Genomic DNA, 49,459 nt, shown 5'->3' with positions numbered 1-49,459 from the left:
CCGAACCGCCACGCGTCATCAACGCGACACCCGCAACCGCCTGACCAGCACGAACACCCCGGCCTAGTGACACGCCATGTCACCGGGCCGACCCGTGTTTGCCCAGCTCAAGCCCCAGATTCGCGGATTATATCGAAGCGAAGCTGCGGAACGCAGGCCAAGACAGCAGCTGCAAAGAAGACGAAGTCTGCCAATCCCCGTCCACGCCGCACGGGTTAGAGATCAAGTTAGGGCGGAGCATCTATTGAGGATCTGCGGTACGTCTGCGGGTTGCCCGAATAGTGGCGATCACGCGGAGCGCCGCCGTTTGCGGCTCTTCGTGTTCCCAAACCCGAATCGACTGCCACCCGCCCTCAGCGAGCAGCTGATCCGTCTCGGCGTCGCGCGCCTTGTTGCCATCAATCTTAGTGTGCCAGAACTGCTGGTTGTCGCGGGCTGGCCGATAGTGATCAGGGCAGCCATGCCAGTAGCATCCGTCGACGAAGACAGCAATCTTTGCGCCAGGGAACACGACGTCTGCGGTGCGGCGCAGCTCCTCCAGGGGCCGCGTGTTCACCCGATATCTGAGTCCGCTCTGGAACAGGATGGAGCGCAGCTGGCGTTCCGGCTCGGTGTCCCGGCCCTTATTGCCCTGCATCGACAAGCGAACGGCTCGCGACTTGGCCCACGACCCCGGAACCGGCGCGGGCGGCTCGAGTAAACCCCTCTCCCGCGCCAGTCGCCAACCCTCCGCCAGGTTCAGAGCACGGGTGGCCTTGCCGACCTCTCCCAAATATCTGCTCGGCGAGCGGCCGCGATCCGACCAGCGCAGATACGCTCGGAGCCGTCGGGTCTTCGGGAGAAGCTTCAGCTCCACAGAGGCGCGTGCCTGACGGCCACCGTCGAGATCAACCCACCGGCGATCGGGGCCTCCGGCGGCTCGGTCCTGTTCCGCCGTTACCGCTCGCCGGCTACGTCCCTTACGGCCTTTCCAAGCCCGCTCAGGAGGGAGTGTATCGGCCCATGCGCGGTCGACCCGCCCTTCACCGCCAGTCATCGTCGACTTTCGGCCTCATCCAGCGCCGCAGCGATAGCACGTGCAAAGAACTCGCCCAACCGCACCGGGACCGCGTTCCCGAGCTGGCGCATCTGCTCACCTCTGGGACCTTTGAGGATCCAGCCATCGGGGAAGGTCATCACCCGCGCCACCTCCCGGACCGTCAAATATCGGTGGCGGTACCTCAGCGGACTATCAGCGGTCGGCTCGGAGAGCAAGTCGTCGGTGAGCATTACCGACTCGCCGCCCGGAACCCCGTGCACTCCCGCCTTCACAGTCTTCGCGGGCCGATCCAGCTCATTCGGTGTGTGACCTTGATAGATGCGAGCGTCCGGCCAACCAATGTGGTCGAGCACGCCACCGAGTTCGTACTCACGACGGTCAAGCTTGTCCCAGGGAACCGACGGCAGCGGCCGTCGCCGGTCGATCTCCTCCTTGAGCGCGTCACGCAGGGTCAACCAGGGAAGCTTTCCGTCGTCGAAGGGAATCCTCTTCGGGAGTCGCGACTCTACGTGTTCGCGGACATGGTACGGCACCTCCGGGTGCTTCCGCCAATACGAGCCGTCCTGAATGGAGCGAGCGAGTGCGGCCTCGGAATGAGTCGGCGCGATGGACTCCTTGAACCGCGTCAAGTCGACTTCAAGGTCGCATCGGAAGGCGACGATAATGATCCGGTTACGTATCTGCGGTACCCCATAGTCGGCCGCGTTCACCCGAGTGGTGACGACCTTGTACCGCTTCTTTGGGTCGGTGGGGGCCTCCGACAGACGCGCTTGGAGATTGGCGTCGTGTTCGCGCCAGCTGACCCCTTCTTCGCGCTGCTCGAAAGGCAGGGCAAGCTCTCGCTCGATGTAATCGAAATAGGGCCGAAACGACGGGCGCAGCAAGCCCCGAACGTTCTCGCAAATGACGGCCTTGGGCTGGATCTGCCGGATTGCCCGGAACATCTCAGGGAACATGTTCCGCCCGTCCTCGTCGCCCTTAGCGACCCCACCAAGGCTGAACGGCTGACACGGCGGCCCACCGGCAAGCAGATCAACCTGATCCCACAGGTAGTCGAACTTGATCTCCCGCACGTCCCCGGGAACCAACGGCCACGCCCGCCCGGCCGGAGGAATGAACTCCTCATCGCCGCGGAGCTCCGCCTTGTTGGCCTCTAGTGTCTTGCAGGCCCACTTGACGAGTTCGTTGACCAGGAGGGGACGGAAGCCAGCTCGGTGGACCGCCATCGCTAGCCCCCCGCCGCCGGCGAACAACTCGACCGAGGTACGGTCTTTGGTCTCCCGTGGCGGCTCAAGCATTGCGGAAGCATACCGCGGAGTTGTCGATCTTAGAAACCGCCTCACCGGCTGTCGCTCGCCGCTTGTCATCCTGGCCACCGGGAATCCGCTACACATTGGCCCCCGCCCTCCGATCTTCCGCGACCGTCATCCCCCTGACCCTTGCTTCATCAAGGAGAGAAAATTGGCCACCTGGAACGTGGGGCCCTTCGACAATGACGACGCGGCAGAGTGGTGCGAGCAGTTCGAGGCGGCCGCGCCCGCCGAACGGACCGAAGCGGTATCAGGAACGTTGAGGCGAGCGATTGCAGACCCGGCTTCTTTATCCGATGCGGCCGCAGCTCAGGCGATCGCCGCAGCCGCCGTAGTTCTTCAGGCCCACACCGGTTTGCCCGACCCGACCATCCCACACGCGCCTCGGTTCGTCGATGGCGCCGACTATATCGACGTCACCCCTGACCTGCTCCGACTCGCTACGGCCGCTATGGAAGTGATCATGCGGGAGGATTCCTCCTGGCGTCGGAAATGGGCCGACGACGTCGAGGGTGATCTCGCGGTCGAGGCAATGGAACGCCTCTACGCGGCGCTGGGCGGCGAACAGCACTAGCCGGCCGCCGCTGCCAGCCATTGCCGTCGCACGAAGTCCACATCAAGTCCGCAATGCTCAGCGATCCGGCGGAACCGCTTGAATCTCTCGGCATCGATCGGAACAGCGTCGGTCCCGTAGACAACGATCAGTGGACGCTCGCCCGAGTCGACCGCCTCATTCAACGCCGCCCAGGCCAGGTCGCGAAAGTTGCGCACCCGGCCCCAGCACACGTAGCGCTCCCGCGAGCCATCGGTGGCTTTACAGTGCATAGGCTTTTCGCGGATGGTCTCCGGCCGTACGCGCCAGCCGGGGCCCAAGATCGACGAGACGAACTCGCTCGGCGGCGTCAATTGCTTCGAGACGTATTGCGCGTACGATCCGAAGCTCTCGACGGCGCGCGCGTACTCCTTCAGGGGCCCGTCCTTGAGCCACACTCGCATGCCTTCCGACGTCATGTAGTCGGCGAGCACCCCTCCGATCGCGTCGTCCTCCACCCAGCGGGTGTAGTAGGCTGTCTTGGCGCGCACCGGAAGTTCCTCCCAGTCGAGCGCCTCCACTTGGCGATAGAGCTCGCGGATGACCTCGGCGCGGATCTTTTCCGGAACTGACGGCTCAGGCAACGTCCTACGTCCTTACCATTCGTGATTTCCCGTCGGGATACGCCGCTTAGCGGCGACCCGGTAGACCAAGGGCTTGGTGCCGGCTGGGACCGCCTTCTCAGGTAGCTCGAGCCGGATCGCCATGACGACTCCGTCCGGCCATGTGTCGTGCGGGAGGTCCTCGCAGGCGCGATCCTTGTCGATCACCGGATAGATGATCGCGCAGCCCGCCGTTGAGGTTCGACCACCGAGCGACGCGAGCCCGGCACGATGGAGGCTCTCCGAGTTTCCGCGCAGGCCGCCGTTTTCGATCTTGCGGCCGTGAAGCGAGAACGTGCCGAGGCCGGGAATGGTCACGCTGCGGTCCGAGCGCCGCTGCGGAAGCACGATGATCCATTTGTCAATGGCCCGGTCGTCCAAGCTCTCGATCCAGGCCAGGTCGGCTTTGAAGGTGTCGTCGGTCCGCCACTGGAGCTGCTTAAGAACATCGACCATCACGGCGTGGGAAACTTCGCCGGTCAACGCCTCGAAGCTCCGGGTGCCGGCGGACAACGTGCTCCTTTTCGACGCAACTCGCAGCAACGGGGTCATGACCTTGACGTTGTGCCGTAGCTTCTCCCGCTCGACCAGGGCGGGGTAGCCGGAGCTGGGCTCCTTGCTCGGGCTGCGCTTCTCAACGAGCTGGGCGTAGCGCATCTTGTTGGCCGCCGTGGGACGGAGCCCGTGCCGGGCGACCAAGGGCTGAATGTCGGCCGGGGTGACCAGCGGGCGCCCGTCCGCCATCACCGCGTACTGCCGCAACTCGTCGCGGAAAAGCTCTTCGTCGCGGCAGGCGGCCTCAAAGGCGTCGCGGATCTTGGCGGTGATGAACAGGCGGACGAGGTCGCGGTAGCCGGGCCGGAAGCCGAACCAGCGCCCCATCTGCATCAGGGCCTCGGCGTGCCCGACGGTACGGAGGTAGTAGGTGATCGTGAGGCCTTCGACGGTGAACCCGCGAGCCAGCTTGTTGCCGCCAACCAGGATCCTCCATACCGAGCGACGGTCGAAGTCCAGTTCTTCCTGATCCGGCTCCTTGTTGCTGTTGATCACCAGTACCGGGTCGCCGTTCGGCGCGATCCTGCGTACGACCCGCCCGATGAGCGGTTCGAGCTCCGCAAACGAAGCGGGCATCGGATATCCCAGACCGAGCCCGTGGGAGGCAGGAGCGAAATCGCCGTCGTAGAGCTCACGGAGCCTCCTCATGCCGGAAGCAAGCGTGTAGCCCGACCTACTCCACAGTTCCTGGATGGTCTCCGCGCGGATCTTGTGTTTGGCCTTCTTGGCGGCCTCGTGCACGAGCATCGTGTGGTGCCGGTAATGATCCTCATCGGGGCTCAGCCCTTGCCGGTACAGCTTAATAGCGCCGGCGAGCACGAACGAGTCGAGTGCCTGCTGAAAAGCGAACTCCTCGTCACCGTCATCGATCAGGCGGACATGCACCCTCTCCTTGGAATTCGCGAAGGTCCGCTCTGACTCGGGAACCGACGAATCAATGTCGTGGAAATCCTCGACACCCATGTAATCCAGCGGCCGGCGCAGGGCGAGTAGGTAGTCCGACGGGAACACGTCGTTCTTGTCGGTGTAGTCGCTGAAGACGTTGGCGAACGGCGTTGCGGTGTACCCCACGTATTGCACCCGAGGCAGCATTTGCAGCAGCGTCGAGATGCGCTCGTTGATAGTGGTGCGTTCCTTCTTGGCGTCCGCCGATTGCTTATCGGGATCGACGGTGTTGATAGACGCCTGGTCTGACTCGTCGTCGATGATGAGTGCGGGGATATCCTCGAGCCGGTCGGCGTTGTTCTTGAGGTCCGAGATAAGATTTTGCAGCACCGACTCGTTCTTCTTGACCACAATGAGCCGAGCATCGGTGAGGTACAGATTCTCCGGGCTCCAGACCGGCTTATTCTTGTCTGTGCGCTCGAACTCCAGCGCCGACAAGCCCTGCTGCAGCGAGCGGTAGTCGAAGCGACGGGTTGTCATCCGCCGGATCTCGGGCTTGCCCAGGGTCCTCGGCTGCACGCCGTACCGGTTGAATCGGCCTTTGATCCAATCCTCATCATCGAGGTAGTCAATATGCTTAGCGGCCTCGATGTCGTCCTCGTCGATGCCGCGGAGGATGTTCTCCCGGCCGACTAGCTCCATGTCCAGCCGCCGCTGGGTCTGTTCCCGAAGCAGGTTGGTCGTGCCGGTCATCACGATGATAAGGCGGTAGCCCGCGTCGATTGCCTTGGCGATGACCCCGGCGAAGTTCGCCGTCTTCCCGCTCTGCACATACCCGACAACCAGGCCCCTCGTCGGAACCGGCTTGCTTTGGGCCGGGTTGGCGAACCGTTCCAGTACCCTGCTGGTGGCCGCATCCAGACGAGTGATCGCCCCAGCTTTCCACTTCCTCCGCTTACGGAGGTAGGCCACGTAGTGGCTCCAGTAGAAATCGCGTTGCCGCTGAAGGTCAGCGGTGTACCACGGTTCCCACTCGCCGGCGATCACCGTGTCGTCGTCAGTGGCGATCGAGAAGTAGTCGGCGAAATCGGCGGCCGTCTTGTCGCCGAGGCCGAGCAGCTTCATGATCCGTGCCCGTCGCATCTCGGTGTTCGGTTTGGTGTCACCCATCCACAGGCCCGGCTCAATGGGCGCGTGATCCCAGGTGGCCAGCCGAATATGCAGCTGAACCCGGAGCTCGTCATTGGGGTCGGCGGCCGCGATATACTCCCGCAGACGGTCCTCTGACACATCGAGGGCGGGGTCGATGTCCTCCGCCTCGACGGCGGCCCGCCGCACCAGTGCCTTCGGCCCGCTGACCATCGCGCCGAGAGCACCGAGGTACGCGGTGACCAGTGGTTCGCTCATGGTGTCCTCACGATCCGAGTGCGGCGACGATGACTGCGGGAATGGTGACGGGGCTGGCAATGCCGTCCAGGTCAACTCGATAGCGAACCTGGATCAACCGAGCGATCGACAGGCCGGCTCGCTGCAGGGCGTCCGGCACCAACCGCGGGAACTGCTCGTCCACCTCAAAAGCGGCGCTCTCCGTGCGACGCTCCCAGCGCGACGTCAGCCGCTGGGCGTAGGTGGCGGACCACCCGGCCGCGCTCAGCTTCGCGTCGAAGTCGTCGCGAATCGTGCTGTGGAGAGTTGATCCCACCTCGTCAATCAGTTCCGGCAGCGTCTTCCCGAAGCCCGTACCTGCGGCCGTCAGTTGGTGCGACACGAGCCACAGCGGCCGGTTCGTCGTGGGCTGCAGCTGGGTGAGCGAATCGATCCAATGAGCGCGGCGCTCGCCGATCGTCGTCTTTACCTCGACGTCCGCAGCAGGCAGGCCGAAGTCGTGTTCCTCGCCCTGCGGACCTCGCCAGGCACCCACTGCCGCCGAACTGCCGACACTCGCCGCCAGGCCCCCGAGCGTCAATAACTCGCCGAACAGGCCGATCTCTCGCTCTTGAGAGATCGACTCCGGTTCGCGAAGGAGGGAGGCCAACTGTCCGAGCGTCTCCCGCAGCGCGTGAGCGGGCTTCATCCCCTCGGTCTGGATACGGTCGGCCATCGAGCAGAGCACGGGGTATGCATCCCGGAACAGGGCCGCCGCGACAACGACCACTTCCAGGTAGTGCTGTCCCTCGTGATCCGCCACGCGTGCGACGATGTTGTTCAGCCCGGTGACCGGAGCCTGAGTGTCCGGGTCGACCTCAATCCGCAGACCGAGCTCCGGCTTCGCCGGTCGAACGAACACGGACACGGCCGGTGTCCCGCGGATCGGCAGGACGACCGGAACTTCGCTTGCGAGATACCGATCGAAGCTCTCGACCGAGACGTGACGTCTATCCACGTTTACCGCCGGCGTCATCGGCGCTCCGCTTGCACGGCGGTGGTGAGAACGGACTGCCACAGTTCGATATTGTCCTTGTCGCGCGCGCCGTGGTAGTTGCCCTCGAACGAATCCGCCACTAACAGGTACAACAATGCTTTGACCAGCGGGAGATCGTTCAGGCCACCGTGCTTGCCGCCGAGCAGCATCTTGCGGTAGCGCTTGTTGAGCCACAACGTGCTCTGTTCTCGATCCACTTGGAAGAACGAGTCGTCCACGAAGGTCGCCCAGCGGATTGCGATGGGATCACGGCCGAGGATCGGTGGCACCTCCTTAAGGATCACGTCCTTGACGGTGGACGGCAGGCCGGACCCGGGATGAATCATCGGCGTTCGCTTCATCGAGCGGGCGTTCGCCGTTCGATAGACCTGCTCGGCCAGGTCAAAGTAATCATTGAAGCTAATGCCGTCGGACGACCGAGCCGCTGCGGCAAGGCGGGAAAACTCCAGTCCGACGAGCACCCGGGATTTCTCCGCGTTCATGTGAAACATGCCGGCGATGTCCCCGTCGATGTCGACCTCGACTCGCGCCAGCTGCAGCTTCGCGTGCGACACGTGGATGCCTTCCCAGCCGCCGAACTGCAGTATCCGGTCCCGGCGGTAGAAGTAAAGCCCCTGATAGTCGACCGGCGTCCCCCGCAGCCGGTAGGACGGGGTGCTGCTCTTGCCCGGCCAGATATGGCATGTGAAGGAGATGTCGACACCGTCGACAGTGGCGGTCAGGGTCTTGGGGTAGCCCTCAGCACCCGGCCGTGAGTATGCGAACGGGTTCAGCGGGGTGACTGGGATCGGAGGTCCGAGATATGCCTCATCTACGTCGTAGACCTCGAAGTCGACGCTCAGCCGCTCCTGTTCGAGGAAGCGATGGAACACGATCCCGAGATGCTGGCACGCGCCGGTGATCAGCCGATCGATGAAGATCTCAACGCGATGCGCCTCCGACCCGGCCGGGAAAGTGACGACATCATCCCACCGGATGATGGTTCCGGACTTGCCGAGCGAGATTCGCCAGTCCCGGTCGAACTCTGCGGTGACGAACGGAGCGGGAACGACGTCGCACGAGAAGTCCCGCTTCGTCGCGGTGTTCACCCGCCACCTGCGGCCGACCGGGTCCTGCCCGGCAGCGCGGGACATGACGGTAAGGCTGCGTGCCTGACTGAACGACGCAGCCTTGAGTCCGAGCCCAAAGTGTCCGAGGTCGGAATTCTCGTAGTCACGCCGCCCGCCTACCGTCATGGCCGTATCTATCTTGTCGGGAGCCATGCCTCGGCCATTGTCGGCCACATAGAGCACGCGCGGAAGACCGCCCGCGACGACGAGCCTGATCACGACATTGGTGGCGCCGGCATCGACCGAGTTGTCAACCAGGTCAGCGAGCGCCGTCTCGAGCGAGTGGTTCCGCCCGATCGCGTCGAGCGCCCTCGGATCCGGTGGCAGATCGATACTGCCGTCAGTTGGAACATCCGGGATCCAGTCGCTCACCACGCCTCCACCGTTACTGTCCTCCTGGTTGGCGTGCTCCGCAACCAGCAGAGGATCCGCCGCGTACGCCTCAAGCGTCCGTCGCCGGTGGTCGTCAATCCAGACCTCAAGACTGGGATCGGTCTGACGCCAGGGCGCACGTTCACTCATCGTCAAGCTCCCTCAGGCTGTGTGCTGGATCAGTAGCCATGGCGTGTGTCGTCCTGTAGCTGCCTTCGACCGCGACAGCTGTTGCGGACTCGCCGGAGGCACCAAGGGAGTAGTCCGCAGCCGAGAGCTGGGCAATGCGCAGCTCGGGCGCCTCATTCGCTAGGCGGTCGATTAGATCGTCGACCTGCTCGTTCGTCTGCGCGATGACGCTCCGCTGCTCGTTCCTGGCGGCGACTTCCACCGCAGTGCGCACACCAATCGTCGGCCTGCCGGCCCGAGGCGGCGAGTCGACCACGACGCCCCGGCGTTCGGCGGAACGTAGGTCAGCAAGAACCGCCGAGGCCACACGCTTCGCCTCCACCCCAGGCGGCAGTGCCAGCTCGGTAAGCACCGTCACCCCACTTCCCACTGACGGTGCTCGGACCCTATCGCCCTTGGTCCTGCTGGCGGGACCCCCCAGTATTCAGCCGTTTAGTCGGTCCCGGCTGCCCTACTTGCGCTGTCAATAGCCTCAGAAGTTGATATTGCTGCGGGGCAACCAGTGATGGTGGCCGATGACATTTGCCCTGATCAGCGGTAGTGGCCGCCCGCCCGGGCTAGCGAGCCACGGGCACGGCGAGAGGTGGATTACACCCACCCGCCCCGGGCACTCGGCGGTGCGGCGAGGCCTGTCGCCTGTCCGAGATCTGACAATCGCGGAAGTAGAGGCAGCGGGCCGAACCACGGGGGCCGTGGCGCTCAGTCCCTCATTGCCGTCAGGGTGCCAACCGACCATGGCCCACTGGGGCGGCTGCCCGATCCGTCACCTCAGCGGTTGGCGAGCCGTTCCCGGCGCGCCCACAGCGCCCGATCGGCGGCCCAACCTCGCACAGAGTGGTGGCCGCCGACCCGTGGTCGGCGGCCACCGGTGTTCGAGCCATGAATTGGCTATTGGACGGCTACCGCCTGCTTGTTGTAGTTCCTGCCCGCACCGTCCGGCTTGTAGTTGCTCTCAACGTTGCCGGCGATGTCGATCGAGAACCAGTTGACGGTGGTGTCGCTGTTCACTGCGATGTTCTGGACGCCCTCGCGCATGCCGGCCAGGGCCAGCTTGGGCGAGTTGTAAGTCGGCCGGCTGCCGTCGAGCGTGTAGTAGACGTTCGCCGGCTCACTGATGCTGAAGGTGAAGGCCGTGGCACCCGGTTCCTGCTTGACGATCTTCAGTGTGGTCTGCGGCTGGATCTTGTCCGTCGCGTACGCCCGGGCCACCTCGAGGATGGCGATGTTGCCGTTGGCGAACTCCATCGCCTCCTCATGCCCCTCGGCGAACGACGGCTGGAAACCGACCGCGGTGAACCGCTTGGTCGTCGGGTTGTACACGTCCGCGCCGACCTCGAAGTCCCAGCCGATGATGCCCCGGTTGTACCAGTGCTCGTCGGCGCTGTTACCGGCCGCCGAGTACAGCACGTCCGTCACCGGTCCGGTGCGGCCCGGCCAGATCGCCGTGCCACGGTATTCCTGCACCCTGGAGAGGATGTAGTCCGAGGAGGTCCAGAAGTACGCCTCGGTGCCCTGGTCCACCCGCGGCAGCACCTCCCGCCCCGCGGCCTTGTACGCCCCCGGCGGCCACATGAAGTACCCGCCGTAGGAGTGGGTGTTCATGGAGAGCTTGATGTTCGGGAACTTGTCGACCAGCCAGACCTCGTTGCGCGCCTCCGGCTCGGACAGCTCGCTCGGGCCGGCGAAGGTCTCGCCGGTGCAGTTGGTCGCCGACGCGCCGGTGAAGCCGTCGAAGACGGAACCGACCGAGAAGTTCCGGTTGATGTCCACGCCCCAGGCGTTGCGGGCAGCCGGGTCCGCCAACGACGCCGAGCAGTAGTTGGTCATGTTCTTCCGCTGCATGTTGTAGTCGTACATGCTGTAGTGCGCGCCGTCCGGGTTGACGACCGGGAGGATGAAGATGTCCAGGTCGTCGACGATTTTGCGGGTGTTCGGGTCGTGCGCGTAGTTGCGCAGCAGCCGCTCGGCCGACTCCACGCAGACCAGTGGGGTCACCCACTCCCGGGCGTGCTCCTGGCAGTAGAGGAAGACACCGACCTTCGAGCCGTCGCGGTGCTTGCCGATCCGCAGCGCCTTCATCTGGAACGGCTCGCGGGACACGCTCGCCGGTGCCTTCAGGTTGTCGGTCAGGTTGGTCACCGGAGCCGCGGCCACCACGCCTGTGCCGGCGTTACCCCGGTACGTGCTGGCCGTGAGCAGCTTGGCCGCGTCGGCGTTGCCGTTGACGGCGGCGACGACCTGCGCCGCCGTGCTGGTGATCGCGCCGGAGCCGTTGGTGGCCAGGCTCACCGTGACGGCCTTGCCGGACATGCTCACGGTCAACGGCGCGTTCGCCGTGCCCGGGTTGACCAGCGACATGCTGACGTCGTTGCCGCCTTCGGAGCCGTACGCCGTCGAGGTGACGTAGACGATGCTCGCCGCGGCGGTGCCGAACTGCGCCTGCGCCTTGCGCCGGTAGCCGTTCGTCTTGTACGGCAGGTCGATCAGCTCGGTCAGCTTCGGGAACTCCGCGGCCAGCCCGGTGAACCGCGCGGTGACCTCCGTCGGGTCCATGTAGTGGTCGACGAAGTCCGACACGTACGGGTGGTCACCGGCGACCTTGCGCGGGCTGCCCAGCCATTTGGCGACGTCCACCGTGACCGAGCCACCCTTGTTGCTGGTGATGGTGGCCTTGGCCGGCGCGGCGTTGATGGCGACCGGGTTGCTGAACCGGTGGTACATGTACTGTCCGGCGTCGGTGAACCGGGACATGGTGGCGGTGCCGCCGGAGCCGATCTCCGTGCCTGGCCCGCTGTCCCAGCTCGCCGTCAGCACCGTCGTCGAGTCGGTGCCGGCGCTCGACTTCACCTCGATGTTGAGGAAGAGCTGGTTGTTGAGGCTGGAGAACCATTCGGACCGCAGCACGGTCAAGGTGTCGGTGCTGGCCGTCGCCGCCGTCGCGGCTCGGATCGAGGCGGACCGCTCGGCCATGTTGTCCGCGTAGTCGCTCTGGTCGGAGATGGCGTCCTGCACGTCGAAGCCCTTGTCCCGCAGCGCCTGGCTCTCCTCCGGGCTGAGGATCGCGTGCACCTCGATGCCGTTGTCGACCGGCTTGACGTACTCGGCGAGGTCGACGCCGAGTTCGTTGAGGCGGTCGATGCCCGACTTGTCGGCGACGACGATGCGCATCAGGCCGACGCCGTTCTGTTCGCCGGTCGACGACCGATCGGGCACCACCGCGCTGCCCGACGTCGGACTCGCCAGGCCGGGTGCGCTGACGGCGAGCGCCAGCGGTAGCACGAGCAGGGCCAACAAGCGGCGTGGTCCGTTGGATCTTCTTGTACTCCTCATGAGAGTCCTTCCAGGCGAGGCGATCCTGCCGGCCGCGCAGTCGAGGTCAGACGACCTCGGCTGCCGCAGCTCCGCAAAGTGTGATCGCCGCCTCACCATCAGTCAAGATCGATGGAAGCGGGAGCAGCTGGAAGGTGACCGGCCGCCACCGGGAGGATCACATCGGCGCGGTGCTTGAGAGCGCCGACCGGCGCGTACTGCCGAAGCCGTTGGGCTTCGGAGTACGCGCCCGCCCGCTGACGTCGCCCCCTCGACGAGTCAGCGCACTCCGTACGCCCGGATGAGGTCCTGGGTGACCTTGGCGCCGTGCTCGTCGGTGAGCTGGACGCGCAGGGTGACGTTGCGACCGGCGGCCGACGAGTTGTCCACCGTGGCCACGTAGCCGCCGCCTCTCGCGGTCACCGGCGCCTCCACCCAGGTGGTGCCGTCGTCGAGGCTGGTCCACACCTTGGCCGAGACGATCCGCCCGGCGTCGTAGTCCGCCTGACCCGCGCCGGAGACGGTGATCTCGAAGCCGGGCGCCGCCGGGGTGAGGTTGTACTCGTCGAGCGTCATGTCGTACGACAGGATGACCAGCGGCAGCACCGCGACCGTGTCGTCGTCGGCCGGCCGCTGGGAGCGGAACTCGAAGTTGGTCATGGTCCGGGTCGACATCCGCCAGTTCGGTGCCTGCACGCCGCCGGCGATGCCCTTGTTGGTCATAACATTCAGCCGATAGTCGGCCGGCCCGGTCGAGACCACCCACTGCCCGGACGCAAACGGGCTCTGGCCAAGAGACGTGCCGTTCTCGAACAGCGTCGCGAGGCCGAAGTCCCCGAAGTCCGAGCTGAAGGTGTAGTGACCCGCGGCGTCCCGGTAGTAGGGGAACGCCACGCCCATGAGGTTGGCCTGCCGCTCGCCCATGTGCGCCGGCCGGAAGTCGGCGCCGAGCGCGATGCCGGTCGGCACCGGCTGCTTGTACCAGCTCGTGCTCCCCTGCTCGCCGGCCCGGTACGTGGTCGGGCACCGAGGCGAGCACCTCAGTGAAGATCGGTCCGCTCATCGCCATCGGCTGCCAGGCGACGCCCGATGAGAAGTACACCGTGCGCCGCTGCGGCGACTCGACCGCCTGCCGGTTGCCGAGGAAGACCCGCGTGCCGTACGGCCGCACGGCCGTCGTCAGATCACCGAACGTGCCGCCGGTGCCTTGCGCGTACCACTGCTCGTCGACCGCGGCCACGTCCGAGTCGGCGGCGTCGAAGGACAGCACGTTCGGCACCTTGTGGTCGCTGGTCAGCGCCGGGTTGTAGACGTACGGGCTCTTCGCGATGCCGGCCCACGACAGTGTCACCGGGCCGGCGGCGAGCCGGGCCCGCAGCGCGGCGCCGGTCTCCCGCGTGACCGTGATGCCGGGCGTCGTGTTCGCCACACCGAAGAACGGGTTGAAGTAGAGCCGGCCGGGCGCGTCCTGGTCGAAGATGATCGCCTTGACGTCCAAGCCGGCCGCGGCGGCCAGCACCGAGGGGATCTGCCCGGTGGACGAGACCCGCGCCAGCGCCGCCTTGCCGGCCGCCTGGGGAAGGCGCGCCGCGATCTCGGCGTTGGTGCCGCTGCCCACGTCGACCAGCTCGGCGGAGCCGGTGCCGTCGAGTCGTCCGCTCCTGCCGGTCAGCTCCACCGGGATGGTGTCCCCGCCGGCGACGCGGAGCTTGAGGGCGGGGGCGTAGCCGCGCCAGAGCGTGTCGAGCGTGAACGTGCCTCGCTCCACCGGCTCGGTCGGCACCGCGTAGTACTCGTCGACCAGCTCGGAGGTCGACATCGACCTGCTCAGCACATTCCCGTTCCAGGTCCGTCCGTAGCCGACCGCGCCCGCCCGGACCTCCATCTCCCGGGCACCGTTCACGCGGTATCGCGACCCCTCCCGGGCGTCGAGCACCAGCGTGGTGTCCCGGGTCAGCTCGAACTCGGGCTCTCCCGCGAACGTGACCGACTGAACCGGTGCCGCCGCGCCGGTCGTGCCCTCGTCGCTGGTGGCGATGGCCGAGGCGATCGAGTATGTGCCGGGGCGCAGCTGGTATGTCACGTCGCTGCCGTTGAGGAACTGCCGGGTGCGCGCGTCGATGTCGAGGTTGACGATGTCGAGGAAGCTCCGGCCCGAGACGGCCGGAACCCCTCTGCGGTCGAGCACCTTGACGGTGAGCGTGACCGTCTCCGGCGCGAGCCAGAAGCCGACCGGGGTGGTCACCGACTCACCGGCCGAGGTGGTGGCGACGACCCGGCTACCGAACTCGCCGTACTCCCCGTCGAGGACCGGGAGCTTCGGCTTGACGCTGATCTGGGCGGTGGCGTTGCCGTGCGCGGGCACGGTGAGCTTGTGCGTTTCCAGCGTGAGCATCCCGCCGGGCGCCTTGCCGGTCGTCCTGCCCGACCACGTCCCCCAGCCTCAGGTCAAGCGTGACCGCAGCGTCCCCGGTGTTGGTGTAGGTCAGGTCCTTCGTGACGCTGGCCTGGTTCTGGTGCGGCCAGTCGAAGACGCCGAGGTTGGTCGTGCCGGGTCCGAACACCGTCTGGTCCAGCAGGTTCGCCACGTCCACCACGCCGGCGCCCTGCTCGTACACGTCGCCGGTGGCGTTCGGGCGGACCGCGGAGATCAGCGCGGCCTTGCGCTGCTGCGGGGTCCAGTCCTTGTGCAGCTGGGTGAGGATCGCCGCGGCGCCCGCGAAGTGCGGGGAGGCCATCGAGGTGCCCGACATCGCGACGTACGGGGTGTCGCCGGGCTGCCCCGAATCGGCCGCCATGATGCCCACACCCGGCGCGGCGAGGTCCGGCTTGAGCCGGTGGTCGGCGCCGAAGGTCGGGCCGCGGCTGGAGAAGTTGGCGGTCGCGAGGTCACGATCGACGGCCCCGACAGCCAGCACTCCGGGCGCGCAGGCGGGCGAGCTGACCGTCTCGCGCCGCCCGCTGTTGCCGGCGGCGACGACGAAGAGAGCGTCATCGGAAAAGCCGACAGCACGATGCCGATCGCCACCGCGAAGCCCATCTGCTGCAGCAACGAGATCGGCGCGAGCATCAGCACCCCGAACGTCCCGGCAAGGATCAGCCCGGCCGCCGCGACCGTCGGGCCGGCGTGTTCCACTCCGATAGCGGCCGCCTCGTGCGGCTCGTTGCCCTCCCGCGCCTCCTCACGAAGTCGGGCGATCATCAGGATGTTGTAGTCGGTCCCGATCGCCACCACGAAGAGGTAGAGGATGATCGGCAGCTGGAAGGTGATCCCGGGCTTGTCCTGCAGCCCTTGGAAGAGATAGACCGTGGCGCGCCGCGGTGCCGGTTGCCGGGTGCAGACCTGGGTCGTCTTGCCGTCGCGCGGGAGGCGCCGGCGCCTGCTCCGTTTTGAGAATCTTCAGCAGGTGTGATGCCCTGGTGTTCGACACGGTGTGGCCGGCGACGCGCAACGCCTCGGCCAGCGCTGCGCGGGTCAGTGGCCGCCCATGGGTGGCGAGCCGTTCGCGGACGCGCCTTGCCGCGGGAAGCAGCTCGTCAACACCGATGGAGCTGTGAGCTGGCCGTCTGCGCCGCGGTGGTCTGTGCCGGTGGCCCGGTCCGCCGGCATCGCGATGGTCCGGTCCGCCGGGACGGCGGTCCCCGGTGGGCGGGTGGACGGTCCGCGTGGGGACGGTCCGGTCCACGGCGGGTGCCTCGCCGTCCGGGCCGTCCTGCGATGGAGTGCCGGCCCTGTGCTGGTCCGCCGGGTGGGCGGTGGGCGAGGCGGCACCGGTCCGGCTGCTGTCGGACGGCGCGTTGGTGTAGCCGAGGGCGACCTTGACCATGACGAGGAACCCGAGCGCGGGCACAGCTGCGGCGATCCAGCCGATCAGTGACGGCTCGGCCTCGACAACCTGCGCGGCGAGGGACAGAGCGACCGCGCAGGTCAGCACACTTGCCGGGAACACCGCCGAGGTGCGGGCGCGTTTGCGGCGGCGCAGCTCCAGCCCGGAGGCGATGGACATCAGTTCCAGGACGATCGCGTCGGCCCAGGCCAACCAGCCTGGTTGGCCGTGGGCGGCGGCGACGTTGTGGACGTGGGTGAAGCTGGCAGCTCCAGCTGCCCCACCGATAGCAAGCATGATCACGATCTGGACGCCGCCCTCGACCCGGCTGGTCCATCGGCCAGCGTCGGGGTCAGGTACCGGTGAGGTCGTGGCGGACCACCTCCCCGGACCGGTCCACGGCGACGGCTGGTCCGCCAGCGATGGAGAGCGCGACAGATGGGCGGACGGTCCCGGCGACGCGGTCCGGGACCGTGACGAGAGGGGACCAGGCGCGGGTCGCGCACCGGCCACAGCGGGCGCGGGACGATACCTCTCCCCCGCGGCCGCCGGCACAGTCCGACAGTCTCACGGGTCTGTCAGGGGCGGCGCACCGGACGCTGACAGACCAGTGAGAGCGGCCGGATATTGCTGTCCCCCGCGCAGGCGAGGTACCGTCCGCGCCCGCCTGGCTGCGGCCGCGCATCACGCCACCTCACCGGCGTGACGCGGGAGGTCAGCGACATACACAGCCAGGTCGACCAGCCGCCGCCGCTGCCCTCCCCCGCCAGCCACGGCCCATACCGCCTCAGCAGGACACAGCCCCGCAGAGGCGGCCTGGTCGCGGGACCCGGTGGCGACCGGCACCGGTGGCGGCGTGTCGGCGAGCAAGCAGCGCAGGTTGGCCTCTCGGGCGGAGGAGTGCAGCCAGAACAGCACCGGCCACACCCGCCCGATCGTGGCGAACAGCTCCCGGTAGCCGCCCAGCTTGCCGGTCAGCACCGCGAGCGGCTCACCTCCGGTGTCGTACTCCAGAAACAGCGGAACCGTGAGGCCGTCCTCGGCCCACAGGCCGTAGCCGTCCGGGCGGACCCGCGGCTGGTAGGCGCGCACCAGGCCCGGATCCTGCAGACGGGTAAACGTCCCGGCGCGTAAGCACGCCGCCTCCGGCAGCCACTCGATAAGGTCAGTGCCGGGCTGGGTGCGGGCGTAGCCGGCCAGGTCGGTGAAGAAGCCGTTCACCCCGAGGCGGTGCGCCAGGCTGCGGCTGGACGTCCACCGCCGCCGCTCGGCACGGGCGTGGTCGCGCCGGGGTGGCCGCTCGTCACGGCCGGCAGCGACCACCTCTGCGCCGAGCTGGTCGATGACGTAGTGGTACGGGTACGAGCCGCCGTCGGCGCGCTGCGGCCGGAACCGGGCCACCAGCCGCAGCCGGTGCAGCGTACGCAGCCGGCGCTGACAGAAGTCCAGCGACGGAAACAGGGCGTGGGCGATCTGGAACGAGGTCAGCACCCCATGGTCGTAGAGCCAGCCCAGCAGCACCCGGTCCCGGTCGGTCAGCTGCGACTGCACCCGCAGAACCGGGTCATCCACCAGCCACCACCTCCTCCCCATGTGAATGCGGCTCCCCAGGGGGAGAGACCCGAGACCAGAGGGGTCTGTCGCGGGACAACCAGACGGTCCTGACAGACGGCGTGACCTGCGGTGTGAGAGGCAATTGGGGGTCAGTACGGGGGTCCGGCTGAAGACTGACGCCAACAGGGACGTCAAGCCTGACCCCCGAACGTGGGTCAAGCGGGGAACTGTCACCGCCACCGGTCATGGCGGCGATCGAAAGTACTCGGGAGAACAACGGAACTCCTTGTCGTGTCGAAGATGGGGTCGGCGCCGACGGTGCGGCACCGGGCGGAGCGGCGAGCCCCGCCCCGTCGGGACCGAGAGGCCCTACATCGGGCAACTGACGACCCGGGGACACGCCGGACCCGGCGGCCCGAGGTGGGGCAGGTGTGTGGAGATGTACGGAACCCGCCGTCCCGTTATTGGGGCGGCTATGCGGACGAGGTCAGCACCCGCCGCCGCAACCGTGACCTGAACGGCCGCGTACGGGAGATGCTCGGACAATGGCGAAGCGAGACGGCCGGGTCATGCCAGGAGGGCACCTGGGCGCGCCACGACGGGCAGGGCGGCACCTACGGGCTCACGCGCCGCAAGCGACGGCGGCCGGCTCAACTCGCCGGGAGAAGATCCTTCATCGCGGCCCTCCTGTCGCTCCTTCGGCGCCCAGTCGACGGGCCGGCTCAAGGCCGGGCCACAACGACAGCGAGCGCCCCTACGGAGCGTCCACGCATTGACCGATATGGCCCGGCGAACGAGACCGCCGCACGGGGAACGTGTATCCAGTACCGCTCGGCCGCGGTCCGCTGTCAAGGGCATTCCTTCGTAGCAACCTGACGCACGGTCTCGCGCCGCCAAGTCGATGTTGCTGGAGTGCGCTGAGCCACCCGGGCCAGGACCTGTTGGTCCGTCAATGGTCCTTGACGTCCGCACGGCGCGAGTGTGTCGCCTCTGCCGCGACGCTCTGCACGGCGTCGCCAGACCCGATGGCGCCTACGTTGCGGTGGCCATCCGTTGCCGGCCGAGCAGGAGGGGCAACTCGTGATCAACGCGGTGTTGTTCGACGTCGGCGAGACGATCGTGAACGAGACGCGGGAGCACGGCACCTGGGCGGACTGGCTTCGCGCGGTGTGGTTGGGCACGGCGGCGGCGCTGGTCACCCCGAGCTTCGGCGTCGGCAACCTCAGCATCGGCATGCCGCATGCCGAGTCCTTCACCAACGAGGTCGGCTCAGTCACCGGCCAACGGATGATCGAGACGCACGACCCGAGGGGAGCCGTCGCACCCGCTGAGATCCTGGCCGCCCCCGGCCCGGCCGACCAAGTGGTGGCCGCCGCCCGTACCGTGTCCGGGGTGGCCGAGGTGGGCGAGCCGGAGCGCTCGCCGGACGGCCGCTGGGTGCGTATCGCGGCGGTCCTGGCCCACACGCCAGACAGCGCGCAGCGCTGGACACCGTCGATATGGTGATGGGCGCGCCGCCCGCTACGCGTTCGCCACGCTCGCCGGCTCCGGCGGGACCTGCCGCCCCCTGGCCGGCCGCTCGTCGCCGTGGCCCGGCCACCACGCCCGGTGCCCGATCAGAGCGGTCAGGGCGGGGACGAAGAACATCGACATGACGAACGCCGACAGCACGATGCCGATCGCCACCGCGAAGCCCATCTGCTGCAGGAACGAGATCGGCGCGAGCATCAGCACCCCGAACGTCCCGGCAAGGATCAGCCCGGCCGCCGCGACCGTCGGGCCGGCGTGTTCCACCCCGATAGCGGCGGCCTCGTGCGGCTCGTTGCCCTCCCGCGCCTCCTCACGCAGTCGGGCGATCATCAGGACGTTGTAGTCGGTGGGCAAAGCGGCGGCGCCCGGGTACGGCGGCTTGCCCTCCTGGAACAGACCGTGCCGCGTACCTCGGTCTTCCCCATGACCACTCATCAGAACAGCCCGTCGGACGTTCTCAACGACGTCGATGATCCGGGGTCCTCTGTCAGCCCGCCAGTCGGACATAATCCGAGGTGTGCGCGACTGACGTGTAACACCACGGATCGACCCGGAGGGAGAAGGTCATGCCCCCGTACTCCCAGGACCCGGACGGCGAACTGCCGTTCGTCGACGAGCACCAGGTGCTCGTGTCGGCCCCCGCCTCGGCCGTGTGGCGTGCTCTCACCACGCAGATCAACCGCTCCCAGCTCGCTGGCGCCAGCGCCGGCGCCTACGGGCACCTGGTGGCCGCCGAACCCCGACGAGCCTCGGGGAACCTCCCCGACGAAGGCGCGACGCTGCCCGGATTCAGGGTCGCGGAAGCCGTGCCCGGACACCTCCTCCGGCTCGTCGGCCGCCACCGGTTCTCCCGGCACGCGCTCGTCTTTACCCTGGTCCCCCAGTCCGACGGGACGCTGCTCAGCGCCCGCACCGACGCCGAGTTCCCCGGCCTTCACGGACGGGTCTACCGCCTGTTGGTCATCGGTTCCGGCGGGCACCGCGTCCTGCTGGGACGCCTGCTCCATGCCGTCCGTCGCCAGGCCGAGGGCGAGAGCAGCCGTTGAGCGGCGACACCCGAAAACCACGGCGTCGGGTGCCGGAGCACCAGCACGGTTCCCACAGTGGAGACTTCTGGACCGGGACGTCACCTACCTCTGAGCAGTTGGAGTTCTCATGACAGTCGGCATTCCCGCACCGCTCGTCGCTGGCGGAGGCCAGGTGCTCCAGCTGTGCACACGGCACGGTGAGGCGGCAGCCCGGTACAAGCGGGTGCTGTTCAAGTCGAAAATGCCGCCGTGGACCTACCTGCTCATCCCGTTCGGGCTGCTGCCGTTCGCGATCGTCGTTACCGTGCTGGAGAAGCGGGTCAAGGCGCCGGCGTGGCCGTTCTGCGCGGGCTGCGCCAAGATGCGTACCGGCCGACTGCTCACCGGCATCGGCGTGGTGGCCTTCGCCATCCTGGCCGCGCTCCTCCTCGCCGCCGTGGCCCCTCAAGGTGCGTCGTACGTCGGTCCGATTGTGCTGATGTTCGTGGCGCTTCTCGTCGTGGGGCTGCTACTCGCCGCGAACGCGGCGTGGCCCGTCATCGCTTCCGGACACGTGTCGCGCGACGGCAGTGCGGTCGAGGTACGAAAGGCACACCCCCGATTCGCCGACCATGCCGCAGCGCTACAACAGTGGGTCGCGCAGCAGCAATGGGCAGCGCAGCAGCAGTGGGCCGCGCAGCAGGGCTACCCCCAGCCGCAACACGGGCAACCGCAGTACGCCCACCCGCAGTACCCGCCACAGCAGTACGCACCGCCGCAACACCCGCAGCAGCAGCAACAGGACGGCCTCGGCGGACCCACACCCTCCTGACCGGGACGTGGGACGATCTTGCCCTTGCGTTTCTCGCGGCTGTTGCTGCTGGTATCCGCCGTCACCGGTGTGGTGTCCGTTCTGGCGGCGCTGTTCTCCATGGGCCAAGCGTCATTGCGGTACGGCCTGGTCATGCTGCTCTCGGTGGTGGCATACCTGGTGGTGGCGGGCCCGCGACGCCCGCCCGGTCTAGGGCCATCCGAGATCCTGTTGGCGTGAAGCCCTGATCCGGGCGGGACCAGTCGTGCGCAGGATCGCTGGCCTGTGCTCGGTGAGGTGCCCGTGGCGGGTGCTACTGCCGAGGTCTCGGAACCCGGGGCGAGCGTCCGCGAAGGTCCATAGCCTGGCAAGCAGGAGCACGTCGGGGAAGCTGTCGGAGGACACCGTGACCAAAGCAGTCAGGGACGCTCTTGAGGGTGTCAGTGAGATCGAGCTGACCGTGACCGGCCGGAGGACCGGACGGCAGATCTCGCGCCCCGTGTGGTTCGTGCAGGAGGACGAGAGCATCTTCCTGGTTCCGATAACCGGCTCGGACAGCCAGTGGTACAGAAACGTACGACAGACACCGATGATCCAGGTGTCCTCGAACGGGATGGCGTTGAGCACGAGCGCCACCCCGATCACGGACGCCGACCGGGTCGACCACGTCGTGGACATGTTCCGCGAGAAGTACGGCGCGGATCAGGTGGAGGCGCACTACCCGAAGCACGACGTCGCCGTCCAGGTCTCGCTCATGTAGCCCGCGGTACCCGGCGAGCGCCACCGCGATGGCGTCGGACCAGATCAGGGCCAGCAGCAGCGCCACCCCGACCCCGAGGTCGAACGCCCCCACGTCGTGAACGAAGTGCTCGCTGGGCGCACCGGGGAGCCGGCCCGGAGGCCGGCTCCCCGCAGCAGACAGCGGTCAGGGCTACTCGTTCACCCGGCGGACGTCGACCTCGACGTCGATCCCGTGCTCGATGAAGACGTCGACAAACCGCTTGCCCCACTCCACCGCATCCTCCTTCGACCGCACCTCGACGAGCCCGAACCCGGCGATGAGCTCCTTGGTCTCGGTGAACGGCCCATCGGTGATGGTGGTCTTGCCCTTGGTGGCGGTGATCCGGGCCGACTCCTCGCTGCTCTTGCACAGCCCCTCGGCGGCGAGCAGGATGCCGGCCTTGGCGACCTCCTCCATGTAGGCGCCCATCGACTTCATGAACTCGGGGGTCGGCTCGAAGTTGCCGGGGACCTTCTCATCCAGTTTGTGCATCATCATGAAACGCATTTCAGTGGTTCCTTTCGGTAAGGGTGTGCACGGAAACTGCGGTGAGCCAGCCGAAGATGAAGACCGAGCCCAGCGCCAGCCGGACGCTGATGCTGTCCTGGTCGGGCCAGGCCATGACGACGACGGTCGCCAGGGCGCAGAGCACCGAGAACAGCGCCCAGCCCCGGGCGCCGAGCCGCAGGTACCGCCGGGCGAAGACCAGGCAGGCGATGGTCAGCGACCCGAAGGCCAGCATCGCCCCGACGCCGTGACCGACGGCGTGCCAGCTCAACGAGTCGGGCGAGCCTTCGGGCGCGCCGGCCGGCCAGCCCATGCTCGGGTCGGAGGGCATCGCCCCGGCGACGATCAGGCCGACGCCGAAGACCGCCACCAGCGCCGGGCCCCACGTCCCGGCCACCGACCCCCGCAGCACCCGTCGCAGCCCGGCGGCGCCGGCCAGGGCCAGCAACCCGGTGAGTACGAAGTTGGCGACCTGAATCCAGCCCAGCTCGCCGAGGGCGAGCAGGCTGAGCGGCTGCCGGCTCAGGTCGAACCCGTCCCGGGTGAGCACCTGCGCCGTCGCCACCACCCCGAACACCGGCCCGGTGGCGATCCCGGCGCCGAGCAGGGTACGGGTCGACACGGCGCCGGTGACCCTGGCCCGCGGCATCGTCGTACTGGTCATCTCGATCTCCTCGTCATCGGCTCTCACTGACGCGTCGATCGGGTCTGCCGGGATCCGACATCACCTCTCAAGATTTTTTCTGGCGGTCGCAGGCGGCGGCGCGATCGAGCAGCAGCGCCCGCTCCCGGGCGTTGCCCGTCAGGGAGGCGGCACGCTCGAATTCCGACCGGGCCTCGTCGTGGCGGCCGAGCTTGTCGAGCAGGTCGCCGAGCACGCTGGGCAGCAGGTGGTAGCTGGCGAGGGCCGGTTCGTCGGCGAGGGCGCGGGCCAGTTCCAGCCCGGCGGCCGGGCCGTCGGCGAAGGACACCGCGACGGCCCGGTTGAGTTCGACCACGGGCGAGGGCACGAGCCGGGCCAGGTCTGCGTAGAGGGTGGCGATCCGCGTCCAGTCGGTCTGGTCGGGGGTACGCGCCCGCGCGTGGCAGGCGGCGATCTCGGCCTGGAGGGCGTACGGGCCGGGGGCGCCGCCGACTGCTCGGGCCCGGTCGAGGGCGCCGAGCCCGCGGCGGATGAGCAGCTGGTCCCAGCGGCTGCGGTCCTGGTCGTTGAGGAGGACGGGCTCGCCGTCGGGGCCGGTGCGGGCGGCGGTGCGGGAGGCCTGGATCTCCAGCAGCGCGGTCAGCCCGTGCACCTCGGGCTCGTCGGGCATCAGTCCCTGCAGGATGCGGGCCAGGCGCAGGGCCTCCGTGCTGAGCGCCGGGCGCATCCAGTCGTCGCCGGCGGTGGCCGAGTAGCCCTCGTTGAAGATCAGGTAGATGACCTCCAGCACGGAGTCGATCCGTTCGGCGCGTTCGGCGAGGCTGGGGACCTCGAACGGCACGTGCGCGGTGGCGAGGGTCTGCTTGGCGCGGGTGATCCGCTGGCCGACGGTGGCCTCCGAGGTGAGGAAGGCGCGGGCGATCTCCTCGGTGGTGAGGCCGCCGAGCAGCCGCAGGGTGAGGGCGGCCCGGGCGATCGGGGAGAGGACCGGGTGGCAGGCGACGAAGATCAGCCGCAGCAGGTCGTCCTCGATGTGTTCCTCGAACGCGGCGTCGAAGTCGGGGATGAACTCGTCGGCGCCGAGGTCGCGGCCCAGTTCGGCGACCTTGCGGTCCTGGGTCTGCCGGCGGCGCAGCGCGTCGATGGCCCGGCGCTTGCCGACGGTCATCAGCCACGCGCCGGGGTTGGCCGGTACGCCGTCGCGCGGCCACGACTCCAGCGCGGCGACCAGGGCGTCCTGGGCCAGCTCCTCGGCCTGACCGACGTCGCGGACCAGCGCGGCGAGGCCGGCGATCACCCGGCCGGATTCCATCCGCCAGACCGCTTCGACGGTGCGGCGTACCTCGGACTCCCCCATGGCCACTCATCAGAGCAGCCCGGTCCGACGTTCTCAAGGAAGTAAAGAGTTCTTGACATCGCGTCTGCTCACCTTGACACTGACGATGTCAAAGATTCTTTACCCCGGGAGGTTCGGTGGCCTTCGAAGAGAAGCGCGCCTGGATCATGGCGCTGGTGTCGGTCGCCGCCTATGGCGCGTACGTGATGGTGGTCCTCGGCCGCGCGGACGGTGACCCGCTCGCGGACGTCCCCTACGCGGGCCCGCTGCTGACCACGGTGGCCGCGGCGATCGTGGCGTCGATCGTCCTGAACATCGTCGTCTCGATCGTCTCGCCCGAGGGCGCCAACGAGAAGGACCAGCGGGACCGGGAGATCCACCGGCTCGGCGAGTACATCGGCCAGTCCTTCGTGATCGTCGGCGGGGTCGCAACCCTGGCGATGGCCCTCGCCGACTGGGACCAGTTCTGGATCGCCAACGTCATCTACCTGTGCTTCACGCTGTCGGCGGTGGTCGGCTCGGTCGCGAAGATCGTCGCCTACCGGCAGGGATTCCAGTCGTGGTGAAGCCGACCCGGATCACCAACGCCATCCGGGCGCTGCGCTTCGCCCACGACGAGATGACCCAGGCCGAGCTGGCCCGCCGGGTCGGCGTGACGCGGCAGACCGTCATCGCCATCGAGCAGGGCCGCTACTCACCCTCGCTGGAGATGGCCTTCCAGATCGCCGCCGTCTTCGGCGTACCCCTCACCGACGTGTTCCAGTACCCGCAGGAGGAATCGTGAGAGCCATCGTCCAGGACCGGTACGGCCCGGCCGACCTGCTCCGCCTCGCCGACGTCGACCTGCCCACCGCCGGCGCCGGCCAGGTGCTCGTGCAGGTCCGCGCCGCCGGCGTCGACCCCGGCGTCTGGCACCTGATGACCGGCCTGCCCTACGCCGTACGCCTCGGCTACGGGCTGCGCCGCCCCCGCAACCGGGTCCCCGGCCTGGACCTGGCCGGCGTGGTCAGCGCCGTCGGGCCCGGCGTCACCGGGTTCACTCCCGGCGACGCGGTCTACGGCACCGGCGCCGGCAGCTTCGCCGGGTACGCCCTCGCCCCCGCCGACCGGCTCGCCCCGAAACCCGCCAACCTCACCTACGCCGAGGCCGCGGCCGTCCCCGTCTCCGGGCAGACCGCGCTCACCGCCGTCCGCGACGCCGCCCGGGTACGCCCCGGCCAGTGGGTCCTCGTCATCGGCGCCGGTGGCGGCGTCGGCTCGTACGCCGTCCAGCTCGCCCGCGCGGCCGGCGCGCACGTCACCGGCGTCTGCGGGCCCGGCAAGCTCGACCTGGTCCGCTCCCTCGGCGCGGACGACGTCGTCGACTACACCCGCGCCGACCTCCCCGACCAGCGGTACGACGTCGTCGTCGACACCGCCGGCAACCGGTCGCTGTCCCGGCTGCGCCGGGTGCTCACGCCGAAGGGGACACTCGTCCTGGTCGGCGGGGAGGCGAACGACGGGAAGTGGTTGCAGGGCTTCGACCGGCAACTGCGGGCGTTGGCGCTGTCACCCCTCGTCGGTCAGCGGCTGGTGCCACTGGTGGCCAAGGAGAGCACGGCGAATCTGGTGGCGTTGACGGAGTTCATCGAGGCCGGGCAGGTCCGGCCGGTGGTCGACCGGACCTTCTCGCTGGCCGAGGTGCCCGACGCCATCCGGCACGTCGAGGCCGGGCACGCGACCGGCAAGGTGGTCGTCACCATCTGACCAAGCATCTGTGAGCGTCACTGCGGCGGTTCTGGGTGGACTGCCATCAGGATCGGTGGCGGCGCATCGAGTGACTCGCCACGGATCTGGCCGCGGTTCGGTCCGAACCCTCGAAGGAGCACGAGGCCGTATGCCCATGTTGGCAGAGGTGGTAGACCCGTCATCGGGATCGTGGCATCCAGGGTGCGACGGCGACTGGAACCACTTCTTTCACCGATACAACGGCTGCTCCATGGTGGGATCGGCAGCGACCGCGTCGAGGAGCGGGTCAGCGATGAGCTGGTTGACCAGCAGCGCACCGGCAGCGATCCCGGCCCAGTGCGGATCGGCGTCCAGGGCAACGCACCAGGCGTGATCGGCAGGCCAGACGAACGCCGGTTCCACCGCATCGAGCCGGCACTGCCCCGGCCACGCCTCGGCGGTGTCCCACGTGCCGATCTCGGCCAGAGGCCCACGGAACAGCCAATACGCGCGGTGGGGCACCTCCACCTTCGGCGCCTGCAGGACCGAGGGCGAGGCACCGGACGTCGGTGCCAGTCCCGGCCGGGCGGCCGCCCGCCCGATCTGGTCCTCCAAGTTGTCGACGCCCGCGTACGCGGCATCGTCGTCGGTGACAGGCCCGGCGTTGGCGAAGCCTTCCCAGACACAGAAGTAGCAGTCGTCCGGGGTGGTGGTGCAGGCCGCCAGTAGCTCGAACAGCCTCGGCAGCTGATCTGTGCGCCAGTCCTCGGCCTCCACGTCGTTCTCGCTTTGGCCCGGGCGTACCGGATCAGGCAAGAGCCGAAGCCGCCCGTAGGCGTCCAAGCCGGCAGGGCCGAAGCACACCACCTGCTGCCACGGCAGGGTGGTGTGGACGATCCAGTCGGCGGCCGCCAAGTCCGAGCAGAAGGTGAGAGTCACCGTCCAGTTCTATCGCCAAACCCGTTCGGCCGCATCAACCACGCCAGGCATCCCCGCGTCGAGGAGCCGGGTCATTGTGACGGCCGCCGCAGCATCAGCAGCCGCAACCTGGCACGACAGGCACACTCCCGGCTCAGGCCCACTGTCCGCGGGCCGAACATGTTGGACTCGCCACTGGAGTGCACTCAATCCGCACGACCGCGCGCCGAGCACCGCCGCGCGTCCGTCGCACCGTGACGCCCGGTCGGCGGCAGTTGAGCGCGTTGCTCCGCTCGTCGGTCAGAGTCGCTCCGCGCGGCGTGGCTGAACCTGGACATCAGCGAGAGGGATGATGCGGACGTGGCCGATGACAGCGGTTATCTGCTCGACAATCAGCAGGCGGAAGCGGGGACGCGTTTTGGCGCTCTGGCGGCGCTGTTCAACCCTTCCACGTTTCGGCACATCGACGCGCTCGGCATCGCGGGAGGCTGGCGGTGTTGGGAAGTTGGCGCTGGAGGCCCCAGCGTGCCGTCCTGGCTCGCCGCGCGCGTCGGCCCGGCGGGGCACGTGCTTGCCACCGACATCAACGTTTCGTGGATGACCGCTGCCGCCGACGCCGGCTACGAGGTCCGCCGCCACGACGTCGGTGTCGAGCCGCCGCCAGGGGGCGGATTCGACCTGGTGCACGCGCGCCTCGTCCTGGTGCACGTTCCACAGCGTGCCGCGGCGCTGGCCGCCATGATCTCGGCTCTGCGGCCCGGCGGCTGGTTGCTGGTGGAGGAGGCCGACCCGATGATGCAGCCGCTGGTCTGCCCGGACGAGTCGGGTCCGGCCCAGCGGCTGGCAAACAAACTCAAGCGCGACTTCCGCACGCTGATGGCTCAGCGTGGTGTCGACCTGTCCTACGGGCGCACGTTGCCTCGGTTATTGCGCGGCGCGGGACTCGTCGACGTCGAAGCCGACGCCTCCTTCCCGATGACCGGCGCTGCCTGCACCCTGCTGGAGCAGGCCACCGTGGCGCAGATCCGCGACCGCCTGGTCGCCGCCGGCCTGGCTACCAACGAAGAAGTCGACCGGCATCTCGACAACGTCGCGGCGGGGTTTCTCGATCTCGCCACCTCGCCCATGATCTCGGCCTGGGGCCGGAAGCCTGCTTGAATCGCTCGGAAATCCGTACGATCGTCCACCGGCACTGCTACGGGTCCCGCCCTCACATCCTCGTCTCGGCATGACAGCGCACGGCGCCAGGCGCTACCAACGCGCGGACAGCGGCAGAACCGGATACCTGCGCCACCGTGATCCGACTCAGGCAGCTCCGGTATCGACCCGACCCGATCAAACCGACGCGTAAACCGGAAGCAACTCCGCCAACCCGGCATCCTGCGACCCGACCAGTTGCGCATCCACAACGACCAGCCCAGCGATCAGCAGCCGAAGCTACGACCCGCCGTTGCAGTATTAATGGCGGGTTTCCGGATTCGCCCTTGATCATCTCGGTGGCCAGGGTGCATGCTGAGCCGGTGAGAAAGCTCTACGTCGCAGCGCACGTCTACATGATCCTCGGCCTGGTCAGCGGTCTGGCATACCGCGAGATCACGAAGATCGAGCACTACAGCGGTGACACGCAACTCGCTCTGGTGCACACTCACCTGCTCGCGCTTGGCATGTTGTTCTTCCTGATCGTGCTGGCGCTGGAGAAGCTGTTTACGCTGACCGCCAACCGCCGGCTGTTCGCCGGGTTCTTCTGGGTCTACAACGCCGGACTCGCCGTCACGATCGCCGCCATGATCGTCCACGGGGCGCTGACGGTATACGGCCGTGACAGCGGCGACGCCATCGCGGGCCTCGCCGGGCTCGGCCACATCGCGCTGACCGTCGGCCTGATCCTCCTCTTCGTCAACCTCGGCAAGCGCGTGCCCAGATCCGCAGACCTGAGCGCCGTATCGCCGAACGAGCAGAAGCCAGCAAACGCGGTGGGCCAGGGAGGCATCCGGCCAACAGCGCCAGCCGAAGACAGTCGCGTCCCGTAGGCGAACGAGCGTTCCGGGCAGTCAGACACGTGAGCTGTCGCGCATGCCATCGGCGCGCAGGCGGCGGATGGTCTACGGGGTGAGCCAGCGGCCGAACATCTCCCGGGCGACCAGCACCTGCGCGAGGTCCGCGGGTTCGCGGTCGCCGAGCGCGGCGGCGACCGCGCCAGTGAATGCAGTCCCGCTGGGACCACCTGAACTTCGACCACCGCTGGCGACCGAGACCGGCCCCGCTAGGTCACCTGCCGGCGATCACAGCGCCTACAGCGGTGAGCCGCAGACTTCGACGCGCTGAGCCCGGCCGCCCTGACCGCGGCATGAGAGGTTGCTGGCATCTGAGGCACCGCCTTGGCCTCAACATCGCATCTCCTATGGGATGACGCAGTCCCATGAGCCTGAGACCACGGCGCCTGGGCAGGTTCGCCGAAGAACGCTGTCCTCGCCGAGCACCGAGAACCCGTCATTACTGCCCGGCCAGAACAGGGCGACACGACGGCTACTTCCAGCCGCTTCGAGAAGGCGGTTCACCTCAGCGGCGGGCTCGACAGAGCAGTCCATCCATGGGTCTTCGGTTGCTGGAACTCCGGGCTCGTCCTCGGCGAACGCGTAGAGATTGAGCATCGTTCCGTTCACCCGCACTGAGTAGCCGGCCGAGCCCACTTCGAAGGGACCGGAGACAGTAGCGACTCGGAGTTCAACGCCACAGTCGTTTAGCGGCCCCGCCATATTGCCCAACCACGCCTCGACATCTCCATCGGCGAGATCCTCACCATCCGCACGCCAGGCGCCGCCAGCGGTCCACGTCACGTCTTCGCCGGAATCCAAGGCCCGGATCAGCGCGCGCTTCTGATCTTCGGAGGTACCCGACCACAACCCAGCGCCCTCCAGCGCATAGAGGAGTTCTTCGAACGGAGTCACGACGGTCATGATGCCCCAGCCACCGGCCCGGCCAAGTCCGCTGGCCCGCGTAGGCCCACCCCAACCGGCACTGACGGTGGCACGAAATAGGTTGGCGACATGCCCCGTCAGCGGCAGATCCGGATATTCGATCATTGCCGGGATGGACGGCCCGGCTCCAGCGATCGATGCTCGGGCCGTCCGCGTTGGACGGCGCCCACGAGTCGGTATCGGGCCTCAGCTCTCATCGTCGCCGATCTCGCGCAGCGTGCCGTCCGGCATCATGCGGTAGCGGCGTGGCGGTTTCATGTTCTGCAGGATTCGTTGCATCCTGGCCTCGCGTTCCGCCTGTTCCCGGCCGGTCGGGTCGGCGACCCGGAAGCCGTGCAAGTGAATATCGAACGGATCGATGTCGTCCGGGTGGGGACGGCCCTCGAGGATGAAACCGAACAGCGCGCGCAAGGCCTGCTCACCCAGGTCCAGTGGGTGGAAGGGAAGAGGGTACGGATCCTCGGAGAACATCGGCTCGACCGGATGCTCGCCCGCCCAGTACGGCAGCTCGAAGTCGTACGGTTCGCCGATGTCCTCCCCGATGCCGGCGTCCGGGGAGAGGCTCAGTGAGCGGACGAGCTCGCCGTTCTCCCACACCGCGAAGCACAGCCAATCGGAGGCCGAGTGCATTCCGTGCATGATGATCCTCCGGTCCGCTCCGGCCCAGAGCAGCCCGGCCGGCAGCTGCGACGGGAGATCGCAGACGAGCCGGAGGTCGCAGAAGAGCTCGGCGCCGGCGAGGACGGTCGCGTAGCTGGTGTCGTCCGGCGGATAGCTGTGGTCACCGACCGAGCCGTCGCCGATCGGTGTCACCTCGTAGCCGGGATGCAGCTCGCGCACGAGGTCGATGACCTCCGCCGGGTCCGACCGGACCGCTCCCCACAGAGCAGCGCGCAGATCACCCTCGGCGAAAGCCAGCAGTGCGGTCTTCGCGCCCATCGATCTCTCGCCTCCAGCGTAGATGATCACCGCAGACTACGGCGGCTCATCCTCGCCCCGGTAGAGGTGCTGCACGGTCCGCCCCCGCTCGACGCCGGTCGCAGCGGTATCCGCTCTTCGGCACGACCGCGCACCGGGCGCTGCCGCTCACATGTCACGTACCGTGACGCCGGTCGGCGGCACGACAGTACGTTTCTCAGGAGGCGTCGAACCATGGCTTGCCAGCTGCCCAGTGCCGTACCCACCCAGCAAACCCCGGGCTGGCGGTGGTGTAACCGAACTCCGCCCCGAATGGAACCGCGCCCTCACCGCTGATGTTCCAGATGTGGCCGCGATGTCGGCCGCTCACTATCAGGTGCCAATACATCCCACAGCCATCCGTGCCGAGCACGACCGATCCGTGGTTGAAGACTGGGTCGAGCAGCGGCTCGATCTCCTCGTATGGTCGGGGATCGTCCTCCCATAGCCACCCCTCAGTCAGCGGGAAGGGCGCGCTCAGGTTCCGGACCTGACGGCCGTCGCCCCAGTCGTCGGGCATCTCCGCGACGCCTACAAGGCCGTAGTCCGGCGGTCCGGAGAAGGATCCGTCCGTGATCTCGGCGACGAACGTCCGGTACGGCTCCGGCAGAACGGTGCCGTGCTCTGCTTCGTAGACGTGTACCCCTGCCCAGCCCAGAGCCGATTCGCCAGCGTCATCCACGCCGAAGGCGGTACGGAGCTCGATGAGGTCGTCCGGGTGGGCGTACTCGGTGTTCATGCCGCCGTTGATACCACGGTCTCTGCCTCACGGTGTACCGGCAGAGTCGACCGTCCTGCAGCGAATTCGACGGCCGCGCGACCAGCGGCTATGACAGGACGCCCGTCAGACGGGCGCCGTCGGTTGATGGGGACAATGTCGCTGTGAACGGGGACCAACTGATCGTGGCTGGCTACGTCCTGGCGGTGCCTGCACCTCGGCCACCCGGTCAGGAGCACGTGCTACCCGAGACGTTCCTGACGGTCAGCGACTGTCTCATGAGCGACCTGCCCCGACCGGAATTCTGGGATTGGTACGTCGACCGCCAGGAGGCGGAGCGTGCGCGGATCCGTGCCCCACGCGCCGAGATCGTGACAGTGGCCATGACCTTGGAAGACGCCCTCAAATCATGCCGGAGCAGGGAGGTCCGGAACAGCCGTACTTCGACCTGCTCAGGGCCCAATCCCGGCTCCCTCCAGGGGCGTCGGTGATCGGCTATGAGTTGGTTGGCGCAGAGGTGTCGTTGGACTTCCACTCGTGGCACTGCCACGGGTTCGCGACTGAGGCCTTCGACGAGCTTCGGGTGGAGCTCAACGAGTTTGGCTTGATCAACACCTACGAGCAGGCGACCCGAGTGTTGACGTGGATGCTCGGGCAGCCACCAGAGAATCAGCCTGCGCCGGTCGAATGGATAGTCGTGGCGCTTGCCCGGTCGTAGATCGCATCAGCGACCGCGCTGGGAGCCGACGTCCTCAATTCGGCACGAGCGCGCACCTGATCAAGCGGTGTGACGACCAACGGCACTGCGCGGGCTTAGAGCCGAACCCACTCTCCGAGTCGTTCGGCTGGAGCGCCATCGATGAAGGCAGCGATCGTCGCCGTTGCCTTGGTCACGCTGGAGACGAAGTCACCCGAGAATGTGCAGTCGTCGCCGAGCACCGGGACTTCGACGGTTTTCGTCGCGGGCAGCCCGCCATCCCCACGAAGAAGGCGGCAGTCGTCTGGGGACTCAAACAGGTGCATGACTGCGTAGTCCCCTCTGAACGAGAACGTCAACAGGGGGTAGTACGCCTCGACGCGGCGTACCTCCGTGTATCCCTCTCCGGCGCTCAGAAGGTGCTGGAGCCGGGACATGAAGCCGTCGACGTCAGACCGGGTTTCCGTGGAGGCCGGGTCGCCACTTCCAGGATCGGTCGCGATCCATGCCACGTCCATGTGTGTCTCCAGCAGGGGAGTCAACGCGTCGCACGCAGCGTCGCACACGAGCGCACAGAGAACGCTGTCTTCGGCATGTGCGTATGCCGGCCGAGTCAGCACTTCGTGACGCCGCGTAGCACGCGGAACGCGGCAGATCCGTGCATCTGTCACGGCCAGGGATGAGGCCGCAGAGACCGCTCCGGCGGACCGAACACAACCGCGCCGATGTACATTCCGCGTGTGGACCGCGTTCACCTTGCCCGCATCCTGCACCGGCCCGACAGCACCTGGCCCCAGTAATGCGAGTCGGCGAATAGCCAACGCTCGTCGTGCGGTGCCTCGGCGGGCGCGGGCTCGCCCGCGAAGTACGCCGCCAGCTCCGCGTCGCCTGCCCCGGCCAGCCAGCGCTGGGCCGCGCGCAGCGCCTCGGGGGGCGGCACCGGGCCGCACGGTCCGGCACGCCCAAGAGCAGCTGATAGCGCTGCATGAGCGGCCCCGGCAGGTCTGCGACCGGCCATAGGGTGCCGATCACGCATCCTGCGCCGGCTCGCAGGAAGCCTGCGGGCAGGTTGACCGTCTCGTTCGGCAGCCGCCGGACGTCGGTCACGGCCGTCTGGCATTCCCGATATCCGCCGCTTGCCACCGGATCTGATGACACCCTGAACGCGGGAGTGCGGTCGCGAGCCCAGGAGAGGCGGCATCGGGATCACGGTGAACGGCTTCTGATGCGTACCGCGTTGATCGTGTTGGCCGCGCTGGCGGCGGCCGTGGTCGTGGACCTGGTCTCCGGCGTGCTGATCCGCCGGGGTGCCCGTGGCCGCTACAAGTGGCTGCTGGAGCCGCTGCGGCACGCCTGCCGCCGCCCGGCGGCCGCGATCCTGCTGGTCGGGGCGCTGTACTACGCGCTGCCGCCCGGACCGGCCGAGTGGCAGCGTTATCTGCGGCACGCCATCCTGCTGGTCCTGGTCGCCGTCAGTGCGTGGCTGGTGATCAAGGCATTGCAGGTCGCCGAAGCGGTCGCGTTCAGCCGGCTGCCGAGCGATCCGGTCACGAGCCGGCGGGTCCGGCGGGCCCGGACCCAGATCCGCCCGGTGCGGCGGCTCACGGTGGCCGTTGTCACGGTCCTCGCGGTCGGCCTGATCCTGACCACCTTCCGGCCGGTACGCCTCTTCGGCATCTCCATTCTGACCTCGGCCGGGGTGGTCGGCGCGGTGATCGGCCTCTCCGCCCGAACCGCGCTCGCCAACGCGTTCGCCGGCATCCAGGTCGCCTTCGCCGACGGGCTGCACGTCGGCGACGCGCTGGTGGTGGACGGCGAATGGGGCCGGGTCGAGGAGGTGAAGCTGACCAACGTGGTGATCCGGCTCTGGGACGACCGGATGCTCATCCTGCCGACCACGTACTTCACCGAGCGGCCGTTCCAGAACTGGACCCGGAACGAGTCGCGGGTAATCGGCAAGATCCAGCTACATGTCGACCACACCGCCGACCTGGACGACCTGCGCCGGGAGGCACGCCGACTGGTCGAGTCCTCACCGCTGTGGGATCGAGACCGGTGGGTGCTCCAGATGGTCGACGCCACCCCGCAGACCGTGGTCATCCAGGTGCAGGCCTCGGCCGCGGACGGCGCCAGCGCCTGGGACCTGCGCTGCGACCTACGCGAGGGACTGATCCGCTACCTGCGCGACCAGCACCCCCAGTGGCTGCCCCGCACCCGCAGCCAGTACCAGCCCTGACCGGCGGGTCCGGCGTGGCCGCCCGGGCGCCGGTGCCCGGCGGTGTCGACCCGGCCGCTTGGCGGGTCGGCTGACCCCATGAACGCACTGATCTCGGCAGTACCGGGAGTGGAAGCAGACCGGTCACTGTCTGCCACGCGCGACCTGCGGCAGATGAGGGCACGTGATTTTGAACGTGGGCGGTGACTCGGCAGCTCGCGGTGTGCCCGGCCACCGACCGCGCCACTCAGCCGATCAGGCTCAATGCACGTTCGGCGAGGCCCGCAGGGGCGGTGGCCGGGGAACCGGCGTCGAACGGTGGTTCCGGGTCGTACTCGATCGCGAGCTGCACCGTCTGCGCCGTGACAGCGTCATTGGCCTCGGCCAGCAGCGTGAGGGCCATGTCGATGCCCGACGAGACGCCCGCCGCCGTGACGACCGTGCCGTCTACGACCACTCGCTCCCGCACCGGTGTGGCGCCGAAGTTCGCGAGGCGCTCGACCCAGCCCCAGTGGCTCGTCGCCCGATGGCCCGTCAGCAGGCCGGCGGCGCCTAGCAGGAACGAACCGCTGCACACGGAGGTCGTCCACCGGGCGTGCTCGTGCGCGCGGCCGATCCATCCGATCAGTTCCGGGTCGGACATTGCCTCGCGCGTGCCGGGGCCGCCGGGTACGAGAATCATGTCCGGACGCGGCACCTCGGCGAAGGCGGCGGTGGCCTGAAGGGTAAGGCTGCCCCGGTCATCGACGACCGGTCCCGGCTCGGCGGCCACGAACGTGACTGTGTAGCCCGGCGCGAAGGCCAGCACCGTGTACGGCCCGACGGCGTCGAGCGCGGTGAACCGGGGATAGAGGGGTATGGCGACGTGCATGATCAGCTTCCCTTCGTTTGGAACCGGCGGCGATAGTCGCCGGGGGAAATCCGCCAGTGCCGGCGGAAGACGCGGTAGAGGGTCTCCGGTGCGCCGAGGCCGCTGTCCTGGGCCACCCGGTCGAGGCAGTGGCCGGTGACCTCCAGCAGCCGCCGGGCCGTCTCGGCTCGGCTCCGTTCGACGTACCGGCCGGGTGACAGCCCGGTCTGATTGCTGAAGACGCGGGAGAAGTGGCGCTCGCTCATCCCGACGCGCCGGGCCAGGGCGGGCACGCTTAGGTCTTCGGTGGGATTGGCCTCGATGAACGCCTGTAGGTCCCGTAGTGGTTCGGTACGCGGGGCCGCGGCGCGCATCGGCGTACTGAACTGGCTCTGCCCACCGGGACGGTGCAGGTAGACCACGAGGCCGCGAGCGACGCTGCGGGCGAGCGCGTGGCCATGGTCCTCCGCCACCAGGGCGAGCGCAAGATCCACACCCGCGCTGACCCCGGCCGACGTCCAGACGTCGCCGTCCTTGATGTAGATCGGATCGGCGTCCACCTCGATGTCGGGATACCGCACACCGAGCTCGCCGGCCACCAGCCAGTGCGTGGTCGCGCGCCGGCCGGTCAGCAACCCTGCCTCAGCGAGAAGGAACGCGCCATTGCAGACCGACGCGACGCGCCGGGCATTACCGGCCAACCGAGCGATTCCAACGATCAGTTCCCGGTCGCCGAGGTGTTCCGGCACCGATGGCCCGCCGACGACCAGCAGCGTGCCGATCGGCCCGGTCACCTGGTCGAGCGCAGTCTGGGCCACGATGGTGATCGCGTTGCCGGCCGGTACGGCCCCGGCCCGTACGGCCGTCAGCTCCAGCCGGTAGCCGCGCTCTCCGGTCAGCAGGCTCGCGGTCGCGAACACATCGGTCGGGCCGGCCAGATCAAAGAGCTGGAAACCCGCAAAAGTCACCACCACAACGCGTCTGTGCACGCCAGTTATCCTGGCCAGCGACTCGATCTGGCGTCAACGACGCAGTTATTGCAGATTACACCAGCCGCGCGAGCGGACTCCCGAACCTGGGAGGTGTCAGTCACCGAGGCCGAAGCTGGTGCGCGCGGATCGCGGCAGATCCGCGCACCGCTGCAAGCTCGGTCTCAGGCACGGTAAGGCCCATCAGCGCAGCCGTTCGTTGCTCGCCGAGGTCGCGCGATGACCGTACGATGCACCTCATGTTGAGCAAGATCATCGGACATCGGTGGATGTTCCTCGTCAGCGTGCTGTGCACCGCCGTTGCCCTTGGATCGCTCCTGCAAGCGCAGATCCCGATCGTCTCCGTTGTCTGCGCAGCGCTGCTCGCCCTTCTCACGATGTCGCTCGCCGTCGCCGGCATCGTCGCGTCATCCGCGCGCCGGCCCGCGACCTTCCTGCCACACCCAGGCGCCTTCGCCGCGCCGCCGCACGGTGGCTATCTCCTGTCGACCGGCATGCTGACCGTCATCACCGTGCAATCGTGGGTGTGGGCCGCCGAGCGCGCCCACCGCGGCCTCGGACCCGACCGGCTGCAGATCGCCGTCGCGGCACTGCTGCTTCTCCTGCTGCCTTTGGCGTGGTACGGCGCACTCGGAAGGTTCGGTATGATCCTCCGCCCCGACGGCATACTCGACCGACAACCCCTCGGCTCAATTTTCGTACCGTGGGAGGCAGCCCCCACCGCTCGGCCCGCCCGTCACGGCGTCAAACTGGGCCTCGCCCACCCCGAACTGCTCGTACGACGCGGAATCCGGCCCGGAACAATTATCGCGACCGGAGCCGACCCTGCCTTCACCGCCCGAGCGATCAACATGTACACCGCGCGGCCCGACTACCGCCCGACGATCGGCACCCACGACGGGCTACGGCACCTACCCGATCACTGACCGCAGCTGCCAACATGATCGGCAGCGCGCTCATCGGCAGATCAGGATGCCGAGCGGTAGCGGCCGCCGTCACGCTCTGCCACGCGCGGATCGCGGCATGAGCGGACAGCGCGTCATCGTCAAGATGGTCGGCCGGCGTACCGGCCGACCATCTTCGTTCGGGTTTCCGCATCGATATCGTCCTGCGGCACGGCGCGATCATTGCCGAGGGGTGCGACACCTCGGCGGCTGGGGTCAGCCCGCGCTGAGGTTGGTGCGGCGGACGATTAACCAGACGGCGGCGAGGGCCACCGCGGTCAGGCCCAGGTAGCCGGCCGCGACGATCAGATGGAAGTCGGGGATCCGGCTGCCCGGCTGGTACTGCAGGTGCTGCAGGAGATGGTTGTTGGAGTAGCAGGAGAGCATCGTGCCGGCACCGTTGTCGGGCGGGCAGAGGCGTTGCAGCTCGACGCCGCTGAGCTGGCGTCCCGAGGCGTCGAACGCGCCGGACGGACCGTCGCTACCGTAGTCGATCATGCCGCCCTTGACGACCAGGGCGTTGTCGCGCAGCAGGCCGCCGTCCGGCCCGCCCACTTGTAGGTGCGCGGATAATGGCTTCATGAGGGTGGGGTAGCGCCACTGGACGAGGTAGGTCAGGCCGATGAAGCCCGCGATCACGCCGAACACGGCGGGGAGCGTGCGTTTGATCGCGGCGCCGAGTGCAACGCCGACCGCGAACCAGCAGATGCTGATCGCGACCGGCAGCATCCCGGTGTTCAGGAACGGCACGTAGTTGAAGAGGTTTCCCGGAGCGACCTGGGTTTCCAGGTGCGCAAGGTGATCGTTGACGCCGGCGACGGCCGTGGTCACAGTCGTCACGAACAGGCCGAGCAAGCCGAGCTTGGTCCACAGCCAGCGCGTCGGGGAGACGTCCTGGCTCCAGGCCAGCAGCAGGGTTCGCTGCTCGTGCTCCCTGGTCAGCACCGGGACGCCGATGAACACGCCGATCAGCAGCGGCATGTACTGCACCAGCCGCGACAGGGCACCCAAGGTCAAGACCAGGCTCGAGGACCCGGCGAGCCGCTCGCCTTGCGGGGAGTTCTCCGGGCAGTACGCGTTGTGGCACTGGTGCCACAGGTCAGTCAGTTCCATGGACAGGTAGGTCATCCAGCCAACCAGGACCGCGGCCAGGACGAGCATGCCGATCAGGGTCCAGCGGTGCTGGCGCCAGGTCAGCCACAGCAGACCGCGGACGCCCCCGGCGGACCTGAGATCGTCCTGGCGCTTCGTGGGGGCGGGCGCTTGGGTGACCGGGCTCATGCTGCTGTCTCCAGATCATGGTGTGCCTTGGACGATGCCTTGAGGTAGGTCAGGATCAGCTCGTCCAGGGTGATGGGCTGGGCGGTCCAGCCGGGGGCGACGACGGCGTGCGCCGTCGGTGGCGCTGGCTGCCGGAGGACGAACGTGGACTGGCGGTCAGTGTGCTGCGCCTGGACGATCGCGCCCGGGCCAGGTGGCTGGTCCGCGCGGGGTCCGGTCAGCCGCACGTGGCTATCGAGCAACTCCTCGACATCGCCGGTGAGCACGGGCCGGCCCGCGTCGAGCAGCAGCAGATGGTCACCGACGCCACTGAGCTCGGCGATGATGTGGGTCGACAGCATGACGGTCATGTCGCCGTCGGCGGCCTCCGCCATGAGTTCGCCGGTCACCTCAGTGCGGGCCACCGGGTCCAGGTTCGCGAGGGGCTCGTCCAACAGCAGCACCGCCGGGCGGGAGCCCAGGGCGACCGCCAGCGCGACCTGCGCCCGCTGCCCGCCGGACAACTTGCCGCAGCGCCGGTCCAGGGGGATGTCGAAGCGCTGAAGCCACGACAGCGCCCGCCGCTGGTCCCACACGCGGTTCATCGACCTTCCGAAGCGGAGCATGTCCGACACACTGAAGTCCCGGTACAGCGGCTTGTCCTGGGCCAGGATCGCGACCCGGCTCCCGGCAGAACCACCCCCGTTGGTGGACCTGCCCTTCACCATCGGTCGGCCGTGGACCAGCAGCGAGCCGCAGGTGGCCGCCAACGTACCGGCGATAATGCTCATCAGCGTCGACTTGCCCGCGCCGTTCGCGCCGACCAGCGCGATGATGCGGCTGGCGGGCAGTTGAAAGCTGCACTCCCGTAGCGCCCAGACGGTGCCGTAACGCCTGCCCACGTCGCGGGCTTCCACGGCGATGGACTGCTCATTCATGCGGCGCCCTCCTTCTTCTGGAACCCAGCGCCCGGTGCCGGTTCTGCCTGCGTCCGGTCGCCGCCAGCCTGGGTACTGCGCGCCGAGTTCTCCGCGATCACCGAGGCGAGCAGCGCTTGGACGTCCTCGTCCTCCAGACCGGCCTCGCGGGCCTGGCCGAGCCACCGGGCCAGGCTGCTGCGTAAGCGGGCCATGACATGGGGATCCGCGTGGCCGAGCGTTCCGCTGACGAAGGTGCCCGCTCCCTGCCGCGCCTCCACCAGGCCGGACAGCTCCAGTTCCCGGTAGGCCTTAAGCACCGTGGTCGGGTTGACCGTGCACGAGGTCACCACGCTGCGCACGGTGGGGAGTTGGTCCCCGGGCTGCAGCGTCCCGATCCGTAGCCCTTCGCGCACCTGCCGCACCAGTTGGGCGTAGGCGGGGACGCTGCTGGACCGGTCGACATGAAAGTTGATCACCTAGTGGTCCTCCTTATCCGCTCCGGGCATCGCAGATTGTTCTGGTAAAGTAGAACACCAGTTAACCAACATGGCAAGGACGTGCCCGAGCGGCTGGCGGCATCGAACGGCTCGCCCCATTGCCTGCCCGGCCGCGGTCGCTCTATCGGCCGGCAGTCCGCAGCTTCAGACGCTCTGTCCCGCACCCTGACCGGTCGCGCTGCTGATTGCTGCTGGGAAGTCCAACCCGATATGCCGGCACGACCGGTCGCGGGCCGCGCAGTCATGAGGTCGGGCATGCACTCCGGCGGACGACGCAATATGAGTTCGGGCGTGGCACAAAGGTGCGGCCCTCGCCGCTCGACCGTACGACGCCCGCACATCGGCAAAGTCGGACGTTGCGGGAGCGGGGCTGAACGCGCGCGTCGCGGCAGAGGCGGATGTCGCGGCGCCGGCTTGGTAGTGGCTTCACGGGACCAAGCGGCGTGGATTGGCCCTCGCCGTTGATGGTCCTCCGCCTTATGGTCGTGACCATGGAGATCCTGCGCTACGTCGCGTTCAGCGCCGACCCGGCGGGCGGCAACCCGGCCGGTGTCGTACTCGACGCCACCGGGGTCGGCGACGCCGAGATGCTGCGCGTGGCCGCTGACATCGGCTACTCCGAAACGGCGTTCCTCGTGCCTCGCGGCAACGGGAGCTTCGAGGTGCGCTACTTCAGCCCGTTGGCCGAGGTGCCGTTCTGCGGCCACGCGACCATCGCCTCGGCAGTCGCCTACGCCAAGCGGCATGGCCCGGGGGTCCTGCACTTCGACACCCGAGCCGGGCTGGTCGAGGTTTCCACCGACGTGGCGCCGGACGGCACGACCACGGCAACGCTGATCAGCGTGGAGCCGCAGACCCAGCCCATCGCTGCCGATGATTTCGCGGCGCTGCTTGAGGCGCTGCGCTGGGCACCAGGCGACCTCGACGCGACGCTGCCGCCGCGAGCCGCCTTCGCCGGCGCCTGGCACCCCGTCGTGGCCGCCGCAAGCCGGCAACGGCTGGCCAACCTGGACTACGACCTGAACGCACTGGCCACGCTGATGGCGCAGCGCGACTGGACGACGATCGACCTGGTGTGGCGCGAGTCTGCTCACGTATTCCACGCGCGCAACCCCTTCCCACCCGGCGGTGTCCTGGAGGACCCCGCCACCGGCGCCGCAGCTGCAGCTTTCGGCGGCTACTTACGCGAGCTTGGGCTGGTGGCGCCACCCGTGACTGTCACCGTGCACCAAGGTCAGGACCTGGGCCGTCCCAGCGTCCTGACGATCGGGATCCCCGCCGAACCGCGAACCGGCATCGCGGTGACCGGCGCCGCCGTTGTCCTTGCCGGATAGCGATGCGGACAGTGCCTTACGAAGCAGCGCCTGCCTCCGAATTGCTCCTGGACGATTCAGCCAACGCACTCGTCACGGCAATTCCGGTCGCCTCGCGCGCACTGTCAGTGCCATGACAGCGCGTTTTCCAGGTCGCTGCAGGAGCTTGCGAACGTAGGGGCGCGCCCTCCCTTTTGGGGAGGTAAAGGAGCTGAAAGGGATCCTTCCGGATGGTGGACGGCGGCGGCGCGGATCAGGAGGATGTCGTCCTCGCCGGCGGCATCGGCAACGGCGGAGCGGTGGCAAGGGTCGGTGAAACGGTGCGCCGTCCGGCCACGAGGTACTCGCCGCTGGTCCGGGCCGTGGTCACGCATCTGGAGGCGGTGGCCTTCCACCCCGTCGGTCCCGAGACACGGAGGTCAAACGCCCGGTCATCGGCAGAGTCGACCGCGGGCGCCGAAACATCCAGGACCGTCAGCCATCGACGTTCCCGGAACAGCCACTCGTCGGCGTGTTCCCATAGGACCTTGAGCCGGGGCGGAGGAACCCACTCCTCCTTACCCTCGAACTGGTCATCGAGAAACCGGACCAGGACCCGCGGGGGACGCTTAGCGCCGATCCGAAGCAGCTCAACTCGGGCGCCACCACGGTGTAGCGGCATGTGCCCGGCAGGCGCCTCACTCCAAAGTCTGCTGCCACCGATGTCATCACCTGCTCGGGTCGCCGGGATTCCTCGAAGCAACAATCTGTGCAGGTCAAATCCACTCTCGCCGACTCCGACGGGCATCGGGACGGCGGCTCGGGCCGACCCATAGACGCATGCACGTCCATAAACGAACGCATTTCGACGACCCTGCAGAGGGCCCGTGCGTGATGAGACCGACCCGGTCTGGTCGCCACGCTCATGGAACAAGCCCGCCCCGACAGTTGCCCGGTGGTGTGGCCTGCCTACCGGACACGGCAAAAGCAGACGCGCTCCGCCACGTCGCTACTGACCGCTGAGCACGGAACTGATAAAGGTGAGGAGAAGTGCCGCGGTCCGCGGCGGATCCTCGAGCATGGGTGAGTGTCCAACGCCCGGCAGCAACTCGACTCTCGCGCCCGCAACGGCGCGGTACAGGGCGGCGGATGAGGATCGCCACCTCTGGTCCTGCTCGCCGAAGATCACCAGCAGTGGTTTGCCGAGTGCCGTGAGCCGATCCGGGAGCGGACGCTGTTTCAGATAGTCGTCGGACGCCCGCGATGCCGCGGTGAGCGAGTGGTAGGTCATGCCGCGCGTGTCGTCGACGAGCTGCTGCGGGATCTTGAATCCCGGGGCGAACGCGGTGCTCAAACCCCGGCGGATGATGCCGTCGGTTCGAAGTCGCCACAATAGTTGCCCCACCGCCGGGACGAAAATGAGCTGGCCGACGGGCCCGTCCGAGATGAAGCCGTCCATGCGGGGTCCGGTGTCGATGAGCGCTAACGCGGTCACCAGGTCGCCTCGTTGCTCGGCGAGGGCGGTGGCGACGTAGCCGCCGGTGGAATGGCCGATCACTATGGCGTGCTTGACGCCGAGCCGGTCCAGTGCCTGGCCGACCCGGCGTCCCTGCTGTGGGATTGCGTAGCCGCCGCCAGCCGGTTTGGCGGACCGGCCGTGCCCGAGCAGGTCGATCCGGATGACGCGATAGGACGTCGCCAACATCGGAACCACCAGATTCCACCAGCGGGTTGAGCTGCCGAGCCCGTGGATCAGTACGAGTGCCGGGGCGTCGCGGGGTCCGTCCTGGCTCACGTAGATGTTCCCGCCGTCAAGAGGCAGGGTCGAGTTCCCGCTGGCGTCGGCGTCCTGCCAGTCCACCATCGCCGTGTTTCCCAGGAGCAGCCCGACGATCGCGAGGAGGGTTGTTGAGGCGATGATGCGGCGCCGTCGGCGGCTTCCCGCACGCCTCACGTGTGGCTGCCGGTCAGATCGCGGATCGGCGTCGTCTAACGGGTTGTCGAGCCCTGGGGGAATAGTCATGAGCTCACTGTCGCCGTGCATTGGCGCTGGTGGCTTGAACAAATGTTCCGATCAGCCGCTCCGCATAGGATGGGATGATGCGATCCGCCGTGGACGAGCGTGACGATGCGGCTGTGTGGGACGTCGCACGCCCGGCGCGGCCCAGCCAGGTGGCTGGTGTCAGCATGGCTGGGTTCCGTGACCGTGGCATGACCACGGTTGGCCATCGGGTGATCTCGCACCCGGCCCTGACACTGGCTCTGGAGTTCGGCGCTGGCCCGCTCATCGTGGACGATGCCGCCGGGCGGCAGCAGCGGGGAAGTCTCGTCGCCGGGCTCGGATTCGGACCCGGCGCGGTTCGGGTGCGAGGTGAGAACTTCGAGGCCGTGCAGGTGCGCCTGTCCCCGGTAGTCGCACGCGCGGTTCTGGGCGTCTCCCCGGCCGACCTGGACGGCACCGTAGTGGCCCTCGACGACCTGTGGGGCCGACAGGCGTCACATATCCGTGAGCAACTAAGCGACGCCTCGTCGTGGGAGGAGCGGTTCGCGTTGACCGACGCGTTGCTCGCCCACCGACGTCAGGCTGGGTCGCGTGGGGCAGGGTCGTCCGTAGACCCGGAGGTGGCCTGGGCCTGGAACCGGATCCTCGTCGGCTGCGGCCAGGTCCGGGTCGACATGCTGGCGGCGGAGGTCGGATGGAGCCGCAAACGCCTGTGGTCCCGATTCCACGCGCAGATCGGCCTGCCACCCAAACGCGCTGCGAAGCTGGTCCGCTTCGACCACGCCGCCCACCGGCTCGCCGCGGGTGAAGACGCAGCCCGAGTCGCGGCCGACGGCGGCTACGCCGACCAGTCCCACCTACATCGCGACGTCGTGGCGTTCACTGGAGCCACCCCGTCGACCGTGGCCAGCGAACCATGGCTCGCGGTCGACGACATCGCCTGGCCAGATCGCAAGGCCAGCCACCGAACACCCGGCCAAGACCCACGCCTACCCGGACACTGTTCTCGGCAAGAGAGTGACTCGCGAGTCCGGAGCCATCACCACCGTTAGCCCGTGTAACTGAGCGTGACTAGGATCGAGCGCAGTCGAACTTGCCTATTGGGACGAACTGCAGGTCTGCGCTTGGCCAAGCGGTGCACGGCTTGATGAGCGAGCTCTTCAGCCGTCTGTTGGTTGGTTACGCCGGTCAGCAGCTCTCTGGCGTCGAAGTCAGGATCGACCCGCGCGGCAGGCCGCAGCATAGCGGGCCGGGGGCATGCCGATGACGCCGGTGAAATCCCGGACCAGGTGCGACTGATCGCTGTAGCCCAACTCGCTGACCAGCAGATCCCACTCCACACCCTGGTGCCGCGCCACCCGCTCGGCGGCATTGACCAGCCGGTACCGGCGGATCGCCCACTTCGGCGTCACCCCGACGTAGTCTGCGAACAGGCGCTGCAGGTGCCGGATGCTCCAGTGGCACGCCCGCGCCAGATCGGCCACCCTCACAATCGCCTCATCGTCGATGACGCGCTCGACCGCGGCGGTCACGGCAAGCTGCTCGGCCGACGGTGCCGCCAGCCGATCCGCGAAGAACGCCGCCGCCACAGCGAACCGCTCCTCGTCGGTGACGACGCCCCGGACGGCAGCGGCGAACTGGTCACCGGCCGGGCCGAACACATCCTGGACCGGCACGTCGCGATCGGTGAGCGTGCTGATCGGCGCACCGAGCACGTCCCGGAATCCGCCGGGCCGGAACATGACGCCGAGTGCCCACCCACTGCCACTGAGGTCGCGGACCCAGGGGCGCCGCAAAGGGCCCGTGACCGTGGCATCCTGCGGTTCGACAACCACCTGGACCGCCGGGAGCGTCAGCAGTCGTTGGCGGTGCGCCGCCCCGCCGGGCAGCTCCCACTCGGTATGCCAGAACAGGTCGAGGTGGGCGGCGAGCGGGCCGGGCACGGCCGATCTGGTCCGCCGAAAGGCGCGTAGGCTCTCCTGAGGGCGGAGGATGCCCCGCGAATCCTCGGCGGCCGACTGCACACGCCGGGGCTGCCGAACTCGGCGCGTTTGTTCAAGACCAGCGGCCCGCTCCGGGCTAGCGTCGCCGGTACCGCTTCCGAGGAGGATGTCCATGTCCGCAGGCACCGCCAATCTAGCCGCAGTGATCGACAGGACGACGGCGCTCCTCGCCGGGGTCCGGCCGGAACAGCGTGCGCTGCCGACCCCGTGCCCAGACTACGACGTGTCGGCGCTCACCAATCACCTGGTCGGGTGGCTGCGGATGTTCGCCGCTCGGGCCGCCGGGACGGATGATCACGACGACCCGAACGCGTACCAATGCGGCGCCCATCCGGCTGCGGAGTTCGCCGCCGCGGGCGCGCAAGCGGTCGCGGCGTTCCGGTCCGGGGCAGCCGACCGGCCGCTGCGCATGGCATCGTCCGAACTGCCCGGCTCCATGGTGCTCGGAATGATGTTGGTCGAGTACATCGGGCACGGTTGGGACCTGGCGATCGCGACAGGCCAACCGGTGCCGTACGCCGAGTCGGACGCGCAGGCGGCGCTCGAGGCCGCCCGCGGCATGCTGATGCCCGCCTACCGCGGCCCGGGCAAGACGTTCGGCTACGAGGTCGAAGTCAGTGCCGACGCGGCCGCCGTGGACCGGTTGGTTGCCTTCATCGGCCGCTCGCCGGACGCGGTTCGCGACGGGCGGTAAGTGGAGCCGAGGTCACGGCGTGACTGGACCACGAGCGGTACGCACCGAGCGATGCCCGGCGTGATCTTTGCAAGCCAGGGGTCGGCGACGTGCCCGGGGGCGGTCGAGGAAAGCAGCTGGCCGTAGTACGCCGGCAGCCCAGACGCATCGCGCGCACCACATCAGCGGGCGCTCAACCTGCGGGAACGCGGGTCGAGCGCCTGTTGGTGCAGCCGGGGTGAATCGGGGAGTGGCCGGCGCGGGACGGACGCGTCGCCGGAGTCGCGCCAGGTCTTGCCGCCGGTGGGTCGCCGCTCTCTTGACTGATTCCAGAAAGCGGACCAGACTGCGGGGCGTGGCCACGGCCCTGGACTTCACGCAGATGCTGCGCGCGGCCGCTCTGCGCGTGACCCGCCCGCGGGTGGCGGTGCTGGGCGCGGTGCTGGCACATCCGCACGCCGATACCGACTCGATCATCGGGGCCGTGCGCAGGGATCTGCCTGAGGTGTCCCACCAGGCCGTGTACGACGTGCTGCGTGCGCTGACGGCCGCGGGTCTGGTCCGGCGCATCCAGCCACCCGGCTCCGTGGCGCGCTACGAGTCACGGATCGGGGACAACCACCACCACGTGGTGTGCCGGTCGTGCGGCCTGATCGCCGACGTCGACTGCGCCGCCGGCGAGGCGCCCTGCCTGACCGCGTCCGACGACCACGGCTTCTCGATCGACGAGGCCGAGGTCGTCTACCGGGGCCTGTGCCCCGACTGCTCCACCACACGCAGTTCCTGACCCCCCTCATTCCCCAATCCCCGGAAGGATTCCCATGGCTGAGCACCCCCATGATGCAGTCGTAGGAGACATGAACTCGGAGGAGAGCGAAGGTGGCTGCCCGGTATCGGCCGCCACCCGCGCCCCGCACCCGACCCAGGGCGGGGGGAACCGAGAATGGTGGCCGAACCGGCTCAACCTGAAGGTCCTCGCCAAGAACCCCGCCGTGGCCAACCCCCTCGGTGCGGAGTTCAACTACGCCGAGGCGTTCCAGACCCTCGACCTCGCCGCCGTGAAGCAGGACATCGCGGAGATCCTGACGACCTCGCAGGACTGGTGGCCGGCCGACTACGGCCACTACGGCCCGTTCATCATCCGGATGGCGTGGCACAGCGCGGGCACCTACCGCATCAGCGACGGCCGCGGCGGCGCCGGGGCCGGCATGCAGCGCTTCGCGCCGCTCAACAGCTGGCCGGACAACGCGAACCTCGATAAGGCTCGCCGGCTGCTGTGGCCGGTCAAGAAGAAGTACGGCCAGCGGCTCTCGTGGGCCGACCTGATGGTTCTCGCCGGCAACGTCGCCTTGGAGTCGATGGGCTTCGAGACCTTCGGCTACGCCGGTGGCCGGGAGGACGTCTGGGAGCCCGACGAGGACGTCTACTGGGGTCCCGAGTCCACCTGGCTCGGCGACGAGCGCCACACCGGTGAACGGGACCTCGAGAACCCGCTGGCCGCGGTCCAGATGGGCCTCATCTACGTGAACCCGGAGGGCCCGCACGGCAGCGGGGACCCGCTCGCCTCCGCGAGGGACATCCGCGAGACGTTCCACCGGATGGCGATGAACGACGAGGAGACGGTCGCGCTGATCGCCGGCGGGCACACGTTCGGCAAGACCCACGGTGCGGCCGACCCGAACAAGTACGTCGGCGCCGAGCCCGAGGGCGCCTCGCTGGAGGAGCAGGGCCTGGGCTGGAAGAACACCTTCGGCACCGGCAACGGCGGCGACACGATCACCAGCGGGCTCGAGGGCGCGTGGACGAACACCCCGGTGGCGTGGGACAACAGCTTCTTCGAGATCCTGTTCGGCCACGAGTGGGAGCGGACGACGAGCCCCGCCGGCGCGATTCAGTGGAAGCCGAAGGGCGGCGCCGGGGCGGGCACCGTCCCCGACGCCCACGACCCGTCGCGCAGCCACGCCCCGACGATGCTGACCACGGACCTCGCGCTCCGGGTGGACCCGATCTACGAGCCGATCTCGCGGCGCTTCCTCGATCACCCGGAGGAGTTCGCGGACGCCTTCGCCCGGGCGTGGTTCAAACTGACGCACCGCGACATGGGGCCCGTCGCGCGCTACCTCGGTCCGGAGGTCCCGACCGAGACCCTGCTGTGGCAGGACCCGGTCCCGCCGGTGACCCACGAGCTCATCGGGGCCGAGGACATCGCCACCCTCAAGGGCCAGATCCTCTCCTCGGGGCTGTCGGTGTCCCAGTTGGTCTCGACCGCCTGGGCCTCTGCGTCGACGTTCCGCGGCGGCGACAAGCGCGGCGGCGCCAACGGGGCGCGCATCCGTCTCGAGCCGCAGAACGGCTGGGAGGTCAACAACCCCGACGAGCTGGCGACGGTGCTGCGCACCCTGGAGGGGATCCAGGAGGCGTTCAACGCCGCCCAGACCGGAGGGAAGAAAGTCTCCCTCGCCGACCTGATCGTGCTCAGCGGGTCCGCGGCCGTCGAACTTGCCGCCAACAACGCCGGCCACGCCGTCGAGGTCCCCTTCACGCCGGGACGCACGGACGCGTCGCAGGAGCAGACCGACGTGGAATCCTTCGCCGCGCTCGAGCCGACCGCGGACGGGTTCCGCAACTACCTCGGGAAGGGCCACCGCCTGCCGGCTGAGTATCTCCTGATCGACCGGGCGAACCTGCTGACCCTGAGCGCGCCCGAGATGACGGTCCTCGTCGGTGGTCTCCGCGTCCTTGGCGCGACCGTCAAGCAGTCACCGCTCGGCGTCTTCACCGAGACTCCCGAGACGTTGACCAACGACTTCTTCGTGAACCTGCTCGACCTGGGCACCACGTGGAAGGCGACGTCCGGGGACGCGCAGACCTTCGAGGGTCGCGACGCCGGCACGGGTGAGGTCAAGTGGACCGGCAGCCGCATCGATCTCGCCTTCGGTTCGAACTCCGAGCTGCGCGCGCTCGCGGAGGTCTACGCGAGCGACGACGCACGGGAGAAGTTCGTGCGCGACTTCGTCGCGGCGTGGGTGAAGGTGATGAACCTCGACCGGTTCGACCTCGCCTGATCCTGACGTCCAGGTCGGCCTCGGCCGGCCGACCTGGACGTCCTCGGACCGGTGATCGGTCCCCTCCCGTACACGGCGAGCGACCGCGCGGGCCGCACCACGGATGTCGGGCACTCGGACCAGGACGGTTACCCGATACGTCGATACGGTGCGGGTTGCGGCCTTCCTCTCCCGTCGAAGACAGCAGCGTCTCTGGTTTCCTATGCGATCCTCGGCAAGCCGGACATCCGGCTGGCGCTGCCGTCCCGGTCGGTTACGGGGGTGGCATGCACGTGGCGGTGGAAGCCGCGGCCGAGGGCTGCCCCGCGGACCCGGTGAGGGTGTCGCGGAGCGGTGGTGGGAACCGTGTGCGGCACCTGGCTGACCGGCCTTGACGGGTTGGTCTCCTGGGGTG

At 68.3% G+C, this 49,459-nt stretch carries 47 protein-coding genes and 3 pseudogenes; 21 read left to right on the top strand and 29 right to left on the bottom strand.

Going from position 1 to position 49,459, the window contains the following annotated elements; all coding sequences use genetic code 11:
* Nucleotides 1-241: 241 nt before the first annotated feature.
* A complete protein-coding gene (locus SLP03_RS22585; RefSeq protein WP_319462625.1) occupies nucleotides 242-637 on the bottom strand; it encodes a very short patch repair endonuclease in 396 nt (131 codons plus the stop codon).
* 395 nt (nucleotides 638-1,032) lie between these two features.
* Nucleotides 1,033-2,337, bottom strand: a complete 1,305-nt coding sequence (locus tag SLP03_RS22580; RefSeq protein ID WP_319462620.1) for a DNA cytosine methyltransferase — start codon at nucleotides 2,335-2,337, stop codon at nucleotides 1,033-1,035.
* Nucleotides 2,338-2,500: 163 nt separating this feature from the next.
* Here SLP03_RS22580 and SLP03_RS22575 point away from each other — a divergent pair, with 163 nt between their 5' ends.
* Entirely contained in the window at nucleotides 2,501-2,923 is a 423-nt protein-coding gene (locus SLP03_RS22575) for a DUF4259 domain-containing protein (RefSeq protein ID WP_319462619.1), read from the top strand.
* On the opposite strand, the gene SLP03_RS22570 is transcribed toward SLP03_RS22575, so the two are convergent.
* The 7 genes from SLP03_RS22570 to SLP03_RS22540 all read right to left on the bottom strand — a co-directional run bounded on the left by SLP03_RS22570 (nucleotide 2,920) and on the right by SLP03_RS22540 (nucleotide 13,353).
* A complete protein-coding gene (locus SLP03_RS22570; protein WP_319462618.1) occupies nucleotides 2,920-3,525 on the bottom strand; it encodes a hypothetical protein in 606 nt (201 codons plus the stop codon). The two genes, SLP03_RS22575 and SLP03_RS22570, sit on opposite strands and share 4 nt — an antisense overlap.
* A gap of 12 nt (nucleotides 3,526-3,537) precedes the next feature.
* Nucleotides 3,538-6,390, bottom strand: a complete 2,853-nt coding sequence (locus SLP03_RS22565; RefSeq protein ID WP_319462617.1) for a Z1 domain-containing protein — start codon at nucleotides 6,388-6,390, stop codon at nucleotides 3,538-3,540.
* 7 nt (nucleotides 6,391-6,397) lie between these two features.
* A complete protein-coding gene (locus tag SLP03_RS22560) occupies nucleotides 6,398-7,384 on the bottom strand; it encodes a PD-(D/E)XK motif protein (protein ID WP_319462616.1) in 987 nt (328 codons plus the stop codon).
* A complete protein-coding gene (locus SLP03_RS22555; RefSeq protein ID WP_319462615.1) occupies nucleotides 7,381-9,036 on the bottom strand; it encodes an ATP-binding protein in 1,656 nt (551 codons plus the stop codon). Before SLP03_RS22555 ends, SLP03_RS22560 begins: the two co-directional genes overlap by 4 nt.
* Complete coding sequence (locus tag SLP03_RS22550) at nucleotides 9,029-9,433, bottom strand: hypothetical protein (protein ID WP_319462614.1); 405 nt, start codon at nucleotides 9,431-9,433, stop codon at nucleotides 9,029-9,031. Before SLP03_RS22550 ends, SLP03_RS22555 begins: the two co-directional genes overlap by 8 nt.
* A 530-nt stretch (nucleotides 9,434-9,963) precedes the next feature.
* Entirely contained in the window at nucleotides 9,964-12,369 is a 2,406-nt protein-coding gene (locus SLP03_RS22545) for a M14 family zinc carboxypeptidase (protein ID WP_319462613.1), read from the bottom strand.
* Nucleotides 12,370-12,663: 294 nt separating this feature from the next.
* Nucleotides 12,664-13,353, bottom strand: coding sequence for a hypothetical protein (locus SLP03_RS22540; RefSeq protein ID WP_319462612.1), 690 nt, complete (start codon nucleotides 13,351-13,353; stop codon nucleotides 12,664-12,666).
* A gap of 74 nt (nucleotides 13,354-13,427) precedes the next feature.
* On the opposite strand from SLP03_RS22540, the gene SLP03_RS22535 reads away from it, so the two are divergent.
* Nucleotides 13,428-13,694: a hypothetical protein gene (locus SLP03_RS22535; protein WP_319462611.1), complete on the top strand. Its 267-nt coding sequence runs from the start codon at nucleotides 13,428-13,430 to the stop codon at nucleotides 13,692-13,694.
* A 177-nt stretch (nucleotides 13,695-13,871) separates the two neighbouring features.
* On the top strand, nucleotides 13,872-14,111 hold the full coding sequence (locus SLP03_RS22530) for a hypothetical protein (protein WP_319462610.1): 240 nt from the start codon (nucleotides 13,872-13,874) through the stop codon (nucleotides 14,109-14,111).
* A 552-nt stretch (nucleotides 14,112-14,663) separates the two neighbouring features.
* Here SLP03_RS22530 and SLP03_RS22525 read toward each other — a convergent pair.
* The 4 genes and pseudogenes from SLP03_RS22525 to SLP03_RS22510 form a co-directional block, all read right to left on the bottom strand.
* Nucleotides 14,664-15,329 (bottom strand): annotated as a pseudogene (locus SLP03_RS22525) (S8 family serine peptidase); the annotation flags it as partial.
* Nucleotides 15,330-15,427: 98 nt separating this feature from the next.
* A pseudogene (locus SLP03_RS22520) lies at nucleotides 15,428-15,637 on the bottom strand (MMPL family transporter); the annotation flags it as partial.
* On the bottom strand, nucleotides 15,567-16,508 hold the full coding sequence (locus tag SLP03_RS22515; RefSeq protein WP_319462624.1) for a DUF2637 domain-containing protein: 942 nt from the start codon (nucleotides 16,506-16,508) through the stop codon (nucleotides 15,567-15,569). The gene SLP03_RS22515 and the pseudogene SLP03_RS22520, both read right to left, overlap by 71 nt.
* Nucleotides 16,509-16,895: 387 nt before the next feature.
* Nucleotides 16,896-17,783, bottom strand: a complete 888-nt coding sequence (locus SLP03_RS22510) for a replication-relaxation family protein (RefSeq protein ID WP_319462609.1) — start codon at nucleotides 17,781-17,783, stop codon at nucleotides 16,896-16,898.
* 1,062 nt (nucleotides 17,784-18,845) lie between these two features.
* Here SLP03_RS22510 and SLP03_RS31700 point away from each other — a divergent pair.
* Nucleotides 18,846-18,926 (top strand): annotated as a pseudogene (locus SLP03_RS31700) (haloacid dehalogenase); the annotation flags it as partial.
* 360 nt (nucleotides 18,927-19,286) lie between these two features.
* Here the strand turns inward: SLP03_RS31700 and SLP03_RS22500 are convergent.
* A complete protein-coding gene (locus SLP03_RS22500; RefSeq protein ID WP_319462607.1) occupies nucleotides 19,287-19,730 on the bottom strand; it encodes an MMPL family transporter in 444 nt (147 codons plus the stop codon).
* 131 nt (nucleotides 19,731-19,861) lie between these two features.
* On the opposite strand from SLP03_RS22500, the gene SLP03_RS22495 reads away from it, so the two are divergent.
* From SLP03_RS22495 to SLP03_RS22480, 4 genes are all read left to right on the top strand, one after another.
* Nucleotides 19,862-20,341 carry a hypothetical protein gene (locus tag SLP03_RS22495; RefSeq protein ID WP_319462606.1) on the top strand — a complete coding sequence of 160 codons (480 nt, stop codon included), beginning with the start codon at nucleotides 19,862-19,864 and terminating at the stop codon, nucleotides 20,339-20,341.
* 109 nt (nucleotides 20,342-20,450) lie between these two features.
* Entirely contained in the window at nucleotides 20,451-21,134 is a 684-nt protein-coding gene (locus SLP03_RS22490; RefSeq protein ID WP_319462605.1) for a hypothetical protein, read from the top strand.
* A 24-nt stretch (nucleotides 21,135-21,158) separates the two neighbouring features.
* A complete protein-coding gene (locus tag SLP03_RS22485; RefSeq protein WP_319462604.1) occupies nucleotides 21,159-21,353 on the top strand; it encodes a hypothetical protein in 195 nt (64 codons plus the stop codon).
* A gap of 25 nt (nucleotides 21,354-21,378) precedes the next feature.
* On the top strand, nucleotides 21,379-21,873 hold the full coding sequence (locus SLP03_RS22480; RefSeq protein ID WP_319462603.1) for a nitroreductase/quinone reductase family protein: 495 nt from the start codon (nucleotides 21,379-21,381) through the stop codon (nucleotides 21,871-21,873).
* Between the two features lie 171 nt (nucleotides 21,874-22,044).
* On the opposite strand, the gene SLP03_RS22475 is transcribed toward SLP03_RS22480, so the two are convergent.
* The 3 genes from SLP03_RS22475 to SLP03_RS22465 form a co-directional block, all read right to left on the bottom strand.
* Nucleotides 22,045-22,401, bottom strand: coding sequence for a YciI family protein (locus SLP03_RS22475; protein ID WP_319462602.1), 357 nt, complete (start codon nucleotides 22,399-22,401; stop codon nucleotides 22,045-22,047).
* Between the two features lies 1 nt (nucleotide 22,402).
* Entirely contained in the window at nucleotides 22,403-23,065 is a 663-nt protein-coding gene (locus SLP03_RS22470; RefSeq protein ID WP_319462601.1) for a DUF998 domain-containing protein, read from the bottom strand.
* 67 nt (nucleotides 23,066-23,132) lie between these two features.
* On the bottom strand, nucleotides 23,133-24,401 hold the full coding sequence (locus SLP03_RS22465) for an RNA polymerase sigma factor (RefSeq protein WP_319462600.1): 1,269 nt from the start codon (nucleotides 24,399-24,401) through the stop codon (nucleotides 23,133-23,135).
* Between the two features lie 116 nt (nucleotides 24,402-24,517).
* On the opposite strand from SLP03_RS22465, the gene SLP03_RS22460 reads away from it, so the two are divergent.
* Genes SLP03_RS22460 through SLP03_RS22450 form a run of 3 tightly spaced genes read left to right on the top strand, consistent with a single transcriptional unit; the run spans nucleotide 24,518 to nucleotide 26,126 of the window.
* Complete coding sequence (locus tag SLP03_RS22460) at nucleotides 24,518-24,946, top strand: hypothetical protein (RefSeq protein WP_319462599.1); 429 nt, start codon at nucleotides 24,518-24,520, stop codon at nucleotides 24,944-24,946.
* Nucleotides 24,947-24,999: 53 nt separating this feature from the next.
* Nucleotides 25,000-25,164, top strand: coding sequence for a helix-turn-helix transcriptional regulator (locus SLP03_RS22455; RefSeq protein ID WP_405434666.1), 165 nt, complete (start codon nucleotides 25,000-25,002; stop codon nucleotides 25,162-25,164).
* The gene (locus SLP03_RS22450) at nucleotides 25,161-26,126 is read left to right on the top strand and encodes an NAD(P)-dependent alcohol dehydrogenase (RefSeq protein ID WP_319462598.1); all 966 of its coding nucleotides are present in this window, start codon (nucleotides 25,161-25,163) and stop codon (nucleotides 26,124-26,126) included. The genes SLP03_RS22455 and SLP03_RS22450 overlap by 4 nt, the downstream gene beginning before the upstream one ends.
* A 210-nt stretch (nucleotides 26,127-26,336) precedes the next feature.
* Here the strand turns inward: SLP03_RS22450 and SLP03_RS22445 are convergent, their stop codons facing one another.
* Nucleotides 26,337-27,026 carry a hypothetical protein gene (locus SLP03_RS22445; RefSeq protein ID WP_319462597.1) on the bottom strand — a complete coding sequence of 230 codons (690 nt, stop codon included), beginning with the start codon at nucleotides 27,024-27,026 and terminating at the stop codon, nucleotides 26,337-26,339.
* A 339-nt stretch (nucleotides 27,027-27,365) separates the two neighbouring features.
* Between SLP03_RS22445 and SLP03_RS22440 the strand changes: the two genes are divergently transcribed.
* Nucleotides 27,366-28,163, top strand: a complete 798-nt coding sequence (locus SLP03_RS22440) for a methyltransferase domain-containing protein (protein ID WP_319462596.1) — start codon at nucleotides 27,366-27,368, stop codon at nucleotides 28,161-28,163.
* A 362-nt stretch (nucleotides 28,164-28,525) separates the two neighbouring features.
* Complete coding sequence (locus tag SLP03_RS22435) at nucleotides 28,526-29,035, top strand: DUF2871 domain-containing protein (protein WP_319462595.1); 510 nt, start codon at nucleotides 28,526-28,528, stop codon at nucleotides 29,033-29,035.
* Between the two features lie 369 nt (nucleotides 29,036-29,404).
* Here SLP03_RS22435 and SLP03_RS22430 read toward each other — a convergent pair whose 3' ends face one another.
* From SLP03_RS22430 to SLP03_RS22420, 3 genes are all read right to left on the bottom strand, one after another.
* Nucleotides 29,405-30,088: a hypothetical protein gene (locus SLP03_RS22430; RefSeq protein WP_319462594.1), complete on the bottom strand. Its 684-nt coding sequence runs from the start codon at nucleotides 30,086-30,088 to the stop codon at nucleotides 29,405-29,407.
* A gap of 81 nt (nucleotides 30,089-30,169) precedes the next feature.
* A complete protein-coding gene (locus SLP03_RS22425) occupies nucleotides 30,170-30,922 on the bottom strand; it encodes a DUF6928 family protein (RefSeq protein ID WP_319462593.1) in 753 nt (250 codons plus the stop codon).
* A 196-nt stretch (nucleotides 30,923-31,118) separates the two neighbouring features.
* Nucleotides 31,119-31,679: an SMI1/KNR4 family protein gene (locus tag SLP03_RS22420; RefSeq protein ID WP_319462592.1), complete on the bottom strand. Its 561-nt coding sequence runs from the start codon at nucleotides 31,677-31,679 to the stop codon at nucleotides 31,119-31,121.
* A 388-nt stretch (nucleotides 31,680-32,067) separates the two neighbouring features.
* Here SLP03_RS22420 and SLP03_RS22415 point away from each other — a divergent pair, with 388 nt between their 5' ends.
* A complete protein-coding gene (locus SLP03_RS22415; protein WP_319462591.1) occupies nucleotides 32,068-32,376 on the top strand; it encodes a hypothetical protein in 309 nt (102 codons plus the stop codon).
* A 95-nt stretch (nucleotides 32,377-32,471) separates the two neighbouring features.
* On the opposite strand, the gene SLP03_RS22410 is transcribed toward SLP03_RS22415, so the two are convergent.
* Nucleotides 32,472-32,873: a hypothetical protein gene (locus SLP03_RS22410; protein WP_319462590.1), complete on the bottom strand. Its 402-nt coding sequence runs from the start codon at nucleotides 32,871-32,873 to the stop codon at nucleotides 32,472-32,474.
* A gap of 707 nt (nucleotides 32,874-33,580) precedes the next feature.
* Between SLP03_RS22410 and SLP03_RS22405 the strand changes: the two genes are divergently transcribed.
* Nucleotides 33,581-34,591, top strand: coding sequence for a mechanosensitive ion channel family protein (locus SLP03_RS22405; RefSeq protein ID WP_319462589.1), 1,011 nt, complete (start codon nucleotides 33,581-33,583; stop codon nucleotides 34,589-34,591).
* A gap of 226 nt (nucleotides 34,592-34,817) precedes the next feature.
* On the opposite strand, the gene SLP03_RS22400 is transcribed toward SLP03_RS22405, so the two are convergent.
* The gene (locus SLP03_RS22400) at nucleotides 34,818-35,441 is read right to left on the bottom strand and encodes a DJ-1/PfpI family protein (protein WP_319462588.1); all 624 of its coding nucleotides are present in this window, start codon (nucleotides 35,439-35,441) and stop codon (nucleotides 34,818-34,820) included.
* A gap of 2 nt (nucleotides 35,442-35,443) precedes the next feature.
* Complete coding sequence (locus SLP03_RS22395; RefSeq protein ID WP_319462622.1) at nucleotides 35,444-36,391, bottom strand: GlxA family transcriptional regulator; 948 nt, start codon at nucleotides 36,389-36,391, stop codon at nucleotides 35,444-35,446.
* Between the two features lie 257 nt (nucleotides 36,392-36,648).
* On the opposite strand from SLP03_RS22395, the gene SLP03_RS22390 reads away from it, so the two are divergent.
* A complete protein-coding gene (locus SLP03_RS22390) occupies nucleotides 36,649-37,335 on the top strand; it encodes a hypothetical protein (RefSeq protein ID WP_319462587.1) in 687 nt (228 codons plus the stop codon).
* Nucleotides 37,336-37,569: 234 nt separating this feature from the next.
* On the opposite strand, the gene SLP03_RS22385 is transcribed toward SLP03_RS22390, so the two are convergent.
* The 3 genes from SLP03_RS22385 to SLP03_RS22375 are packed head-to-tail and all read right to left on the bottom strand — an operon-like array spanning nucleotide 37,570 to nucleotide 40,009.
* A complete protein-coding gene (locus tag SLP03_RS22385; RefSeq protein ID WP_319462586.1) occupies nucleotides 37,570-38,634 on the bottom strand; it encodes an ABC transporter permease in 1,065 nt (354 codons plus the stop codon).
* Nucleotides 38,631-39,551 carry an ABC transporter ATP-binding protein gene (locus SLP03_RS22380; RefSeq protein WP_319462585.1) on the bottom strand — a complete coding sequence of 307 codons (921 nt, stop codon included), beginning with the start codon at nucleotides 39,549-39,551 and terminating at the stop codon, nucleotides 38,631-38,633. Before SLP03_RS22380 ends, SLP03_RS22385 begins: the two co-directional genes overlap by 4 nt.
* Nucleotides 39,548-40,009, bottom strand: coding sequence for a GntR family transcriptional regulator (locus tag SLP03_RS22375; protein ID WP_319462584.1), 462 nt, complete (start codon nucleotides 40,007-40,009; stop codon nucleotides 39,548-39,550). Before SLP03_RS22375 ends, SLP03_RS22380 begins: the two co-directional genes overlap by 4 nt.
* 512 nt (nucleotides 40,010-40,521) lie before the next feature.
* Between SLP03_RS22375 and SLP03_RS22370 the strand changes: the two genes are divergently transcribed.
* Nucleotides 40,522-41,364 carry a PhzF family phenazine biosynthesis isomerase gene (locus tag SLP03_RS22370; RefSeq protein ID WP_319462583.1) on the top strand — a complete coding sequence of 281 codons (843 nt, stop codon included), beginning with the start codon at nucleotides 40,522-40,524 and terminating at the stop codon, nucleotides 41,362-41,364.
* A 967-nt stretch (nucleotides 41,365-42,331) separates the two neighbouring features.
* On the opposite strand, the gene SLP03_RS22365 is transcribed toward SLP03_RS22370, so the two are convergent.
* A complete protein-coding gene (locus SLP03_RS22365; protein ID WP_319462582.1) occupies nucleotides 42,332-43,345 on the bottom strand; it encodes an alpha/beta hydrolase in 1,014 nt (337 codons plus the stop codon).
* A gap of 89 nt (nucleotides 43,346-43,434) precedes the next feature.
* Here SLP03_RS22365 and SLP03_RS22360 point away from each other — a divergent pair, with 89 nt between their 5' ends.
* Nucleotides 43,435-44,376, top strand: a complete 942-nt coding sequence (locus tag SLP03_RS22360; RefSeq protein ID WP_319462581.1) for a helix-turn-helix domain-containing protein — start codon at nucleotides 43,435-43,437, stop codon at nucleotides 44,374-44,376.
* 159 nt (nucleotides 44,377-44,535) lie between these two features.
* Here SLP03_RS22360 and SLP03_RS22355 read toward each other — a convergent pair whose 3' ends face one another.
* Nucleotides 44,536-45,267, bottom strand: a complete 732-nt coding sequence (locus SLP03_RS22355; RefSeq protein WP_319462580.1) for a helix-turn-helix domain-containing protein — start codon at nucleotides 45,265-45,267, stop codon at nucleotides 44,536-44,538.
* 172 nt (nucleotides 45,268-45,439) lie between these two features.
* Here SLP03_RS22355 and SLP03_RS22350 point away from each other — a divergent pair, with 172 nt between their 5' ends.
* The 3 genes from SLP03_RS22350 (at nucleotide 45,440) to katG (ending at nucleotide 49,065) form a co-directional block, all read left to right on the top strand.
* A complete protein-coding gene (locus SLP03_RS22350) occupies nucleotides 45,440-46,021 on the top strand; it encodes a TIGR03086 family metal-binding protein (RefSeq protein WP_319462579.1) in 582 nt (193 codons plus the stop codon).
* A gap of 361 nt (nucleotides 46,022-46,382) precedes the next feature.
* A complete protein-coding gene (locus tag SLP03_RS22345; RefSeq protein ID WP_319462621.1) occupies nucleotides 46,383-46,787 on the top strand; it encodes a Fur family transcriptional regulator in 405 nt (134 codons plus the stop codon).
* Between the two features lie 34 nt (nucleotides 46,788-46,821).
* Nucleotides 46,822-49,065: a catalase/peroxidase HPI gene (gene katG / locus SLP03_RS22340; RefSeq protein ID WP_319462578.1), complete on the top strand. Its 2,244-nt coding sequence runs from the start codon at nucleotides 46,822-46,824 to the stop codon at nucleotides 49,063-49,065.
* Nucleotides 49,066-49,459 lie beyond the last annotated feature (394 nt).

The sequence above is a fragment of the Micromonospora sp. RTP1Z1 genome, from assembly GCF_033804685.1.
Taxonomy (GTDB): domain Bacteria; phylum Actinomycetota; class Actinomycetes; order Mycobacteriales; family Micromonosporaceae; genus Micromonospora.
The sequence above is the reverse complement of the archived record's forward strand: the minus strand, read 5'-3'. Positions and strand labels throughout refer to the sequence as shown.

Bases quoted from the DNA above. Each gene is read 5' to 3' on its own strand.
- SLP03_RS22425 (WP_319462593.1), bottom strand. From the start codon at position 30,922: ATGGGCGCGAAGACCGCACTGCTGGCTTTCGCCGAGGGTGATCTGCGC.
- SLP03_RS22555 (WP_319462615.1), bottom strand. From the start codon at position 9,036: ATGAGTGAACGTGCGCCCTGGCGTCAGACCGATCCCAGTCTTGAGGTC.
- SLP03_RS22515 (WP_319462624.1), bottom strand. From the start codon at position 16,508: ATGCTTGCTATCGGTGGGGCAGCTGGAGCTGCCAGCTTCACCCACGTC.
- SLP03_RS22585 (WP_319462625.1), bottom strand. From the start codon at position 637: ATGCAGGGCAATAAGGGCCGGGACACCGAGCCGGAACGCCAGCTGCGC.
- SLP03_RS22420 (WP_319462592.1), bottom strand. From the start codon at position 31,679: ATGAACACCGAGTACGCCCACCCGGACGACCTCATCGAGCTCCGTACC.
- SLP03_RS22495 (WP_319462606.1), top strand. From the start codon at position 19,862: ATGCCCCCGTACTCCCAGGACCCGGACGGCGAACTGCCGTTCGTCGAC.
- SLP03_RS22390 (WP_319462587.1), top strand. From the start codon at position 36,649: ATGTTGAGCAAGATCATCGGACATCGGTGGATGTTCCTCGTCAGCGTG.
- SLP03_RS22560 (WP_319462616.1), bottom strand. From the start codon at position 7,384: ATGACGCCGGCGGTAAACGTGGATAGACGTCACGTCTCGGTCGAGAGC.
- SLP03_RS22400 (WP_319462588.1), bottom strand. From the start codon at position 35,441: ATGCACGTCGCCATACCCCTCTATCCCCGGTTCACCGCGCTCGACGCC.
- SLP03_RS22475 (WP_319462602.1), bottom strand. From the start codon at position 22,401: ATGCGTTTCATGATGATGCACAAACTGGATGAGAAGGTCCCCGGCAAC.
- SLP03_RS22365 (WP_319462582.1), bottom strand. From the start codon at position 43,345: ATGACTATTCCCCCAGGGCTCGACAACCCGTTAGACGACGCCGATCCG.
- SLP03_RS22405 (WP_319462589.1), top strand. From the start codon at position 33,581: ATGCGTACCGCGTTGATCGTGTTGGCCGCGCTGGCGGCGGCCGTGGTC.
- SLP03_RS22415 (WP_319462591.1), top strand. From the start codon at position 32,068: ATGCCGGAGCAGGGAGGTCCGGAACAGCCGTACTTCGACCTGCTCAGG.
- katG (WP_319462578.1), top strand. From the start codon at position 46,822: ATGGCTGAGCACCCCCATGATGCAGTCGTAGGAGACATGAACTCGGAG.
- SLP03_RS22490 (WP_319462605.1), top strand. From the start codon at position 20,451: ATGACAGTCGGCATTCCCGCACCGCTCGTCGCTGGCGGAGGCCAGGTG.
- SLP03_RS22430 (WP_319462594.1), bottom strand. From the start codon at position 30,088: ATGATCGAATATCCGGATCTGCCGCTGACGGGGCATGTCGCCAACCTA.
- SLP03_RS22350 (WP_319462579.1), top strand. From the start codon at position 45,440: ATGTCCGCAGGCACCGCCAATCTAGCCGCAGTGATCGACAGGACGACG.
- SLP03_RS22345 (WP_319462621.1), top strand. From the start codon at position 46,383: ATGCTGCGCGCGGCCGCTCTGCGCGTGACCCGCCCGCGGGTGGCGGTG.
- SLP03_RS22500 (WP_319462607.1), bottom strand. From the start codon at position 19,730: ATGAGTGGTCATGGGGAAGACCGAGGTACGCGGCACGGTCTGTTCCAG.
- SLP03_RS22380 (WP_319462585.1), bottom strand. From the start codon at position 39,551: ATGAATGAGCAGTCCATCGCCGTGGAAGCCCGCGACGTGGGCAGGCGT.
- SLP03_RS22410 (WP_319462590.1), bottom strand. From the start codon at position 32,873: ATGGACGTGGCATGGATCGCGACCGATCCTGGAAGTGGCGACCCGGCC.
- SLP03_RS22580 (WP_319462620.1), bottom strand. From the start codon at position 2,337: ATGCTTGAGCCGCCACGGGAGACCAAAGACCGTACCTCGGTCGAGTTG.
- SLP03_RS22470 (WP_319462601.1), bottom strand. From the start codon at position 23,065: ATGACCAGTACGACGATGCCGCGGGCCAGGGTCACCGGCGCCGTGTCG.
- SLP03_RS22385 (WP_319462586.1), bottom strand. From the start codon at position 38,634: ATGAGCCCGGTCACCCAAGCGCCCGCCCCCACGAAGCGCCAGGACGAT.
- SLP03_RS22455 (WP_405434666.1), top strand. From the start codon at position 25,000: ATGACCCAGGCCGAGCTGGCCCGCCGGGTCGGCGTGACGCGGCAGACC.
- SLP03_RS22465 (WP_319462600.1), bottom strand. From the start codon at position 24,401: ATGGGGGAGTCCGAGGTACGCCGCACCGTCGAAGCGGTCTGGCGGATG.
- SLP03_RS22370 (WP_319462583.1), top strand. From the start codon at position 40,522: ATGGAGATCCTGCGCTACGTCGCGTTCAGCGCCGACCCGGCGGGCGGC.
- SLP03_RS22565 (WP_319462617.1), bottom strand. From the start codon at position 6,390: ATGAGCGAACCACTGGTCACCGCGTACCTCGGTGCTCTCGGCGCGATG.